The sequence below is a fragment of the Streptomyces sp. NPDC111744 genome (assembly GCF_055634995.1).
On the sequence record NZ_JBVKCG010000009.1, the window covers coordinates 285,281 to 342,951 of the forward strand.

The 57,671-nt window shown below is 71.2% G+C and carries 43 protein-coding genes and 1 pseudogene (2 of these 44 running past the window's edge); 32 read left to right on the top strand and 12 right to left on the bottom strand.

Features of this window, described 5'->3' with window-relative positions; all coding sequences use genetic code 11:
* From ACZ7OO_RS22385 to ACZ7OO_RS22400, 4 genes are all read left to right on the top strand, one after another.
* Positions 1-1,930 carry the 3' portion of a type IV secretory system conjugative DNA transfer family protein gene (locus ACZ7OO_RS22385; RefSeq protein WP_471506850.1) on the top strand. It extends 218 nt beyond the left edge of the window, so only the last 1,930 of its 2,148 coding nucleotides appear in the window; its start codon lies off the left edge, out of view; its stop codon occupies positions 1,928-1,930.
* Positions 1,931-2,060: 130 nt separating this feature from the next.
* Positions 2,061-3,626 carry a PucR family transcriptional regulator gene (locus ACZ7OO_RS22390; RefSeq protein WP_471506851.1) on the top strand — a complete coding sequence of 522 codons (1,566 nt, stop codon included), beginning with the start codon at positions 2,061-2,063 and terminating at the stop codon, positions 3,624-3,626.
* 158 nt (positions 3,627-3,784) lie between these two features.
* Positions 3,785-5,233: an aldehyde dehydrogenase family protein gene (locus ACZ7OO_RS22395; RefSeq protein WP_471506852.1), complete on the top strand. Its 1,449-nt coding sequence runs from the start codon at positions 3,785-3,787 to the stop codon at positions 5,231-5,233.
* 440 nt (positions 5,234-5,673) lie between these two features.
* A complete protein-coding gene (locus ACZ7OO_RS22400; RefSeq protein WP_471506853.1) occupies positions 5,674-6,630 on the top strand; it encodes an ankyrin repeat domain-containing protein in 957 nt (318 codons plus the stop codon).
* Here the strand turns inward: ACZ7OO_RS22400 and ACZ7OO_RS22405 are convergent.
* Both ACZ7OO_RS22405 and ACZ7OO_RS22410 read right to left on the bottom strand, forming a co-directional pair.
* Positions 6,624-6,813: pseudogene (locus ACZ7OO_RS22405) on the bottom strand (transposase family protein); the annotation flags it as partial. The gene ACZ7OO_RS22400 and the pseudogene ACZ7OO_RS22405 sit on opposite strands and share 7 nt — an antisense overlap.
* A gap of 184 nt (positions 6,814-6,997) precedes the next feature.
* Positions 6,998-7,207 (bottom strand): hypothetical protein, encoded by a 210-nt coding sequence (locus tag ACZ7OO_RS22410; protein WP_471506855.1) that lies wholly within the window; start codon positions 7,205-7,207, stop codon positions 6,998-7,000.
* Between ACZ7OO_RS22410 and ACZ7OO_RS22415 the strand changes: the two genes are divergently transcribed.
* Positions 7,155-7,460 (top strand): hypothetical protein, encoded by a 306-nt coding sequence (locus ACZ7OO_RS22415; protein ID WP_471506857.1) that lies wholly within the window; start codon positions 7,155-7,157, stop codon positions 7,458-7,460. The two genes, ACZ7OO_RS22410 and ACZ7OO_RS22415, sit on opposite strands and share 53 nt — an antisense overlap.
* Positions 7,461-7,628: 168 nt before the next feature.
* On the opposite strand, the gene ACZ7OO_RS22420 is transcribed toward ACZ7OO_RS22415, so the two are convergent.
* On the bottom strand, positions 7,629-10,472 hold the full coding sequence (locus ACZ7OO_RS22420) for a glycoside hydrolase family 3 C-terminal domain-containing protein (protein ID WP_471506858.1): 2,844 nt from the start codon (positions 10,470-10,472) through the stop codon (positions 7,629-7,631).
* A gap of 356 nt (positions 10,473-10,828) precedes the next feature.
* On the opposite strand from ACZ7OO_RS22420, the gene ACZ7OO_RS22425 reads away from it, so the two are divergent.
* The 7 genes from ACZ7OO_RS22425 to ACZ7OO_RS22455 all read left to right on the top strand — a co-directional run bounded on the left by ACZ7OO_RS22425 (position 10,829) and on the right by ACZ7OO_RS22455 (position 21,898).
* The gene (locus ACZ7OO_RS22425; RefSeq protein WP_471506860.1) at positions 10,829-12,529 is read left to right on the top strand and encodes an extracellular solute-binding protein; all 1,701 of its coding nucleotides are present in this window, start codon (positions 10,829-10,831) and stop codon (positions 12,527-12,529) included.
* 27 nt (positions 12,530-12,556) lie between these two features.
* Positions 12,557-13,597, top strand: coding sequence for an ABC transporter permease (locus tag ACZ7OO_RS22430; protein WP_471506862.1), 1,041 nt, complete (start codon positions 12,557-12,559; stop codon positions 13,595-13,597).
* The gene (locus ACZ7OO_RS22435) at positions 13,594-14,538 is read left to right on the top strand and encodes a carbohydrate ABC transporter permease (protein ID WP_471506864.1); all 945 of its coding nucleotides are present in this window, start codon (positions 13,594-13,596) and stop codon (positions 14,536-14,538) included. Before ACZ7OO_RS22430 ends, ACZ7OO_RS22435 begins: the two co-directional genes overlap by 4 nt.
* A 240-nt stretch (positions 14,539-14,778) precedes the next feature.
* Positions 14,779-16,974: a 1,4-beta-glucanase gene (locus ACZ7OO_RS22440; RefSeq protein WP_471506866.1), complete on the top strand. Its 2,196-nt coding sequence runs from the start codon at positions 14,779-14,781 to the stop codon at positions 16,972-16,974.
* Positions 16,971-18,956 (top strand): beta-galactosidase, encoded by a 1,986-nt coding sequence (locus ACZ7OO_RS22445; RefSeq protein WP_471506868.1) that lies wholly within the window; start codon positions 16,971-16,973, stop codon positions 18,954-18,956. The genes ACZ7OO_RS22440 and ACZ7OO_RS22445 overlap by 4 nt, the downstream gene beginning before the upstream one ends.
* Positions 18,953-21,148, top strand: coding sequence for a glycosyl hydrolase family 95 catalytic domain-containing protein (locus ACZ7OO_RS22450; protein ID WP_471506870.1), 2,196 nt, complete (start codon positions 18,953-18,955; stop codon positions 21,146-21,148). Before ACZ7OO_RS22445 ends, ACZ7OO_RS22450 begins: the two co-directional genes overlap by 4 nt.
* A gap of 36 nt (positions 21,149-21,184) precedes the next feature.
* Complete coding sequence (locus ACZ7OO_RS22455; RefSeq protein WP_471506872.1) at positions 21,185-21,898, top strand: glycoside hydrolase family 12 protein; 714 nt, start codon at positions 21,185-21,187, stop codon at positions 21,896-21,898.
* 48 nt (positions 21,899-21,946) lie between these two features.
* Here ACZ7OO_RS22455 and ACZ7OO_RS22460 read toward each other — a convergent pair whose 3' ends face one another.
* The 3 genes from ACZ7OO_RS22460 to ACZ7OO_RS22470 all read right to left on the bottom strand — a co-directional run bounded on the left by ACZ7OO_RS22460 (position 21,947) and on the right by ACZ7OO_RS22470 (position 26,403).
* On the bottom strand, positions 21,947-23,134 hold the full coding sequence (locus tag ACZ7OO_RS22460) for a sulfotransferase family protein (protein WP_471506874.1): 1,188 nt from the start codon (positions 23,132-23,134) through the stop codon (positions 21,947-21,949).
* 115 nt (positions 23,135-23,249) lie between these two features.
* Positions 23,250-25,304, bottom strand: a complete 2,055-nt coding sequence (locus tag ACZ7OO_RS22465; RefSeq protein WP_471506876.1) for a glycoside hydrolase family 31 protein — start codon at positions 25,302-25,304, stop codon at positions 23,250-23,252.
* An 85-nt stretch (positions 25,305-25,389) separates the two neighbouring features.
* Positions 25,390-26,403, bottom strand: a complete 1,014-nt coding sequence (locus ACZ7OO_RS22470) for a LacI family DNA-binding transcriptional regulator (RefSeq protein ID WP_471506878.1) — start codon at positions 26,401-26,403, stop codon at positions 25,390-25,392.
* A 253-nt stretch (positions 26,404-26,656) separates the two neighbouring features.
* Here ACZ7OO_RS22470 and ACZ7OO_RS22475 point away from each other — a divergent pair, with 253 nt between their 5' ends.
* Positions 26,657-27,226 (top strand): GH12 family glycosyl hydrolase domain-containing protein, encoded by a 570-nt coding sequence (locus tag ACZ7OO_RS22475; RefSeq protein ID WP_471506880.1) that lies wholly within the window; start codon positions 26,657-26,659, stop codon positions 27,224-27,226.
* A 146-nt stretch (positions 27,227-27,372) separates the two neighbouring features.
* Positions 27,373-29,307, top strand: a complete 1,935-nt coding sequence (locus ACZ7OO_RS22480; protein WP_471506882.1) for an acyl-CoA dehydrogenase family protein — start codon at positions 27,373-27,375, stop codon at positions 29,305-29,307.
* A gap of 3 nt (positions 29,308-29,310) precedes the next feature.
* On the opposite strand, the gene ACZ7OO_RS22485 is transcribed toward ACZ7OO_RS22480, so the two are convergent.
* Complete coding sequence (locus tag ACZ7OO_RS22485) at positions 29,311-29,769, bottom strand: lamin tail domain-containing protein (protein ID WP_471506884.1); 459 nt, start codon at positions 29,767-29,769, stop codon at positions 29,311-29,313.
* A 188-nt stretch (positions 29,770-29,957) separates the two neighbouring features.
* On the opposite strand from ACZ7OO_RS22485, the gene dxr reads away from it, so the two are divergent.
* The 8 genes from dxr to ACZ7OO_RS22525 all read left to right on the top strand — a co-directional run bounded on the left by dxr (position 29,958) and on the right by ACZ7OO_RS22525 (position 38,452).
* Positions 29,958-31,229: a 1-deoxy-D-xylulose-5-phosphate reductoisomerase gene (gene dxr / locus ACZ7OO_RS22490; protein WP_471506886.1), complete on the top strand. Its 1,272-nt coding sequence runs from the start codon at positions 29,958-29,960 to the stop codon at positions 31,227-31,229.
* Between the two features lie 8 nt (positions 31,230-31,237).
* Positions 31,238-32,530 (top strand): M50 family metallopeptidase, encoded by a 1,293-nt coding sequence (locus tag ACZ7OO_RS22495; protein WP_471506960.1) that lies wholly within the window; start codon positions 31,238-31,240, stop codon positions 32,528-32,530.
* A gap of 170 nt (positions 32,531-32,700) precedes the next feature.
* Positions 32,701-33,858, top strand: a complete 1,158-nt coding sequence (gene ispG / locus ACZ7OO_RS22500) for a flavodoxin-dependent (E)-4-hydroxy-3-methylbut-2-enyl-diphosphate synthase (RefSeq protein ID WP_471506888.1) — start codon at positions 32,701-32,703, stop codon at positions 33,856-33,858.
* 289 nt (positions 33,859-34,147) lie between these two features.
* A complete protein-coding gene (locus ACZ7OO_RS22505) occupies positions 34,148-34,996 on the top strand; it encodes a GNAT family N-acetyltransferase (protein ID WP_471506890.1) in 849 nt (282 codons plus the stop codon).
* A gap of 59 nt (positions 34,997-35,055) precedes the next feature.
* A complete protein-coding gene (locus ACZ7OO_RS22510) occupies positions 35,056-35,601 on the top strand; it encodes a GNAT family N-acetyltransferase (RefSeq protein ID WP_471506892.1) in 546 nt (181 codons plus the stop codon).
* 73 nt (positions 35,602-35,674) lie between these two features.
* Positions 35,675-37,381, top strand: a complete 1,707-nt coding sequence (locus ACZ7OO_RS22515; protein ID WP_471506894.1) for a proline--tRNA ligase — start codon at positions 35,675-35,677, stop codon at positions 37,379-37,381.
* A gap of 384 nt (positions 37,382-37,765) precedes the next feature.
* Entirely contained in the window at positions 37,766-38,251 is a 486-nt protein-coding gene (locus ACZ7OO_RS22520; protein ID WP_471506896.1) for an NADH-ubiquinone oxidoreductase-F iron-sulfur binding region domain-containing protein, read from the top strand.
* A 75-nt stretch (positions 38,252-38,326) separates the two neighbouring features.
* Positions 38,327-38,452 (top strand): ferredoxin, encoded by a 126-nt coding sequence (locus tag ACZ7OO_RS22525; protein ID WP_471506962.1) that lies wholly within the window; start codon positions 38,327-38,329, stop codon positions 38,450-38,452.
* 90 nt (positions 38,453-38,542) lie between these two features.
* Here ACZ7OO_RS22525 and ACZ7OO_RS22530 read toward each other — a convergent pair whose 3' ends face one another.
* Genes ACZ7OO_RS22530 through ACZ7OO_RS22540 form a run of 3 tightly spaced genes read right to left on the bottom strand, consistent with a single transcriptional unit; the run spans position 38,543 to position 40,472 of the window.
* Positions 38,543-39,436, bottom strand: a complete 894-nt coding sequence (locus ACZ7OO_RS22530; RefSeq protein ID WP_471506898.1) for an aminoglycoside phosphotransferase family protein — start codon at positions 39,434-39,436, stop codon at positions 38,543-38,545.
* A gap of 23 nt (positions 39,437-39,459) precedes the next feature.
* Entirely contained in the window at positions 39,460-39,942 is a 483-nt protein-coding gene (locus ACZ7OO_RS22535) for a ferritin-like domain-containing protein (protein ID WP_471506900.1), read from the bottom strand.
* Positions 39,939-40,472, bottom strand: a complete 534-nt coding sequence (locus ACZ7OO_RS22540; protein ID WP_471506902.1) for a hypothetical protein — start codon at positions 40,470-40,472, stop codon at positions 39,939-39,941. The genes ACZ7OO_RS22535 and ACZ7OO_RS22540 overlap by 4 nt, the downstream gene beginning before the upstream one ends.
* Before the next feature lie 216 nt (positions 40,473-40,688).
* Between ACZ7OO_RS22540 and rimP the strand changes: the two genes are divergently transcribed.
* From rimP to ACZ7OO_RS22585, 9 genes are all read left to right on the top strand, one after another.
* A complete protein-coding gene (gene rimP, locus ACZ7OO_RS22545) occupies positions 40,689-41,198 on the top strand; it encodes a ribosome maturation factor RimP (protein WP_471506904.1) in 510 nt (169 codons plus the stop codon).
* Positions 41,199-41,200: 2 nt separating this feature from the next.
* Positions 41,201-42,187 carry a transcription termination factor NusA gene (gene nusA / locus ACZ7OO_RS22550; protein ID WP_352225600.1) on the top strand — a complete coding sequence of 329 codons (987 nt, stop codon included), beginning with the start codon at positions 41,201-41,203 and terminating at the stop codon, positions 42,185-42,187.
* Between the two features lie 156 nt (positions 42,188-42,343).
* Positions 42,344-42,613: a YlxR family protein gene (locus tag ACZ7OO_RS22555; protein WP_471506906.1), complete on the top strand. Its 270-nt coding sequence runs from the start codon at positions 42,344-42,346 to the stop codon at positions 42,611-42,613.
* 154 nt (positions 42,614-42,767) lie between these two features.
* Entirely contained in the window at positions 42,768-45,902 is a 3,135-nt protein-coding gene (infB, locus tag ACZ7OO_RS22560; protein ID WP_471506908.1) for a translation initiation factor IF-2, read from the top strand.
* Positions 45,903-46,061: 159 nt separating this feature from the next.
* The gene (locus ACZ7OO_RS22565; RefSeq protein ID WP_471506910.1) at positions 46,062-46,355 is read left to right on the top strand and encodes a DUF503 domain-containing protein; all 294 of its coding nucleotides are present in this window, start codon (positions 46,062-46,064) and stop codon (positions 46,353-46,355) included.
* Positions 46,356-46,396: 41 nt separating this feature from the next.
* Positions 46,397-46,858 carry a 30S ribosome-binding factor RbfA gene (gene rbfA, locus ACZ7OO_RS22570; protein WP_471506912.1) on the top strand — a complete coding sequence of 154 codons (462 nt, stop codon included), beginning with the start codon at positions 46,397-46,399 and terminating at the stop codon, positions 46,856-46,858.
* Positions 46,855-47,760 (top strand): tRNA pseudouridine(55) synthase TruB, encoded by a 906-nt coding sequence (truB, locus tag ACZ7OO_RS22575; RefSeq protein WP_471506914.1) that lies wholly within the window; start codon positions 46,855-46,857, stop codon positions 47,758-47,760. The genes rbfA and truB overlap by 4 nt, the downstream gene beginning before the upstream one ends.
* 247 nt (positions 47,761-48,007) lie before the next feature.
* A complete protein-coding gene (locus tag ACZ7OO_RS22580) occupies positions 48,008-51,664 on the top strand; it encodes a trypsin-like peptidase domain-containing protein (RefSeq protein WP_471506916.1) in 3,657 nt (1,218 codons plus the stop codon).
* A gap of 120 nt (positions 51,665-51,784) precedes the next feature.
* Positions 51,785-52,735 carry a bifunctional riboflavin kinase/FAD synthetase gene (locus ACZ7OO_RS22585; RefSeq protein ID WP_471506918.1) on the top strand — a complete coding sequence of 317 codons (951 nt, stop codon included), beginning with the start codon at positions 51,785-51,787 and terminating at the stop codon, positions 52,733-52,735.
* An 83-nt stretch (positions 52,736-52,818) separates the two neighbouring features.
* Here the strand turns inward: ACZ7OO_RS22585 and ACZ7OO_RS22590 are convergent, their stop codons facing one another.
* Both ACZ7OO_RS22590 and ACZ7OO_RS22595 read right to left on the bottom strand, forming a co-directional pair.
* Positions 52,819-55,995 (bottom strand): SCO5717 family growth-regulating ATPase, encoded by a 3,177-nt coding sequence (locus tag ACZ7OO_RS22590; RefSeq protein WP_471506920.1) that lies wholly within the window; start codon positions 55,993-55,995, stop codon positions 52,819-52,821.
* An 876-nt stretch (positions 55,996-56,871) separates the two neighbouring features.
* Positions 56,872-57,165, bottom strand: a complete 294-nt coding sequence (locus ACZ7OO_RS22595) for a DUF397 domain-containing protein (protein WP_352226385.1) — start codon at positions 57,163-57,165, stop codon at positions 56,872-56,874.
* Positions 57,166-57,448: 283 nt separating this feature from the next.
* Here ACZ7OO_RS22595 and rpsO point away from each other — a divergent pair, with 283 nt between their 5' ends.
* Positions 57,449-57,671, top strand: partial view of a 30S ribosomal protein S15 gene (rpsO, locus tag ACZ7OO_RS22600; protein WP_004924725.1) — the 5' portion only. 65 nt of this gene lie beyond the right edge of the window; only the first 223 of its 288 coding nucleotides appear in the window; its start codon is at positions 57,449-57,451; the stop codon falls past the right edge of the window.

Below are 57,671 nucleotides of genomic sequence, written 5' to 3' on the forward strand. Positions count from 1 at the left end.
CGAGGAGCCCGACCAGGTTCCGACCCGGCAGCTGCTGAGCGGGGCGCTGATCGCCTTCCTGGTGGGGTGGCTGGTCTGGTCCCTGCTGACGCACGGCTACCTGGGCGCGTGGTGGGGCCTGCCGCTCCGGCTGTTCCTCCCTGACTCGTGGCAGGGCGAGAACGGCACGATCGGAAGGAGCACGGCTCAGTTCATCTATCAGGGATACACCTACCTCGTAGCCCTCACCATCCTCGTCGTGGTGGGCAAGCTCGGTCGGTGGGGAGAGGTGTGGCGCCGGTTCGTCGCGCCTCGGCTCAAGGCTCCGGTTTCCCGCCAGGAGCCCCTCGCCGTGGAGGAAGACCCCGCCCAGTGGCCCGACCTCCGTGCCGCCGGTGCGCACGACGCCGCCGACCGGCTGGCCGCCGAGGCGCGGACCGGGCTGATGGGGGACGTGGACCACGCCAGGATCGCCCGGGCCTGGCAGGGCGTACGCAGCGGTCGGCACAGCATGACGTCCTTCTCCGCCGCCGTGGTCAAGGACGGCGCCGCCGCCTGTCCGCACCCCTCCGGGGAGCGCGACCTGCCCGCCCGGCACGCCAGGCACGACCTGGTCACCGGCCAGGTGCGGCTCGGCACGACCGCCGACGACCCCCGCAACCCCTACCGCTACCGGGACACCGGCCTCGCCCTCGGCCCCGAACTGCTCGGCACCTCCCTGCTCGCCGTCGGCCCGGCCGGCTCCGGCAAGACCGGCGCGCTCGTGCGCCCGCTCGCCGAGTCGCTCTGCCTGCACGCGCTCGCCGGGCGCGCCTCCGTGGTCGTCGTCGGCGCGGCCGGCGCCGGGCTCGGGCCCGCCGACTCCTACGACGTAGTCGTCCGTATCGCCCACCCCGAGTCCGTCTACGACCTCGACCTGTACGGCGGCACCACCGACCCCGACGAGGCCGCCGCCATACTCGCCGAGGCCCTCGTCGGTGACCTCGCCGACCCGCACCCCGGCAGCGACAGCCGCCGCTCCACCACCGTCCTCGCCCAGCTGCTCGGCCCGTTCAGGGCGGTCCACGGCCGCTTCCCCTCCGTACCCGAACTCCGCCAGCTCCTCGACGGCGCCCCAGGCCCCGTGGCCGCGCTCCGCAAGGCGCTGACGGTCACAGGACACGAGTCGCTGCTGCGCGAACTCGACGCCCGGGAGCGGCAGATGGGGCAGCCGGGGGACGTGGGATCGGTCCTCGCCGACCGCATCGCTCTCCTCGACCGCCCGGCCTTCGCCGGCTTCTTCGACACCTCCGGCCAGTCCCGCCCCTTCTCCCTCAGGGCCCTCGACCACCCGGTCCGGGTCCGTATCGACCTGCCCGAGCGCGGCCACGCGGACGCCTCCCGCATCCTGGCCCGGCTGGTGCTCGCCCAGTTCACGGCGAGCGTGACGGTACGGGACGACCGTTCGCTCTTCGCCTGTCTGCTCCTGGACGACGCGACGGGTGTCGTGACACCGGAGGCGGTACGCGCCGTACAGCGTCTGCGGTCGGCCAACGCGGGCGTGGCGTTGACCCTGCGCACCCTGGACGACGTACCCCGCCCCCTGCGCGCGCCCCTGCTGGGGGCCGCCGGCTGCCGTATGGCCTTCGCCGGCCTCACCCCCTGGGACGGCCAGGACTTCGCCGAGGTCTGGGGCAAGGAGTGGACCGAGGCCCGGGACGTCACCGACCGCCAGATCATCGCGGAGACCCCGGCGGGCAAGGCACTGCACGTCGTACGGCAGGTCATCACCGGCAAGGCGCCCACGGCCCGCGCGGTCACCGTCCGGCAGGTGGAGCGCGAGCGCTGGTCGGCCTCCGAGCTCGCCCACGGCGTGCCGGCGGGCCATGCGGTCCTCTCCCTGACGACCGTCAAGGGCGAGCACGCGCCCCCGCTGCTGGTGGACCTCAGGGGCGGTGCCGGCCGGGTCTGAACAGGGAGCCACACGCGACCGTACAGTGAGGCAGAATCGATAGAAGCCGTTCATACGAGACGGCCAAAGGCCCCCTGTCCCTGTGCATGTCTTCACGTGTGCACGACCGAAGAGAAGATCTGACGGCCTGATGCCACCGACGCTCGCCTCGCTCGTCCACCATTCCGCGCTCAAACTGACCGTGCGCGCGGGCGAGGACCGCCTCGACGTGCCCGTGCGCTGGGCCCATGCCAGCGAACTCGCCGACCCCGTGCCGTACATGGAGGGCGGGGAACTTCTCCTGATCACCGCGCTGAAGCTGGACGCGGACGATCCGGAGGCCATGCGACGGTATGTGAAACGCCTGGTGGGAGCGGGCGTGGTGGGCCTCGGCTTCGCCATCGGGGTCCACTACGAGGAGATTCCCAAGGCCCTGGTCGACGCGGCCGAACACGAGGGCCTGCCCCTGCTGGAGGTGCCGCGCCGCACCCCCTTCCTCGCCATCAGCAAGGCCGTGTCGGCGGCGATAGCGGCCGACCAGTACCGGGCGGTGACCGCGGGCTTCGCCGCCCAGCGCGAACTGACCAGGCAGGCGCTGAACGCCGGACCGGAGGGGCTGCTCGCCGCGCTCGCCTCGCAGGTGGACGGCTGGGCGGCGCTGTACGACGCCTCGGGCGCGGTCGTCGCCACCGCACCGGAGTGGGCGGGACGCCGGGCGGCACGGCTGACCGCGGAAGTGGAACGGCTGCGGGAACGCCCGGCGCCGGCTTCATCGGTGGTGGGCGGCCCGGACAACGAGGACCGGGTGGAGCTGCACTCGCTGGGCACCGGCCGCAGGCCCCGCGCGGCCCTGGCGGTCGGCACCGCGGCGGCCCTGGGCACGGCCGAGCGGTACGCCGTCCACTCGGCCATCGCCCTGCTCACCCTTACGACGGAACGCTCCCGTTCGCTGCACGCGGCCGAGCAGCGGGTGGGCGCGGCGGTGCTGCGGATGCTGCTCGCCGGGCAGCCGGACCATGCCCGGGGGGTCGCCGGGGATCTGTACGGCGGACTTCTCGACGCACCCTTCCGGATGATCGTCGCGGACGGGGGCGCCGAGCTGCTCACCGGTCTCGCGGAGGCGGTCGAGTCGGCAGCGGCGCGCGCCGGGGAGGCGGTGCTGGTGGTGCCGGAGGGGGAGCGGCTGGTGGTACTGGCCGCGGACGGGGGTGCCGCGGTGGGCGCGTGCGTCGATCACGCGGCGGCGCGCGAGGCCGCGCGGGCCGCACCGGAGCAGGACGCCGCCGCGCAGGACGACCTGGTCGTGGGCATGTCCGCCCCGTCCGGCCCGATCGGCGCGGCGGCCGCCTACAAGCAGGCCGAACAGGCACTGTCGGTGGCCCGGCGGCGGGGCCGGGTGCTGGTCGAGCACGAGCAGCTGGCCGCCGGATCGGTGCTGCCGCTGCTGGCCGACGACGCGGTGAAGGCGTTCGCGGACGGCCTGTTGCGGGCGCTGTACGAGCATGACGCGACCGGCCGCGGCGACCTGGTGGCCTCCCTGCGGGCCTGGCTGTCAAGGCACGGCCAGTGGGACGCGGCGGCCGCCGACCTGGGCGTCCACCGCCATACGCTGCGGTATCGGATGCGCAGGGTCGAGGAGATCCTGGGCCGCTCCCTGGACGACCCGGACGCCCGGATGGAGTTGTGGCTGGCGCTGAAGGCGACATCGGCGGACTGACCGGCACCCGGGACTCCACCCCCGATTCGCCCCTGCCAAACCGGCGTACCCCCGCCCCCCACCACTACACCCCGGACAAGCGTCGCTTCCCCTTCCCGCGCCTACGGTGGACGTTGAAAGCCAAGAACATCCCCACACGCGGAAGGGCCGGGACTCTCATGACCGCCACCCACGCCTTCTGGCTCGCCGGCCGTCAGGTCACCGGCGAGGACACCTTCGACGTCACCAGCCCGTGGGACGGGCGCCTCGTCGGCCAGGTCAGCGTGCCCACCGACGCGCAGGTCGAGGAAGCGGTCGCCGCCGCGTACGCCGTACGGGACGAGTTCGCCGCCACCCCGGCACACGTCCGGGCCGCCGCCCTCGACCACGTCAGCCGGCGCCTCGTCGAGCGCACCGAGGAGATAGCCCAGCTGATCTCCGCCGAGAACGGCAAGCCGATCAAGTGGGCGCGCGGCGAGGTCGGCCGTGCCGTCTCGGTGTTCCGGTTCGCCGCCGAGGAGGCCCGGCGCTTCAACGGCGGCGAGGCCCAGCGGCTCGACACCGACCTCGGTGGCCAGGGTCGCCTGGCGCTCACCCGCCGCTTCCCGAAGGGCGTCGTCCTCGGCATCGCACCCTTCAACTTCCCGCTCAACCTCTGCGCCCACAAGATCGCCCCGGCCATCGCCGCCGGCGCGCCGATCATCCTCAAGCCGGCCCCCGCCACCCCGCTCTCCGGCCTGATCATCGGCGACCTGCTCGCCGAGACGACCGGCCTCCCCGAAGGGTCCTGGTCGATCCTCCCGGTCGCCAACGACAAGATGCCCGCCCTCGTCCAGGACGAGCGCCTCCCGGTCATCTCCTTCACCGGTTCCGAGAAGGTCGGCTACTCGATCATGGACTCGGTCCCGCGCAAGCACTGCACCCTGGAACTGGGCGGCAACGGCGCTGCCGTCGTCCTCGGGGACTACGCGAGCGACGCCGACCTCGACTGGGCCGCGACCCGCATCGCGACCTTCTCCAACTACCAGGGCGGCCAGTCCTGCATCTCCGTGCAGCGGGTCATCGCCGACGCGACCGTCTACGACCGTCTGCTCCCGCGCATCGTCGCCGCCGTCGAGGCCCAGGTCACCGGTGACCCCGCCGACGACAGGACCGACGTCGGCCCGCTGGTCAGCGAGGCGGCCGCGGAGCGCGTCGAGGCGTGGGTGAAGGAGGCGGTCGAGGCCGGCGCCACCCTGGTCACCGGCGGTGACCGCGACGGCGCCAGCTTCGCGCCCACCGTCCTCACCGAGGTCCCGGCCGACACCACCATCTCGTGCGAGGAGGTCTTCGGACCCGTCCTCACCGTGCAGAAGGTGTACGGCGAGGCCGAAGCGTTCGCCGCCGCGAACGACTCCAAGTACGGCCTCCAGGCGGGCGTCTTCACCCACGACCTCCAGACCGCCTTCCGTGCCCACCGCGCCCTTGAGGTCGGCGGTGTCGTCATTGGTGACGTCCCCTCCTACCGCGCCGACCAGATGCCGTACGGCGGCGCCAAGCAGTCCGGCGTCGGCCGCGAGGGCGTCAAGTTCGCGATGGACGACTACACCTACGAGCGAGTCCTGGTCCTCACCGGCCTCGCCCTCTGACCTGCCACGGACAGGTCGGAACAGAACGGCCGCAGCCCGCTGTGCGGGGGCTGCGGCCGTTCTGCTGTGTATGGGGGGTGACCTGGGCTGATGGTCGGATCTTGGCAGCGGCTGTTGGTGCGGCGCTACTGGGCGGGCGGAGACTGCTGCGGTGAGCGCCCGTCGCACGGCGTCGCGTTGGAGCCGCAGATGGGCCCGGCCGTCTCGTGGTCGGCCATATACCGGTCGAGGTGCGTGGGGGTCAGGCGCAGGCGCGCAGCAACGGCGCCCTGGGTGGTTTGTCCTCGGCTTCGAAGCTCCGGTGTCACCGAAGCTTGACCGGTGCCATCGGACCTGGAGCGGACGTGTGTCATCGAAGTTTGGGCGTGCTGGTTGGTCCTCGATGTCGGACCCGTGTGCGAGCGTGTAGCGCGACAGCATGCGACCTTTTGGGGGGATCGATGGCAGCAGTGAGTGACGGCTGGGCTGGGATGGGCTGGGACTGGACGGATGTCGACGATGTTCGCCGGCGTCTCGACGAAGGCGCCGATCCGGAGAAATGGAGCGGGGGCCGACCGCTGCATCGCGCAGCGGTGTTTGGCTCCTCGGAGGTCGTCGCCGAGTTGGCCGATCGGGTTGCGGACGTGGACGCGGTTGAGAACGGGGTGACGGCGCTTTGGCAGGCCGTCGTGTCCAGGAAGCCGGAAAACGCACAAGCCCTCGCCGTTGCCGGGGCTGATCCTTGGCGGCTGTCGATCGGCGGCTGGTCACCGGGCCGGTTGAGCCTGGCTGGACCGATGCCAGGCCTGTTCCCGGTACCGGAGGGGGTACGCCTGACCGACACGGAGCGTGCGGCAGCGGAAGAGGCCCATCGGCTCATCACGGCATTGGGCACGTTCCACTACGAGGGTATGGGGCTTGCCTGCGTGGCCGGCATCGATGCGGTCGAGGCGGTGCGCCGTCTGGAGGCGGCGCCGGTGGAGGACGAAGTCATCGATGCGCTGCTGGAGGATCCGTACGAGTACGACATGGACGAGAGCTTGCAGATCGTCGGCGTGACGTCCGTGCCGGGCGGCTGCGTCGTAACACAGCCCTGGGGATACGCGCCGCAAATGCCGGGCGTGCTCACCCAGTTGTCTGCCGACACGGTCTGCTACGGCCTGTACGCCAATCCCAAGAGCGGCAACCAAGGCGGCATCGCCCGTCATGGAAGTGTCGAGGGCTGGGATCTGCACCCGGGTGGGGGACCGGACGAGAACGACACCGCCGAAGAAGTGTTGTTTTCGTACCTCTACCAGTACAACGCCGTGGCCTACTCCTGCGCCTTCGCAGGACTGCGTCTGACCGACAGGCGTGCCGTGGTCGGACCTCCTGATGTGTGGGCCGAACTGCCCCGCCGCGACTACTGGACTCACTGAGCTTCTTCAGTGCTGCGTTGCCGCTCCGGGGTGAGGACGGCCTTGGCGATCGACGTCATGCGATGTCATGCGATTCGGGCTGCATCGGGATCTGCGGAAGATCCGCCAGGACTTCAGGCGTGCGACGCCGCGCTCGACCGGTGCCCTTGCCGCGGCCAGCGCCCGGTTGATGGTCTTCTCGGAGCAGCATGGTTGAGAAGTCAGACATCTCGATCATCAGCTCGGGGGCCTTGCTCGTCGCGCTTCGTGAGCTGCTGCCTGATCGATATTCGAGAGAGGTGCCGCTCTCTTGAATGGCGGCGGGACCTGTGTGCTGACCAGCCCGTGACGCACAGGCTGCGTCTGAGGCTCCTTCCCGCACACCAGGTCATGCGCTTCCCTTCATCTCCTCGGTCGGGGCCCGGACGGCCCGGCGGGCGTTGTCGACCAGGACGTAGATTTCGCCGACCGCCGCGGCGAGCCGGTCGATGTCGACCGGGTCCTCCAGCTCCGCCTCGGCAAACCGGGCGTGGCAGCCGGCCGCGGTGATCTCGTCGACGGCCTCGGCGCGCGCGGGGTGCCGTGGCTGCGCGTTCATCGGCGCGAGCGCCGACGCCCAGCCCGGCGGCGTCGTCGAACATGCGGCCAGCGACTACCGGACCTGGCTGCACGAACTCTTCTTCGGCCTCGCTCAGCAGGCAGGCGCCAAGGACGCGAAGGCGCTCGCCCAGCAACTGGTCCTGCTCTACGACGGCGCCGGGATCAGCGCCTGGCCGGACCGCGACCCCAGTGCCGGAACAGCCGCCCGCGCCGTGGCCGCCGCCCTGGTCGACGCCGCCGTCCCGGACTGAAGTCCCGAGGCGTCCGTAGGCGGACTGCAGGCGCAACGGCTCCGGACCTTGCCAATGGGAACCATTTTCATATACGGTTGTCCGTGACGCTCGACGTCGTCCCGAGAGGGCCCGGCACCGAGGCCTTCCGGTGCCGGACCCCTTCTCGGTGTCGGCCGCTCCGGACCCTCAACCGGAGAAGCCGACGTGCGCGAGCCGCAGTGGGCCGCGCAGTCCGAGGTGGACGTCGTGCACGCCCTCGGCGACGATGCCGGCGGTGAGCGAGGTGTACGCATACGGGCCCGGCGTCGGCTCAGGAAGCGTCAGCACCGCCAGCAACGGGCCGCCGTCCAGGGAGAGTTCCAGCGACCCCACGCCCGACACCCGCGCGGTCACCTCCGTCACCCCCTGGCCGAAGTCGCAGTCCCGGTAGACGAGTTCACCGAGGCCGTCGCCCTTCGGCGTGACCGCGTCGCCCTCCGACTTCGTACGGTCCACGATCGCGATGCCCGACTGCTCGTCGAAGTCGGCCGCCGGCAGACCGCGTCGTGAGACGACATCACGCGGTGCCGCCTGCTCGCCGTCCAGGATCACCGTCGTACGCAGGCGGATGTCCTCGCTGGAGGCGCCGGCCAGCACGTAGTACGGGCCCTGCTCCAGGCGCCATCCGTCCCGCGCCACGTCCCAGAACCCGAAGGCCGAGAGCGGGACTTCGAACTTCAGCTCGGTCCGTTCGCCGGGGGCGAGGGTGAACCTGTGGTGGGTCAGGAGTTCGCGGCGCGGGCGCACCGACGACGGCTCGACCGCCCGGGAGTAGAGCTGCGCCACCTCGTCCGCCGTCACATCACCGGTGTTGGTGACCGTGAAGGACACCCGGAGCGTCCCGTCCGCCACCCCGGTGACCAGGTCGGCGTAGGAGAAGGACGCGTATGACAGGCCGTGGCCGAACGGGAACAGCGGGGTGCCCTCGAAGTGGAGGTACGTCTGGCGGGCGCCGAGCACGTCGTAGTCGAGCAGGTCGGGAAGGTCGGCGTCGGAGGCGTACCAGGTCTGCGGGAGGCGGCCCGCCGGGGAGACATCACCGGCCAGGACCCGGGCGAGTGCGGTACCGGCCGCCTGGCCGCCGTGGGCCGTCCACAGGACCGCGGGGAGGCGGGCCACGTCCACGGCGTAGGGATACGCCGAGGTCAGCACCAGCACCGTCCTCGGGTTCGCGGACCGGGCCGCGCGCAGCAGGCGCTCCTGGTGCGGGGGCAGGGCCAGGGTCGTACGGTCCTCGGTCTCGCGGCCGTTGATGTGCGGGTCGTTGCCCGCGACCACCAGGACCGCGTCGGCCGCGGCGGCCGCCCTGGCGACGGCGTCCGCACCCCGCTCGACGATGATCAGTTCGAAGATCGACGCGTTCTCGGCGGCAACCTTCACGCCGTCGGCGGCGACAGAGACATGGCGACCCGTGCCGAGATGCCGGAGGAGGTGACCGTTCTGGTGTGGTTCCAGGCGGAATGTCTCCTGAACGACCCAGCCGCCGGGCTGGTCGGCGGAAGCGCGGACACGGCCGTCGTCGGCGACCGAGAGATAGCGTCCGTCGGGAGCGCGGAGCGTCAGGACGCCATCGCCCCAGTCGACGAGGGCGAGTTCGGTGCCCGTCGCGTCGGTGGTCAGCGGGGGCAGGTCGGTACGGCCGGCCAGCAGCGCCGGGTCCAGGGCGCCCGCCGTGCCGCGCACCTCGTCGGCGGCCTCTGGGGCGGGCGGTACGTGCAGGAAGGTGCCGTCCGTGAGCCTCAGCCGGACCCGGTCCACGCCCTCCGCGAACTCCACACGCTCCGCGCCGAACCGTTCGTAAAGGCCCTCCAGCGGGGTGGAGCGGTGGATCAGCGTGCCGCTGTACCAGTCGAGTTTGCACTCGTCGGCGAGCAGACCGACCACCGCGATCCGGGTGTCGGGCGCGAGCGGCAGCAGGTCGTCGTCGTTCTTGAGGAGGACCACCGCCTGTTCCGCCGCCTCCCGGGCGAGGGCGCGGTGGGCGGGGGTGTCGAAGTCGGATGTGTGCGCGTACGGGTCGTCCTGCGGGTCGAACTCGCCGAGGCGGAAGCGGACAGAGAGCTGGCGGCGCACCGCCGTGTCGATGTCGGCCTCCGTCAACAGGCCCTGTTCCAGAGCCCCGTTGATCCGGGAGACGATCTGCGAACCGTCCGTGCCGTGGTCGGTGAAGCTGTCGACACCGGCAAGGAGGGCGGCCGCCGTGGCTTCCTCGTGGGTGTCGAAGTAGTGCTCGTGGTCGACCAGGTTGCTGGGCGCGCCGGCGTCCGAGCAGACCAGCAGATCCTCCTGCGTCCAGCTGCGCAACTGCGCGCGCAGATACGGGGAGACATGGTTGGGGCGGCCGTTGACCAGGTTGTACGCGGGCATCACGCCGGCCACCGCGCCCGCCTCCACGGTCTCCTTGAAGGCGCGCAGATCGTACTCGTGCAGCACCCGCGGGCGGACCGAGGAGGAGGAAGTGGCGCGGTCCGTCTCGTTGTTGTGGGCGAGCCAGTGCTTGAGGACGGGCGCGGTGCGCCAGTACACCGGGTGGTCGCCGCGCAGGCCGTGCGTGTAGGCGGTGGCGATGGCGGAGGTGAGCTTCGGGTCCTCGGAGTAGCCCTCCTCGTTACGGCCCCAGAGCGGGTGGCGCAGCAGGTTCACCGTCGGCGCCCAGACGTTGAGGCCCACGCGGTCGTCGCGGGCGCGCATCGCCCGGACCTCCTTGGACACGGCCTCGCCGACCCGGCGTACGAGATCGGTGTTCCAGGTCGCGCCGAGCCCCACCGCCTGCGGGAACACCGTCGCCGGGCCCATCCAGGCGACCCCGTGCAGGGCCTCCTGGCCGGTACGGAAGGCGGCGATGCCCAGGCGTTCCACGGCGGGTGCGAACTGGTGCAGGAAGGAGACCTTCTCGTCCAGGGTGAGCCGTGCCAGCAGGTCGTCGATGCGCTTCGCGAACGGCAGATGCGGGTCGCGGAAAGGCGGCGTAGGCGGCGTTTGTGCGGTCACGTGCGGTTCCCCTTGCGATGGAGCGGCGTGGCGCTTTCGAAGCGCTTCGATGCTCATTCGACGCACCGGTGGGTGTCAAGAGACGCTCACCGATATCTCAAGTGGCGCATACGAAGAGGTCACTCCCACCAGCACGGAGGAATCTTGGAAGCGACCCTTGTGCACCCCTGAGTGTTCACTTAACCTCGCAGCAACATCGAAGCGCTTCGACTAGCCGACTCACCGGTCCGCCCCAGGGACGCACGACAGTGGTCGACAGTGGTCGGGGGATCGCTTCAGCTCAGCCAGTTCCACTCGAGGCACCGCAGCCGACGGCCACCGCCGGGTGTCCTGGTGCGCCACGAAGGGTTGACGCAATGACGCCGAACGCCGCTTCCCCCTCCTCTGGTCCTTCCGGTCCGAGCCGGAGAAGCTTCCTCGCCTCCACGGCGGTCGCCGCCGCAGCGGTGGCGGGAGGCACGCCGTTGCTCGCCGCCTGCGGGGCGTCGGACAGCGGTTCGGGTGGGGGTTCCTCCTCGGGCAAGGACGCGAAGAAGCTGCTGCCGTCCTACGTCGCCAACAACGTGGTGGCCCCTGACATCCCGGCGAAGAACGGCTCGGCGATCGGCTTCACCGGCAAGCTCGACCTGGCGACCCTGAAGACCTCGGTCCCGAAGAAGCTCGGCAAGGGCGGCAAGGTCACCATCATGTCGCCGTTCTGGGGCTCCCCGCCCAAGCAGGGCAACGCCTACTACAGGGCGATGAACGACCTGATCGGCGTCGACGTCGAGTGGCAGAACCAGGACGGCAACACCTACGACCAGAAACTCGGCGCGGTGCTCGCCTCCAGCGACGTACCGGACGTGGTGGTCGTCCCGAACTGGAACATGGGCGGCAAAATACCCACCGCCATCATCAGCAAGTTCGCCGACCTCGGTCCGTATCTGTCGGGTGACAAGGTCAAGGACTACCCGAACCTCGCCGCCATCCCGACCGACGCCTGGCGGCGGTGCATCTTCGGCGGCAAGCTGCGCGGACTGCCGATGCCGTCCTCCTACGTGACCAACATCGTGCCCCTCTACCGCAAGGACATCTTCGACAAGAAGGGCTACCAGGTCCCGCGTTCGGCGGACGAGTTCCTGTCCCTCGCCAAGGAGATCACCAACGCCAAGGCCAAGCGCTGGGCCTGCATGGACATGAAGTGGACCGCCTGGCAGATGTTCAGTGTGCTCTCCGGCAGTGAGAAGCCGCTCGGCTGGAACCTCGTCGACGGCAAGCTGATCAACCGCATCGAGACCGACGAATACCTCGAAGCACTGGAATGGACCCGCAAGCTCTTCGCCGCCGGGGTCGTACACCCCGACGCCATGCTCGGCAAGAACGCCCCCGACGCGGGCCCCAAGTTCGCGGCCGGCGAGTTCCTGATCTACCCCAACGACATCAGCCAGTGGTGGAGCCGCACCGCCGAACAGGCCACCCAGAACCCGGACTACAAGATCTGGGGCATGGACGTCTACGCCCACGACGGCGGTAACCCGCAGGTCTGGGCCGAACAGCCGGCCGGCATCTTCGCCTTCATCAACAAGAAGGCCTCGGAGTCCGTGATCCGTGACGTGCTGGCCGTCGCCAACACCACCGCCGCGCCGTACGGCACCAAGGAGTACATGGCCACCAACTACGGCGTCGAGGGCACCCACTACACCGTCAAGAACGGCGTGCCCACCAAGACCACGCAGGGCAACAACGAGGTCCTCAACGCCTACGTCATGGTCGCGAGTCCGGCCGCCACCATCGCCCACCCGGACTTCCCCGAAGTCGCCAAGGCACAGGTCGAGTGGCAGCAGCGGATGGGCTCCTTCACCAAGAAGTCCAGCTTCTTCGGCCAGATGATCACCGAGCCGTCCCGCTACACCAACCTCATGAACGACTTCGAGACGTTGGAGGACGACATAACCCGCGGCCGCAAGAAGATCAGCGAGATGCAGCAGGCCGTCTCCGACTGGAAGAGCAAGGGCGGCGACCAACTGCGCGACTGGTACCGGAAGCTGCTCGACGACAGCGGCTCGGCGGCGAGCTGATCAGGCTCCGAGGCAAGGAGAACGGCCGTGTCCCACAGCACGGTGCCTCGCAGCAGGGCCGAGGCAGACGACAGTGCGGGGAGGACTCCGGTGGCGTCCGGCGGTGCCACCGGCACCCGCAAGAGGACGACGAGGACCGGGAAGCTGAGCCTGCGCCTCAGATTCAGACGCGACCGCGTACTGATCCTGATGACGCTACCGGCCGTCCTGCTGCTCCTGGTCTTCAACTACTTGCCGATCCTCGGCAATACCGTCGCCTTCCAGGACTACGACCCGTACATCAGCGACAACGGCATCATCTCGATGCTGCACAGCCCCTGGGTGGGCTTCGAGAACTTCCAGCGGATCTTCGCCGACTCGGCGTTCTGGGGCGCGGTGAAGAACACCCTTGTGCTGTTCTTCCTGCAACTCGTGTTGTTCTTCCCGATCCCGATCGGGCTCGCGCTGCTCATCAACAGCGTGGTCCGACCGCGGATCCGGGCGCTCTCCCAGGCAGTCCTGTACCTCCCGCACTTCTTCTCCTGGGTGCTGGTCATCTCCGTCTTCCAGCAGATCTTCGGCGGCGCGGGCTTGCTGTCGCAGCTGCTGAGGCAGCACGGCTACGACGGTCTCGACATCATGACCGACCCGTCGACCTTCAAGTTCCTGGTCACGGCGGAGGGCGTCTGGAAGGACGCGGGCTGGGGGATCATCGTCTTCCTGGCGGCGCTGGCGTCCGTGAGTCCCGATCTCTACGAGGCGGCGGCGATGGACGGGGCGGGCCGCTGGCGCCGCATCTGGCACGTCACGCTCCCTGCCCTGCGTCCCGTGATCGCACTACTGCTGGTACTGCGTGTGGGCGACGCGCTGACCGTCGGCTTCGAACAGATCCTCCTCCAACGCGATGCCGTCGGCCCAGGAGCAGCGGAGGTCCTCGACACCTTCGTCTGGTGGAACGGTGTCCGCAACCAGGACTTCGGCTACGCGGCCGCCGCCGGTCTGATCAAGGGCGTGGTCAGCCTCGGCCTGGTCCTCGCCGCGAACAAAGTGGCCCATCTGATGGGCGAGCAGGGGGTGTACAAGAAGTGACCGCCGTCATCGACAAGCCGCCCGTACCGGAGCGGCCACCGTTCCGGTGGGCCGCGCCGCCCCGCCCGGTGTGGGAGGAGGAGCCGAGCAAGGCGGGTCTCGTCGGCAAGGGCCTGGTGCTGATCCTGGCCTGCCTCGGCATCCTCTTCCCGCTCTGGATCGTCGTCGTCACCAGCGTGTCCTCCCGCAGGACCATCGACGAGGCGGGCGGGCTGGTGATGATCCCGAAGGGCATCACGTTCGTCGCGTACAACGAGCTGCTGAGCGGCGGCCAGGTCACCCGGGCCACGATCATCAGCATCCTGATCACCGTTGTCGGCACGCTGTTCTCGATGACCGTGTCGGTGCTCTGCGCGTACGGCCTCTCGCGCATCGGCTCCATGGGCCACCGCTGGTTCCTGATGCTGCTGCTGGCGACCATGTTCTTCAGCGCGGGCCTGATCCCGACCTACCTGCTGGTCCAGTCCCTGGGCCTGACCGACAGCTATCTCGCCCTGATCCTCCCGAGCGCGGTGAGCGTCTTCAACATCCTTGTCCTGCGCGGGTTCTTCATGGGCATCTCGCAGGAACTGACCGACAGTGCGCGCATCGACGGCGCCGGCGACTTCCGGATCCTTTGGCAGATCGTGATGCCGCTGTCCCGTGCGGTGCTCGCCGTGATCACCCTCTTCTACGCGGTCGGGTACTGGAGCGCGTGGTTCAACGCGTCTCTGTACCTCAATGACCAGGACATGATGCCGCTGCAGAACGTCATGATCCAGCTGGTGCAGAAGCAGGAGGCGCCGGTGGGGCTGGGACAGGCGATCAAGACGGGTCAGCTGTCGGGGCTCGCGGTGCAGATGGCGGTGATGGTGATGGCGCTGCTGCCCGTGGCCGTGCTCTCACCGTTCGTCCAGCGGCATTTCAAGAAGGGAATGCTGACGGGGGCGGTCAAGGGGTAGCCGACGTCGCCTCTTTGAGTCGGCTTGTGACGGGGCGGTGCGGAGTGTCGGCGGGGGCGGGTGCGTGGGGGGCTGGTCGCACCCACGCGACGGCGCCCCACATCGACACGGCCCCGCGCCCCTGAAGGGGCGCTGCAGCCGCGGGCGCCTGGTCAGCCGACCCAGCCTCCGCCGGCAAGCGACACCCGCCGCCCCCACCCTCCGACCACCACCACCAACCCACGCCCACCGAGGTTCCCCATGCCCACCCTGAGCCGCAGAACCGTCCTCGCCGCCACCGCGACCGCAGCCGCCCTCACCAGCCTCCCCACCCTCACCGCCAACGCTCACGCGGCCGAACCCCAGCCGCAGGCGTACCGTTGGCGCAACGCGGTGATCGGCGGCACCGGATTCGTCACCGGCGTTCTCTTCCACCCCACCACCCCCGGCCTCGCCTACGCCCGCACCGACATCGGCGGCGCCTACCGCTGGGACGCCCGCGTCGCCCGCTGGACCCCCCTCACCGACCACCTCGGCTGGGACGACTGGAACCTCCTCGGCGTGGAGGCGATGGCCGTCGACCCGGCCCACCCCGACCGGCTCTACCTCGCCCTCGGCACCTACGCCCAGTCCTGGGCCGGCAACGGCGCGGTCCTGCGCTCGGACGACCGCGGCACCACCTGGACCCGCACCGACCTCACCGTGAAACTCGGCGCCAACGAGGACGGCCGGGGCATGGGCGAACGCCTCCTCGTCGACCCGCGTGACAGTGACACCCTCTGGCTGGGCACCCGGCACGACGGGCTGTTGAGGTCGACCGACCGGGGGGCCACCTGGGCGGCCGTCACCGCCTTCCCGCCCACCCCCTCCGCCTCCGGCCAGGGCGTCACCCTCCTCGTCGCCGTCGGCCGTGCCGTCTACGCCGGCTGGGGTGACGGCGACGGCGGCGCGACCGCCGTCAATCTCTACCGCACCACCGACGGCACCACCTGGGAAGCCGTCCCCGGCAGGCCCACCGGCACCTCCGCCAAGGTCCCGGTCCGGGCCGCCTACGACCGCCACGCGCGCGAGCTGTACGTGACGTACGCCGACGCCCCCGGCCCCAACGGGCAGGCCAACGGCAGTGTGCACAAGCTGGCCGTCGCCACCGGCCGATGGACCGAGGTCACCCCGGCCGTCCCCGGCGGCACCGACACCTTCGCCTACGGCGGGGTCGCCGTCGACGCCCGACGCCCCGGCACCGTCGTCGTCTCGACGAACAACCGGTGGGCGGCCGTGGACACCCTCTACCGGACCACCGACGGCGGCCGTACCTGGACGTCCCTGAAGGACGCTGCTGTCTTCGACGTGTCGGAGACTCCCTTCCTGAAGTGGGGCGGAGACGGGCCCAAGTTCGGGTGGTGGATCCAGGCCGTGGCCGTCGATCCGTACGACTCGAAGCACGTCGTCTACGGCACCGGCGCCACCCTCTACGGCACCCGCGACCTCGTCCACTGGGCCCCGTGGATCCGCGGCCTGGAGGAGACGTCCGTGGTTCGGCTGGTGTCGCCCCCGGTCGGGGAGGCGCACCTGCTGAGCGGCTCGGGGGACATCGGCGTCCTGTACCACGAGCGGCTCACCGCGTCTCCGTCCCGCGGTATGGCCACGAACCCCGTGTTCGGGTCGGCGACGGGACTCGCGCAGGCCGCGGGCAGGCCGGCGTACGTGGTCCGCACCGGCTGGGGCGACAACGGCAACGGCGCCTTCTCGAACGACGGGGGCCGGACCTGGGCGCCCTTCGCTGCCCAGCCCTCCCTCGCCCACGACGCACCGGGGCCGATCGCCACCAACGCCGACGGCAGCGCGCTGCTGTGGTCCTTCGTGCACTGGGACGGGACGAAGTACCCCGCCCACCGCTCGGACGACAACGGCGCCACCTGGACCGAGATCCCCTCCTTCCCGAAGGGCGCCACGCCGGTCGCCGACCCGGCCGACCCGACGCTCTTCTACGCATACGACACCGACACAGGAACGCTACAAGCCAGCACTGACAGTGGCCGTACGTTCACGGCGCGTGCGACCGGGCTGCCCGCCGGGGACAGTCAGTTCCAGTTGGCCGCGGCCCCCGGCAGATCCGGTGACCTGTGGCTGAGTGTGAAGTGGAACGGGCTGTACCGGTCCACCGACGGGGGCGCGAGCTTCACCAAGGTGGCCGGTTGCCGGGCCGCCTACACCCTCGGCTTCGGCAGGGCCGCCGACGGCGCCGGTTACCCGGCGGTCTACCTCGTCGGCTCCACGGAGACCATCACCGCCGTCTACCGCTCCGACGACGAGGCCGGGACCTGGGTCCGTATCAACGACGACCGGCACCAGTGGGGCTGGACCGGGCAGGCGGTCACCGGTGACCCGCGCGTGTACGGCCGGGTCTACCTCGCCACCAACGGGCGCGGCATCCAGTACGGGGAGCCGCTCCGATGACCGCCGGACGAAAACGACCGAGCCTCTCCGACGTCACCCGCGGCCGCGTCCTCTTCGGCGGCGACTACAACCCCGAGCAGTGGCCCGAGGAGACCTGGCAGGAGGACGTCCGACTGATGAAGGCCGCCGGCGTCAACTCCGTGACCATGGGCGTCTTCTCCTGGGCGAAGCTCGAACCCCGGCCGGGGGAGCGGGACTTCGGCTGGCTGGACCGGCTCATGGACCTGATGCACGACAACGGCATCGGGGTCGTCCTCGCCAGCCCGACCTCCGCGCCGCCGCCGTGGCTGGGCCGGCTGCACCCGGAGACCCTGCCCCGCGACGCGGACGGCCGTACCGAGTGGTGGGGCGGGCGCCAGCACTTCTCACACTCCAGCGCCACCTACCGCCGTTACGCCGCCGCCATCACCGAGGACCTCGCCGCCCGCTATGGCGCCCACCCGGCCCTCACCCTCTGGCACATCAACAACGAGTACTGCACCTTCGACTACGGCGACGAGGCGGCCGCCGCCTTCCGCCGCTGGCTGCGCGAGCGATACGGCACCCTCGACGCCCTCAACTCCGCCTGGGGCACAGCATTTTGGAGCCAGAGGTACGACACCTGGGACGGCATCCTGCCCCCGCGTCACGCCCACTACATGAAGAACCCCACCCAGGTGCTGGACTTCCGGCGGTTCACCTCCGACATGCTCCTGGAGTGCTACGCGGCCGAACGGGACATCGTCGCCCGGCACACCCCGCACATCCCGGTGACCACCAACTTCATGCCGCTGTGGATCGGCCAGGACGCCTGGCGCTGGGCGGCCGAGGAGGACGTCGTCTCCGTCGACCTCTACCCCGATCCGCGCAACCCGCTGGGCGCGCAGCACGGCGCGCTCGTCCACGACCTCACCCGCTCCCAGGCGCGTGGCCCCTGGATGCTGATGGAGCAGGCCGCCGGCCCCGTGAACTGGCGCGGGGTGAACCACCCCAAACCCCGTGGCCTCAATCGCCAGTGGTCCCTCCAGGCCGTCGCCCGCGGCGCGGACGCCGTCTGTTACTTCCAGTGGCGGCAGTCCCGGCAGGGCGCGGAGAAGTTCCACTCGGGGATGGTCAGCCATGCGGGGGAGAAGGGACGCACGTACCAGGAGGTGAAGCGGCTCGGTGCCGAACTCGCTGTGATCGGCCAGGAGGTGACCGGAAGTCACATCACCTCGGACATCGCCATCCTCCACGACTGGCACTCCTGGTGGGCGGGCGCCCACGACGGCCGCCTCTCCATCGAGGTGGACCTCCCCGACATACTGCACGCCTGGCACCGCGCCCTCTGGGAGGCGAACCTCACCACCGACTTCGCGCACCCCGAACACGACCTGTCCTCCTACAAGTTGGTGGTGGTGCCCCAGCTCTATCTCCTCACGGACACCGCCATCCGGAACCTCCTCGCCTACGTCCGGGGCGGTGGCACCCTGGTCAGCGGCTTCCTGACCGGCGTCGCCGACGAGGACGACCGGATCCGCCCCGGCGGCATGGACGCCAGGCTGCGCGAACTGTTCGGCATCCGCACGCTGCACGAGTGGTGGCCGCTGGACGTGGGCGAGAGCGTCGAGTGCGAGGGCTTCCGGGGGACCCTGTGGTCGGAGGAGATCGAGGCCGCTCCCGGGGTCTCCGAGACCGTGACATATCGGGGCGGCGAACTCGACGGGTTGCCCGCCCTGCTGCGCAACGGGCACGCCTGGTACGTCTCCACGCTCCCCGAACCGGAGGCGTTGCGTGAGCTGGTCGGCAGGATCGCCGCGGAGGCGGGGGTCCGTCCGGTGCTCGACGGGCTGCCGGCGGGGGTCGAGGCTGTGCGCAGGGGTGAGCTACTGTTCCTGTTCAACCACGGGCGCGATGCCGTGAAGGTCCAGGTGCCGGGCACACACCGCGACTTGCTGGCCGATTCCACGGTCACCGACGCGGTGACCCTCGACAGACACGGAGTGGCGGTGCTCAAGCCATGACCACCACCGGACCCGTCCACGGCACCTGGGAGCCCGCCCCGGCCGTCCGCTGGGAGGACGCCTTCCTGAGCGGCAACGGCCACCATGGCGCCCTTGTGTTCGGTGATCCGAACGTTGACCGCGTCATCGTCACCCAGCACACCCTGGTCCGCCCGAACGGCGGCGAACAAGCCCGTCCGCCACGCCTGGCGGCCGAACTCGCCCTCGTCCAGGACCGGTTGCTCGCAGGCGACCTCAAGGCCGCCGAAAGCTTCAGCGACGACCGCCCCCTCCAGTGGGTCCAGCCCTTCCATCCGGCTTTCCAGCTAAGGCTGCGCAGGCCGGAAGGCCGGGCGGACGGCTACCGCCGGACCGTCGACTTCGGCACCGGCGAAGTCACCGCCACCACCGCCGACTGGACCAGCCGCCTCTTCGTCTCCCGCGCCGACGACGTGATCGTGCAGCAGATCACCACCGGCCGCCTCGACATCGCCCTCGACCACCAACTCCCGGGCTCCCCACCCGGCCTGGGCATCGGACACGGCGCTCTCCTCACCCCCGAGGGCGCCCTGCTCAGCCTCCGCGCCCGCTACCCCGACAGCGACCGCGCCTACACCGGAGTCACCCTCGTCGCCGTCACCGGCGGCAGCACCGAACTCGTCCCGCCCGGCGTCCGGGTCACCGGCGCCGACTCCGTCCTCCTCCTCACCCGGGTCCACCGCCACACCGGCGAACTCGACATCACCCCCGAGGCGCGCGAGCTGCGCGGGCTGCTCGAGGACGGGACGTCGTACGACACACTGCTCGCCCGGCACCTCCACCCGCACCGCACCGCCTACACCCGCGTCACACTCGACCTGGCCGCCGATCCCGCCGAGCGCGCGCTCCCCGGCTCCGAGTTGCTGACGCGCCCCCGCAGCGCCGCCCTCCTGGAGCGGCTCTTCGCCGCCGGGCGCTACCATCTGCTCTCCTCCTCCGGCCTCAACCCGCCCCGCCTGACCGGACTGTGGACCGGCGACTGGAACACCGCCTGGTCCGGCGCCTTCACCAACGACGCCAACCTCAACCTCCAGACGGCCTCCGCGCCCGTGGCGGCTCTCCCGGAAGTCACCGAGTCCCTTGCCGCTCTGATCAAGCGTCAGCATCGGGACTGGCAGGAGAACGCCCGTACGGTCTTCGGTGCCCGGGGTGTGGTCGCACCCGCGCACACCGACGGCGAGTCCGGGCTCTCGTACCACTTCAGCCGTGAGTACCCGCTGCACCTGTGGACAGCAGGCGCCGACTGGCTGCTCAAGCCGCTCGTCGACCACGACGAGATCCGCGGCGAGCGCGATCCTCGTACCGCTGCGCTGCTCGCCGAAGTCGCCGCCTTCTACGAGGACTTCCTCACCCGGACCGACACCGGCGGCCGCCTGGTGATCGTCCCGTCCTACTCGCCCGAGAACCGGCCGGCGAACGCCAGTTGGGGGGCGATCAACGCGGCGATGGACCTCTCGGCCGCCCGGCACGCCCTGTGCACGGCCGCCGACTACCACCCGGGTCCGGACGCCGACCGCTGGCGTGCCCTCGCCGACCGGCTGCCCCCGCACCGGATCAACGCCGACGGCGCACTCGCCGAATGGGCCCGGCCCGGCCTCGACGACACCTACGACCACCGCCACCTCAGCCACCTCTACGGCGTATGGCCGCTCGACGAGATCACGCCCTACGACACCCCCGAACTGGCGGCCGCCGCCCAGCGCGCGCTCGAACTGCGCGGCGCCGAGAACGACTCGGCGCACGGACATCTCCACCACGCGCTCGTTGCGGCCCGGCTGCGGGACGGCGAACGGGTCGCCGCCGCCCTCGGCCAGGTCCTGGACGGCGACTTCTTCCACGCCTCCCTGATGAGCGCCCACTACCCGAACCGCGACGTCTACAACGCCGACGCCGCGCACACCCTGCCCGCCGTACTGATCGAGGCCCTCGTCCAGTCGACCCCGGACCGGCTGGTCCTCCTCCCCGCACCCCCGACTGCCCTCGACCGAGGCCGACTGACCGGAATCCGCACCCGGTTCGGCGCCGAACTCGACCTCTCCTGGACCCCTGTCGGTGCGCGAGCCGTCCTGAAGCCGCACCGGACGCTCCGTATCGACCTGTGGACTTCCTCCGGCGCCCAGCCGCTCGACCTCGTCGCCGGAGAAGACCACGTCCTCACCCTGGGGACGTGGTAGCCACCCGCACCTCCCCCCACCCATGGAAGGGACACCATGGCAACACGCACGCTCAGCAGGGTCGCCACGGCCCTGATCGCCCCCGCGCTCGCCCTCGGCGCCACCGTCGGCCTCGCCGCGGCGCCCGCCTCGGCCGCCGTCTGGAGCTCCTGCGACCAGTGGGGCAACACCACGCTGAACGGCTACACCCTCTACAACAACATCTGGGGCTCCGGTGCCGGCTCCCAGTGCATCTGGGCCAACTCCGGTACCAACTGGGGCGTCTGGGCCGATCACCCCAACACCGGCGGCATCAAGTCGTACCCCAACTCCAAGAAGGTGATCAACAAGACGATCACCTCGCTCTCCTCGCTGACCAGCAGCTACAACGTGACCGTCCCGACGTCCGGCGCGTACAACACGTCGTACGACATCTGGGACACCGGATACGCCAACGAGATCATGCTCTGGGTCAACAAGACCGGTGCCGTCGGCCCGCTCGGCACCTCGCAGGGCACGCTCACCCTGGGCAGCAACACCTGGACCGTCTACAAGGGAAACAACGGCTCGAACAACGTCTATTCGTTCGTCCGTAGCTCCAACTCCACCTCCGGCACGATCGACATCCTGCCGATCCTGAAGTGGATCAAGGACACCAAGGGCTGGTTCGGCAATGTGACCATCGGTGACGTGCAGTTCGGCTACGAGATCACCAGCTCGTCCGGCGGTCTGGACTTCACCACCAACAACCTTACGGTCAGCAGTAGTTGAGTCGGACGGGTCGGCCCCGCGTGCGTCGCGGGGCCGGCCCTGGCGCGGTCACGACCGGTCGACCTCGGCGCGCAACGCGTTGTAGTCGGCGAAGGCCGTGTCGACGTCCGCGCGGGTGAGGCCGTAGCGGGCCAGGTCGTAGCTGTGGACGCGGGTGCCCTTGGGGCGGGCGACCACGGCGGGGAGGCGGGCCGCGTCGGCCTCGGTCCAGCGGGCGCCGACGGCCGCGTAGAGCTTCGGGGCGCCCGCGGCCGGGGCGGCGCCCAGCCAGGTGTACGGCACGTCCACCAGTGCCTCGCGAGGGATGTGTGCGCGGGCGGCCAGGCCACGGGCGGCCGAGCGGCTGAGCAGCTCCAGCCAGGTGGCGCCGATCCAGCCCAGGTCGAGAGGGCGGGTGCTGACCGCCATACCGTGCTCGACCAGGCTGCAGAACGAGGCCACGGCGGTGGCCGGATCGCGGTGCGTCCACACGATCGTGGCGTCCGGGAAGACCGCGCGCAGCGCGTCCAGGTTCTCCAGGTGCAGCGGGGACTTCAGCACCCAGCGGCGACGCGGGCGGCCGAACTGGAGCACCTGGTAGGTCTGCTTGAGATACCGGTAGTCGGCCTCGAAGTCATGGCTCTCGTGCCAGGGCAGGTACTCCGGGATCACCGCCTGGGACAGCGGCATCACCGTGTGCGGCAGCGCGAAGGTGCACTCCTCCGGGCCGTCCGGGCGCAGGTTGTGGATGTGCCGGAAGCCCGGGGCGAAGAGGTTGATCCCGCCGACCAGACGGCGGGCGGTCGTGATCGCCTTCTCCCGCTCCGCGGGACCCGGTTCGAGGTCGGGGGTGAGCAATTCCCAGAGCAGCGGGCAGCGGTGGTCCGCGGAGAGGGAGAGCACGCTGTGGGTGAGCGTGGTCGCGGTGCGGGGCAGGCCCACCACGAACACCGGCCGGTCGACGGGTTCCCGCTCGATCTCGGGGTGTTCGGCGAGCAGTCGGCGGACGCGGGCCCGGTTGGCGAGATGGCGGCCGACGTGGCCGCGGGCCGACAGCCAGCCGACGGGGGTGAGGTGTTCGGCACCCGACCAACATCGCAGCAGGTGACGGAAGTCGTCGGCGAACCGATCGTCGCCGTCCGTCCGTCCGGCCGCGTCGAGCAGGCGCTCGAAGGCCTGGTCCGGTGTGCGGCGGGCGCGGGAGGCGGGTCCGAGGAGCAGATTGGCGAGCGTGAGGGGGAGCGGGCCGGAGGACACGGCAGCGGGACCCTTCGCGGGGGGACAGGGAGGGGATACGTACTACCCTCTCCAACTGCCCGCCCACACTGCCGAGTTGAGACATTTACCGGCTGGTAACCGCAACCGGCCGCCGCTACCCCGTGACCGGCAGTTTCGCCCCGTCCCGCAGGAACAGCGGGATACGATCCAGCGGCGCGTCCACCGTCACCGCCGTACCGCCCTCGTACGACTCACCGGTCCACGCGTCCGTCCACCAGGCGCCCGCCGGCAGATATGCCGTCCGGGCGGTGGCGCCCGCCGTCAGCACCGGCGCCACCAGGAGGTCCCGGCCGAACAGATACGCGTCGTCGACCGTCCAGGCCGCCTGGTCCTCCGGGAACTCCAGGAACAGCGGCCGCATCACCGGCAGGCCCTCCTCGTGGGCCTCCCGCATGACCTGGAGGACGTACGGCCGCAGACGCTCACGCAGCCACAGGTACTTCTCCAGGATCGCGCCGGTCTCCGCGCCGTACGACCAAACCTCGTTCGGACCGCCCGTCATGTCGGGGCCCAGCGGCGTGCCCGGGTCGCGGAAGCCGTGCAGCCGCATCAGCGGGGACAGGGCGCCGAACTGGAACCAGCGGACCATCACCTCGCGGTAGGCCGGGTCGTCCGGGTCGCCGCCGTGGAAGCCGCCGATGTCGGTGTTCCACCAGGGGATGCCGGACAGGGCCGTGTTGAGGCCGGCCGCGATCTGCCGGCGCAGGGTCGCGAAGTCGGTGCCGATGTCGCCGGACCACAGCGCGGCGCCGTAGCGCTGGCTGCCCGCCCACGCCGAACGGTTGAGGGTGACGACCTCCTCGCCCTGTGCCCGCAGGCCCTCGTAGAAGGTGCGGGAGTTCTCGGCGGGGTAGCTGTTGCCGACCTCCAGGCCCGGACCCGTCCAGTAGCGCAGGTTCTCCTGGAAGCCGGGCTTCAGCTCTGGCTCGCAGGCGTCCAGCCAGAACGCCGTGATGCCGTACGGATCGAGGTAGTTCTCCTTCACCCGGGACCACACGAACGCGCGGGCCTCGGGGTTGGTGGCGTCGTAGAAGGCCACCTGGACGGTCGACGCCACCTCCTTGTCCGGCCAGTCGGCGTGCGCCATCGGGCCGTACTGGGTGCCGATGAAGTAGCCGTGCTGTTCCATGACGGAGTGGTTCTCACTCAGCGGAGACACCGACGGCCACACGCTGACCACCAGCTTGATGCCCAGTTCGGCCAGTTCGCGGACCATCGCGGCCGGGTCGGGCCACTCCTTCGGGTCGAACCTCCACTCGCCGAGGTGGGTCCAGTGGAAGAAGTCGCAGACGATCGCCGAGATGGGCAGACCGCGCCGCTTGTACTCCCTGGCCACGGCGAGGAGTTCGTCCTGGGTGCGGTAGCGCAGCTTGCACTGCCAGAAGCCCGCCGCCCACTCCGGCAGCATCGGCGACCGGCCGGTCACCGCACTGTAGGTGCGCTGCCCGTCGGCCGGAGCGCCGGCCGTGATCCAGTAGTCGAGCTGGCGGGCCGAGTCGGCCACCCAGCGGGTGCCGTTGCCGGCGAGTTCGACACGGCCGATCGCGGGGTTGTTCCACAGGAGGGTGTAGCCGCGGCTGGAGACCAGGACCGGCACCGAGACCTCGGCGTTGCGCTGGATCAGGTCGAGGACCAGGCCCTTCTGGTCGAGGCGCCCGTGCTGGTGCTGGCCCAGACCGAACAGCTTCTCGCCCTCGTAGGAGGCGAACCGCTGCTCCAGGCGGTGGTGGCCGTTGCCGACGGCGGTGTAGAGACGCGAGCCGGGCCACCAGAAGTGGGCGCGCTCCTCGGCCAGGATCTCCGAGAGGTCGTCGGTGCGCAGGAACCGGACCAGGCCCTCGGCGGACACCTCGACGGTCAGGCTCCCGACCGTCAGCCGCCCTTCACCGTCGAGGATCTTGACGGTCGTCCCGGTGGCCGGCGGCTCGTCGAGCAGGGCGCCCGGCAGACCGTCGAGAACCGGACCGCCGAGCCGGGCACGCACCCGGACCGCGTCCGGCCCCCACGGCTCGATCCGCAGCGTCTCCTGACGGCCGCTCCACTCCAGGGCGCCGTCCCGCTCACGGAAGGTGCCGACGGTGGGGGAGGACTGCGCGAGGCTCACCGTGGGCGGCGCCACGGCGGACTGGACTTCGGCAGGCTGGTTCACGCGGCGGCCTCCTGAATGAGTGCAGGCATGGGGGTGCCAGGGCAGAGTGGTGGGGCAGTGCGAAAGAGCGGGAGAGCGGGGTGGGTCAGGACCCGGCCGGTGCCGGTCCCGTGCTTGCCCGGACCGTCAACTCAGGGGCGATCAGCACGACTTCGTCGCCGCCCCGGCCGTCCAGCTTGGTGACCAGGTGCTCCACGGCGTACCGGCCCATCTCCTGGGCGGGGATGGCGACCGACGTCAGCCGTACCGAGGCCTGGACGGCGACCTGGTCCGGGCAGATCGCCACCACCGACACGTCCTCGGGCACGGCCCGGCCCTGCTGGCGCAGCAGCGCGAGCAGCGGCTCCACCGCGGACTCGTTCTGGACGACGAAGCCCGTGGTGCCCGGGCGCTCGTCGAAGATGCGGGCCAGGGTGACGGCCATCGCGTCGTATCCGCCCTCGCACGGCCGGTGCAGCACCCGCAGGCCCAACTCCCTGGCCCGGGACCGCAGTCCGTCGAGGGTGCGCTCTGCGAAGCCGGTGTGCCGCTCGTAGACCGCGGGTGCCTCGCCGATGACAGCGATGTCGTGATGGCCGAGCTTGGCGAGGTGCTCGACGCACAGCGCGCCGGTCGCCCCGAAGTCGAGGTCGACACAGGTCAGCCCGGTGGTGGAGGCGGGCAGACCGATGAGCACGGAGGGCTGGTCGGTCTGCCGGAGCAGCGGCAGCCGTTCGTCCTCCAGCTCCACGTCCATCAGGATCATCGCGTCGGCCAGCCCGCTGCCGGTGACCCGGCGCACCGCATCCGGCCCCTCCTCGCCGGTGAGCAGCAGGACGTCATAGCCGTGTGTGCGGGCCGTGGTGGCCACCGCGATCGCGATCTCCATCATCACCGGCACGTACATGTCCGTACGCAGCGGGATCATCAGCGCGATGATGTTCGACCGGCTGCTGGCCAGGGCGCGGGCGCCCGCGTTCGGATGGTAGCCCAGCTCCCGGATGCTCTGTTCGACCCGCTGCCGGGTGGTGGTGGAGATGGACCGCTTGCCGCTGAGGACATAGCTCACCGTGCTCGCCGAGACTCCGGCGTGCTGGGCGACCTCGGCGAGGGTGACCATCCAGCTCTCCAAGCTTTGTGAAGCGCTTCGACAGTGCGCATTGCTGACAAGGGTGAGTGAGGGTGTTTCGACAGTAGCTTCCGTGGAGGTAGGTGTCCAGAGTCTGTCGAAGCGCTTCGACAGTTAATTGGCGGTACGCCTTCGGCAACCTTTCGGAGGGTGGCGGCCACAAATCCGAGGGTGGCGGCCACAAAGAGGTCGTACGGCCGTCAGACGGGTCGTACCCCGAACCGTCCCCCGGAAGGCCCCCTCGATGCAACACCGCAGACCGCGCCTGTCCAGGACGGCGAAGTCGCTGCTGGCCGCCTCGGTCGCGCCGGCGGCCGCCGCGGGCGTCACCGTGGCGCAGGCCGGCGAGTCGAGCGGGAAGTGCACCGCCTTCGACACCGTCACGCTCGCCAAGTACTACCTGAACAACAACCTCTGGGGTCAGGACAAGGGCACCGGCAGCCAGTGCGTCTGGGACGGCTCCCGGTCGGGCTCCACGATCTCCTACTGGCAGGACCGGCCCACGGACGAGATCATGATCTGGCTCAACCGGCAAGGCGGGGCGGGACCGCTGGGCACCAGGTACGGCAGCGTCAGCCTCGGCGGCACGATGTGGGACATCTACCGCGGCAACATCGGCTGGAACGTCTACTCCTTCGTCCGCCGCACCAACACCACCGGCGCCACCCTGAACATCGACGACTTCACCCAGGGCCTGGTCCGCCGCAAGCTGCTGAGCAACGACAAGTACCTCTCCGGCATCGAGGCCGGCGGCGAGGTCTTCAAGGGCTCGGGCCGCCTGGACACCAAGTCGTACTCCGTCGACATCGGCTGAGACACCCTCGGCGACGGTCGGCCCGATGACCCGATCGGACCGCGAGGACTGGTGGGGGCGCCCCGTTTCGGGTACCAACGATCCAGTAGCACTGGTCGGTAACGAACGGTCCACAACATTCCCTTTTGTGGCGAGGTGAGCCCTCAATGTCCGCCCCCACCACCAAGAAACCCACCGTCACCGAGCGGGAGGCCCGTCAGGTGGCGGAGGCCGCCCGGGAACAGGACTGGCGCAAGCCCAGCTTCGCCAAGGAACTGTTCCTCGGGCGCTTCCGGCTCGACCTCATCCATCCGCATCCGCTCCCCGCGGACGAGGACGTGCGCCGCGGCGAGGAGTTCCTCGCACGGCTGCGCGAGTTCTGCGAGACGAAGATCGACTCGGCCCGCATCGAACGCGAGGCGCGCATCCCCGACGAGGTCGTCACCGGCCTCAAGGAGCTCGGCGCCCTCGGGATGAAGATCGACATCAAGTACGGCGGCCTCGGCCTCACCCAGGTCTACTACAACAAGGCCCTCGCCCTGGTCGGCTCCGCCAACCCGGCGGTCGGCGCGCTGCTCTCCGCCCACCAGTCGATCGGCGTCCCGCAGCCGCTGAAGATCTTCGGCACCCAGGAGCAGAAGGACGCCTTCCTGCCCCGCTGCGCCCGCACCGACATCTCGGCGTTCCTGCTCACCGAGCCGGACGTCGGCTCGGACCCGGCCCGCCTGGCCACCACCGCCGTACCGGACGGGGACGACTACGTCCTCGACGGGGTGAAGCTCTGGACCACCAACGGCGTGGTCGCCGACCTGCTCGTGGTCATGGCGCGCGTACTCAAGTCCGAGGGGCACAAGGGCGGGATCACCGCCTTCGTGGTCGAGGCCGGCTCCGAGGGCATCACGGTCGAGAACCGCAACGCCTTCATGGGCCTGCGCGGCCTCGAGAACGGCGTCACCCGCTTCCACCAGGTCAGGGTGCCGGCCGCCAACCGCATCGGCCCCGAGGGCGCGGGCCTCAAGATCGCCCTCACCACCCTCAACACCGGCCGGCTCTCCCTCCCCGCGATGTGCGTGGGCGCCGGCAAGTGGTGTCTGAAGATCGCCCGCGAGTGGTCGGCCGTCCGCGAGCAGTGGGGCAAGCCGGTCGCGCTGCACGAGGCCGTCGGCTCCAAGATCAGCTTCATCGCGGCGACCACCTTCGCCCTGGAGGCGGTCGTCGACCTGTCCTCCCAGATGGCCGACGAGAACCGCAACGACATCCGTATCGAGGCCGCCCTCGCCAAGCTCTACGGCTCCGAGATGGCCTGCCTGATGGCGGACGAGCTGGTCCAGATCCGCGGCGGGCGCGGCTTCGAGACGGCGGAGTCCCTCGCGGCGCGCGGGGAACGCGCCGTCCCCGCCGAGCAGCTCCTGCGCGACCTGCGCATCAACCGCATCTTCGAGGGCTCCACGGAGATCATGCACCTGCTGATCGCCCGCGAGGCCGTCGACGCCCACCTCTCCGTCGCCGGCGACCTCATCGACCCCGACAAGACCCTCCAGGACAAGGCGAAGGCGGGCGCGAACGCGGGCGTCTTCTACGCCAAGTGGCTGCCGAAGCTGGTCGCGGGTCCCGGCCAACTCCCCACCTCGTACGCCGACTTCAAGCACGGCGTGGACCTCTCCCCGCATCTGCGCTACGTCGAGCGGCACGCCCGCAAGCTCGCCCGGTCCACCTTCTACGCCATGTCCCGCTGGCAGGGCCGGATGGAGACCAAGCAGGGCTTCCTGGGCCGGGTCGTGGACATCGGCGCGGAGCTGTTCGCGATGAGCGCGGCCTGTGTCCGCGCCGAACTGCTGCGCAGCCAGGGCGACCACGGCCGCGAGGCCTACCAGCTCGCCGACGCGTTCTGCCGGCAGTCCCGCGTCCGCGTCGACGAGCTGTTCACCCGCCTCTGGTCGAACACCGACGACCTGGACCGCAAGGTCGTCAAGGGTGTTCTCGGCGGCTCCTACGAGTGGCTGGAGCGCGGCATCGTCGACCCGTCGGGCGAGGGCCCGTGGATCGCCGACGCCACCCCCGGACCGTCCGCGCGGGAGAACGTCCGCCGCCCCATCGAGTAGGCGCTAGCAGTACTTGTCGCTCGGATCCCGCGTCGTCCAGGAGCAGGAGTCGACCTCGGCGCCACTCGCCCTGGTCAGCGTCGCCGTGTCGCTGGTGTTGTTCCACACGTAGGCGCGGCGGTTCTGGAACTTGTCCGACGCGGTGTCCGTGCCCCGGCCGGTGTGCACCTTCATCGTCTTGTGGGCGCCGATCTTGATGTTCTTGAAGACGTAGCGGTGGTTGGAGGTGTCTTCAAGGACCCAGCCCTTGAGCGAGACGGCCGAGCCGCCGGTGTTCTTGATCTGCACCCACTCGGCGTTGAGGCTCGCGTTGGAGCGGTTGTCGCTGCCCGGGCTGTCGAACCACACGTGGTAGACGGTCACACCGCCGGCCGCCTCGGCCGGGGTGCTGAGCAGGGTGCCGGTGAGCAGCGCGGCGCCCGCGAGCGCGGGCAGGGCAGCACGTATGTGCGCAGTACGCATGGAGAGATCCCCCCAGGATGTCTGCCGGACGGGCCGGTCATCCACCGACCCGACAGAAGTGTTATCACATGATCTTCACGTGAACCTCACAAAGGGAATTCCGCTTCATACGGCGCCAAGAACTGATAAGGCACCCGCGTGAGGGACGCGCTGTCCTCCGGGCCTCCGGTTGCGGCCACAATGGGGGGATGACCGACAGTCCTGCCAGTCCGGCCCCCCTCGCCGACCCGCACCTCGTGTACGACCCGCTCGCGGGCGACGGCCTCAAGGACGTGGTGATCCTCGGCTCCACCGGATCCATTGGCACCCAGGCCATCGACCTCGTCCTGCGCAACCCCGACCGCTTCCGGGTCACCGCCCTGTCCGCCAACGGCGGCCGGGTCGCCCTCCTCGCCGAGCAGGCGCACCGGCTGCGCGTACGGACCGTCGCTGTCGCCCGCGAGGATGTCGTACCGGCGCTGCGCGAGGCCCTGACCGGTCGCTACGGCGCCGGTGAGCCGCTCCCCGAGATCCTCGCCGGCCCGGAGGCGGCCACCCAGCTCGCCGCCTCCGACAGCCACACCGTCCTCAACGGCATCACCGGCTCGATCGGCCTCGCACCGACCCTCGCCGCCCTGGAGGCGGGCCGCACCCTCGCGCTCGCCAACAAGGAGTCGCTGATCGTCGGCGGCCCGCTGGTCAAGGCGCTGGCCAAGCCCGGCCAGATCATCCCGGTCGACTCCGAGCACGCGGCACTCTTCCAGGCACTGGCGGCGGGGACGAGGGCCGACGTCCGCAAACTGGTCGTCACGGCGTCCGGGGGACCCTTCCGGGGCCGCACCAAGGCCGACCTGGCCCGGGTGACCGTCGAGGAGGCGCTCGCCCACCCCACCTGGGCGATGGGACCGGTCATCACGATCAACTCCGCGACCCTGGTCAACAAGGGACTCGAGGTCATCGAGGCACACCTCCTCTACGACATTCCCTTCGACCGGATTGAGGTGGTCGTGCACCCGCAGTCGTATGTCCACTCGATGGTCGAGTTCACGGACGGTTCCACGATCGCGCAGGCGACGCCCCCCGACATGCGGGGGCCGATCGCCATCGGTCTCGGCTGGCCCGAACGGGTCCCCGACGCGGCCCCCGCCTTCGACTGGAGCAAGGCCTCCACCTGGGAGTTCTTCCCGCTGGACAACGAGGCCTTCCCCTCCGTGAACCTCGCCCGGCACGTCGGAGAGCTCGCAGGCACCGCCCCGGCGGTGTTCAATGCGGCCAACGAGGAGTGCGTCGAGGCCTTCCGCAGCGGTCTGCTGCCTTTCAACGGCATCATGGAGACCGTCACGCGCGTGGTCGAGGAGCACGGCACCCCTCGTACGGGAACTTCGCTGACCGTGCCGGACGTACTCGAAGCGGAGACCTGGGCGCGCGCCCGGGCCCGGGAACTGACAGCACTGAAGGCGACCGCGGAGGCCCGCGCATGACAGCCCTGATGATGATCCTCGGCATAGTCGTCTTCGTGATCGGCCTGCTGGTCTCGATCGCCTGGCACGAGCTGGGGCATCTCTCCACCGCCAAGCTCTTCGGCATCCGCGTCCCGCAGTACATGGTCGGCTTCGGCCCGACCATCTGGTCGCGGCGCAAGGGCGACACCGAGTACGGCTTCAAGGCCATCCCGGCCGGCGGCTACATCCGCATGATCGGCATGTTCCCGCCGGGCGCCGACGGCCGGATCACCGCGCGCTCCACCTCCCCCTGGCGCAGCATGATCGAGGACGCCCGCTCGGCCGCCTTCGAGGAGCTCCAGCCCGGCGACGAGACCCGCCTCTTCTACACGCGCGCCCCCTGGAAGCGCGTGATCGTGATGTTCGCGGGCCCCTTCATGAACCTCATCCTCGCGGTGGCGCTGTTCCTCACGGTCCTGATGGGCTTCGGCATCAGCCAGCAGACCACCACCGTCAGCTCGGTCTCCCAGTGCGTGATCGCCCAGAGCGAGAACCGCGACAGCTGCAAGAAGACCGACGCCGCCTCCCCGGCCGCCGCCGCGGGCCTGAAGGCCGGCGACAAGATCCTCTCCTTCAACGGCGTGCAGACCACCAGCTGGAACCAGCTCTCCGACCTGATCCGCGCCACCCCCGGCAAGGACGTCGCGATCGTCGTCGACCGCAAGGGCCAGGACGTCACCCTGCACGCGAAGATCGCCACCAACCAGGTCGCCAAGAAGGACTCCAGCGGCCAGATCGTCCAGGGCCAGTACGTCACCGCAGGCTTCCTCGGCTTCAGCGCCGCCACCGGCATCGTCCGCCAGGACCTCGGCGAGTCGGTGACCTGGATGGGCGACCGCCTGGGCGAGGCCGTCGACTCCATCGCCGGCCTCCCCGGCAAGATCCCGGCCCTCTGGAACGCGGCCTTCGACGGCGCCCCCCGCCAGCCGGACTCCCCGATGGGCGTGGTCGGCGCGGCGCGGGTCGGCGGCGAGATCTTCACCCTCGACATCCCGCCCACCCAGCAGCTGGCCATGGCCCTGATGCTGGTGGCCGGCTTCAACCTCTCCCTGTTCCTCTTCAACATGCTCCCGCTGCTCCCGCTGGACGGCGGCCACATCGCGGGCGCCCTGTGGGAGTCGCTGCGCCGGAACCTGGCTAGGGTGCTGCGCCGCCCGGACCCCGGCCCGTTCGACGTGGCGAAGCTGATGCCGGTGGCCTATGTGGTGGCGGGCGTGTTCATCTGCTTCACGATCCTCGTGCTGATCGCCGACGTGGTTAACCCCGTGAAAATCTCGTAGCCATACGACGTTCGAAGGGGCCCGGAACACTGTGTTCCGGGCCGCTTCCATCGAGTGGGTTTACGGGTAGGGGATGTGCCCGCGGCGTACCCGGTGCCGTAATCTCGGAGTCTGGAACCCGCTTTCGACGGGACCTGGACCTAGATCCACGACTTGGGGTTGCACAGCAGATGACTGCGATTTCTCTCGGCATGCCGTCCGTTCCGACCAAGCTCGCCGAACGCCGGAAGAGCCGGCAGATCCAGGTCGGCTCCGTGGCGGTCGGCGGAGACGCCCCGGTCTCGGTCCAGTCGATGACCACGACCCGTACGTCGGACATCGGCGCCACCCTTCAGCAGATCGCCGAGCTCACCGCGTCCGGCTGCCAGATCGTGCGGGTGGCCTGCCCGACCCAGGACGACGCCGACGCCCTCGCCACGATCGCGAAGAAGTCCCAGCTCCCGGTCATCGCGGACATCCACTTCCAGCCGAAGTACGTCTTCGCCGCCATCGAGGCCGGCTGCGCGGCGGTCCGGGTGAACCCCGGCAACATCAAGCAGTTCGACGACAAGGTCAAGGAGATCGCGGCGGCCGCCAAGGACCACGGCACCCCGATCCGCATCGGCGTCAACGCCGGCTCCCTGGACCGCCGGCTGCTCCAGAAGTACGGCAAGGCGACCCCCGAGGCCCTGGTCGAGTCGGCCCTGTGGGAGGCGTCCCTCTTCGAGGAGCACGACTTCCGGGACATCAAGATCTCCGTCAAGCACAACGACCCGGTCGTGATGATCGAGGCGTACAAGCAGCTGGCCGCGCAGTGCGACTACCCGCTGCACCTGGGTGTGACGGAGGCGGGCCCGGCCTTCCAGGGCACCATCAAGTCGGCGGTCGCCTTCGGCGCGCTGCTCTCCCAGGGCATCGGCGACACCATCCGGGTCTCCCTGTCGGCACCTCCGGTCGAGGAGGTCAAGGTCGGCAACCAGATCCTGGAGTCCCTCAACCTCAAGCAGCGCGGCCTGGAGATCGTCTCCTGCCCGTCCTGCGGCCGCGCCCAGGTCGACGTCTACAAGCTGGCCGAGGAGGTCACGGCGGGCCTGACCGGCATGGAGGTCCCGCTGCGCGTCGCGGTCATGGGCTGCGTCGTGAACGGCCCCGGCGAGGCCCGCGAGGCCGACCTCGGCGTCGCCTCCGGCAACGGCAAGGGCCAGATCTTCGTCAAGGGCGAGGTCATCAAGACCGTCCCCGAGTCCAAGATCGTCGAGACCCTCATCGAGGAGGCCATGAAGCTGGCCGAACAGATGGAGGCGGAGGGCACGCAGTCGGGAGAGCCGTCGGTGTCGGTGGCGGGCTGAGGAAGCTTTCCGGCGACGGCGGGAGCTTCCTGGCCCCCGCCAGGTCCAGGCGCCCGAGAGGGGCGCGGGGAACTGCGCGGCCAGCCCCCAACGACCCACACTCGCGAACAGACAGGGCATCCCGAGTTCGCAGGCGTCTCAAAGCGGGGTCCGGGGGCGGCAGCCCCGGCGACGGGACCGCGACCGACGTCACGGCAAGGCCAACGGTCACCCACACGGGGCGGCACGGCCAAGCTTCCGCAGGTACAGTGCGGAGATCAGCAGAACCCCTCAGCGTGAGGCCCCGCACGTGTTGACGCAGACCACCTCACGGGTGCTCGAACCGAGTGACCTGGACGCCGCGCTCGCCGTACTCGACCGCGAGCCGGTCACGAACGCCTTCGTGACCTCGCGTGTCCAGGTGGCCGGCCTCGACCCCTGGCGCCTCGGCGGCGAGATGTGGGGCTGGTACGAGGACGGCATGCTCACGTCCCTCTGCTACGCCGGCGCCAACCTCGTCCCGATCTGCGCCACTCCGCGGGCGATCCGCGCCTTCGCCGACCGTGCGCGCCGGGCCGGCCGCCGCTGCTCCTCGATCGTCGGCCCCAGCGAAGCCACCGCCCAGCTGTGGCGCCTCCTTGAACCACACTGGGGCCCGGCCCGCGAAGTCCGCCCCCACCAGCCCCTGATGGTCACCGACGGGATGCCCGCCGACATCGCTCCGGATCCGTATGTCCGCCGTATCCGCAAGGACGAGATGGAGACGATCATGCCGGCGTGCGTGGCGATGTTCACCGAGGAGGTGGGCGTCTCCCCGATGGCCGGCGACGGCGGCCTCCTCTACCAGGCGAGGGTCGCCGAACTCGTCGGCTCCGGCCGCTCGTTCGCCCGGCTCGACGACAGCGGCAGGGTGGTCTTCAAGGCGGAGATCGGCGCGGCGACATCGGAGGCCTGCCAGATCCAGGGCGTGTGGGTGGCCCCCGAGTACCGGGGCATGGGCCTCGCGGCCCCCGGCATGGCGGCGGTGCTGCGCTACGCCCTGGCCGACGTGGCCCCGGTGGTCAGCCTCTATGTCAACGACTTCAACACGGCCGCGAGAAGGACGTATCTGCGGGTGGGCTTCAAGGAAGTCGGCGCGTTCATGAGCGTCCTGTTCTGACAGTTCTCCTGCGACAGGCGGCAGGCGCAGCAACCGGAACCTCCCTGTACCCTCCCCACATGGACCTCGCGATCGGCCCCCTGGACCTCATCTCCCACGTGGACGAGGCCCTGGCGGTCCAAGCGATCGCCTTCGGCCTGGGTCCCGACGAGGTAGCCGTACGCCGTCAGATCGTCGTGCGCCACATGCAGTACCCCGGAGCAAGGGCCTTCGGCGCGACGGCCGACGGTCTGCTCGTCGGCTTCGTCTACGGCATGCCGAACAGCCGCACCCACTGGTGGTCCACCGTCGTGGAGCCCTACCTCCGTGCCCAGGGCCACGCCGACTGGCTCGACGACTCCTTCGTGATCACCGAGCTGCATGTGCACCCCCGCTACCAGCACCGCGGCATCGGCCGTCGGCTGATCACGACGATCACCGACGGCGCCACCGAGCCCCGCTCGATCCTCTCCGCGATCGACACCGACAGCCCGGCCCGTGGCCTGTACCACTCCCTCGGCTATGTGGACCTCGCCCGCCAGGTCCACTTCCCGAGCGCGCTGAAGCCGTACGCGGTGATGGGCGCCCCGCTGCCCCTGCGCCGCGGAGGAAGCGGTCGCCGTTAACGGATTTCCACCGGCACAGCAAGCCCGGCTAACCTCCTAGCCATCAACCTTTCCCGGCAGGAGTACGAGAACCATGGCGAACGCACCGGTCCAGCGCATGTCCCAGTTGATGGCGAAGACGCTGCGCGACGACCCGGCGGATGCCGAGGTCCTCAGCCACAAGCTCCTCGTCCGCGCCGGCTATGTCCGCCGTACGGCGGCCGGTATCTGGTCCTGGCTGCCCCTCGGCCTGAAGGTGCTGTCCAACGTGGAGCGGGTCGTCCGCGAGGAGATGGACGCGATCGGCGCCCAGGAGGTGCTGCTCCCGGCCCTTCTGCCCCGGGAGCCGTACGAGGCGACCGGCCGCTGGGAGGAGTACGGCGCCGAGCTGTTCCGCCTCCAGGACCGCAAGGGCGGTGACTACCTCCTCGGCCCGACCCACGAGGAGATCTTCACCCTCCTGGTGAAGGACCAGGCGTCCTCCTACAAGGACCTGCCGGTCATCCTCTACCAGGTCCAGAACAAGTACCGGGACGAGGCCCGTCCGCGGGCCGGCATCCTGCGCGGCCGTGAGTTCCTGATGAAGGACTCCTACTCCTTCGACCTGGACGACGACGGCCTCGCCCACTCCTACGCCCTGCACCGCCAGGCCTACCAGCGGATCTTCGAGCGCCTCGGCCTCGACTACCGCATCTGCGCGGCCACCGCCGGTGCCATGGGCGGCTCGAAGTCGGAGGAGTTCCTGGCCCCGGCCGAGGCCGGCGAGGACACCTTCGCCGACTGCCCGAACTGCGACTTCGCGGCCAACACCGAGGCGATCACCTACGAGCTGAAGCCGGTCGACGCCACCGACGTGCCCGCGCTCGAGGAGATCCCGACCCCGGACACCCCGACCATCGAGACCCTCGCCGCGCACCTCGGCGTCCCGGCCTCCGCCACGCTGAAGAACCTCCTGGTGAAGGTCGACGGCGAGATCGTGGCCGTCGGCGTCCCGGGCGACCGCGAGGTCGACATGGACAAGGTCGAGGCGCACTTCGCGCCGGCCCCCGTCGAGCTGGTCACCGAGACCGACTTCACCGCCCGTCCCGACCTGGTCCGCGGCTACGTCGGCCCGCAGGGCCTCGGCGAGAAGGTGAAGTACATCGCCGACCCGCGCGTGGCCCCTGGCACCTCCTGGATCACCGGCGCCAACAAGGCGGGCACGCACGCCAAGAACGTGGTGTCCGGCCGTGACTTCGAGGTCGACGAGTTCGTCGACGTCGTCGTCGTGCAGGACGGCGACCCCTGCCCGAAGTGCGGCACCGGCCTCAAGCTGGACCGCGCCATCGAGATCGGTCACATCTTCCAGCTGGGCCAGAAGTACACCAACGCGCTCAAGCTCGACGTCCTCGGCCAGAACGGCAAGCCGGTCCGCGTCACCATGGGCTCCTACGGCATCGGCGTCTCCCGTGCCGTGGCCGCCCTCGCCGAGCAGACCGCCGACGAGCACGGCCTGGTCTGGTCCCGCGAGGTCGCTCCGGCCGATGTGCACGTGGTCGCCGCCGGCAAGGCCCTGCAGACCGAACTCGCCCTGGCGGTCTCGGAGAAGCTGCGGGCCGCCGGGCTGCGAGTCCTGGTCGACGACCGGGCCGGGGTCTCCCCGGGTGTGAAGTTCACGGACGCCGAGCTGATCGGCGTACCGCAGATCCTGGTCGCGGGCCGCCGCTCCGCCGAGGGCGTCCTGGAGCTCAAGGACCGCAAGACGGGCGAGCGCGAGGAACTGACGGTGGACGAGGCGATCGCCCGGCTCAGCGCCGGCTGACCCCAACTCCCTTTCCGACGGCCGCCGGTGACCCACCGGTGGCCGTCGCGCCTTCTCAGGAAGGTCTCAGGGGGTTCTTCCGCTCCGTATGGGAGCCTCACAGACTTCTCTCAGGCCGATACCCGAACGTAATGCGTGACAGAGAGTCACGCAGGAGGGGATCGGCCATGACCGAGAGAGTGCAGCGCAGGCAACAAGGGGAGCAGGGGGCGGCCACGATGGTCCGCCGGGGGACCCGGCGCGCGGCGGCCCTGGCGGCGGCGGTCACGCTCGCCGCGGCGGCGGGGGTGTTCGCCCTGGTCGGCACCATGCAGTCGGACGCCGACACGACCGCGAGCAGCGGCACCGGTACGCGAAGTCCGGGTGGTGGAGGCCCCGTTCGGGATGCCGATCGGCCGCCTGCTCCCCCTGGAAGGCGTCTCCGCGGTCCTGGTCGGTGGCTACCACGGCACCTGGATCCCGGCCCCCGAGGCCGCCCAGGTCCCCCTCTCCTCCGCCTACTTGGGCGCAGGAGTCCTGGCCGCCCTCCCCGCCGACCGCTGCGGCCTGGCCGAAACTGCCCGAGTCCTGCGCTATCTGGCTCTGGAGTCGGCGGGCCAGTGCGGCCCCTGCCTCAACGGCCTCCCGCGTATCGCCGCCGCCTTCCGGACCCTGGCCACGCCCGGCCCCCAGGGCACCGCCCGCGCCGACATTTCCCGCTGGGCGGGCCTGGTCGAGGGCCGAGGCGCCTGCCACCACCCCGACGGCACGGTCCGTCTGGTCCGCAGCGCGCTGACGACGTTCACGACCGAACTGGACGCCCACGCCCACGGGGCGTGCACCGCGACCGACCACGCACCCCTGCTGCCCGTCCCCACCGAGCGGATCTGACATGGACCAGCACATCGACATCGACTGGACGTCCTGCCAGGGCACGGCCTGTGCGCAGAGCTGCTCCCCGAGCACATCGCCCTTGACGAATGGGGCTACCCCGTCGTCGACGGCAAGCCCGTCCCACCCCGCGCGAGAAAACGAGCCCGGAGGGCAGCGGCGGACTGCCCGGTCCTGGCCTTGAAACTGAGGGAGGGATAGTTCCCCAGGGGCGCGGCTCCGCCGCGTGGGCGCGACCAGCCACGACGGGCCGGTAGCCCGGCGACGACCGAAGTCCCCCGAACCGGCCGTCTAAAGCCACCCCGCGAATTCCAGCAACAGTTCGGCATCCTTCGGCCGCCCCACGCGAAGCGCCCGCACCCCCGACTCCACCGCACGGAACAACGTCCACCCCCGCAACCGCTCCTGATCCACCTCGAGCGACTCCGCGAGCCGTCTGATCCGCCGCCGGGTGATCGCCGCCCCCGACGGCGAGGCGATCAGGTCCTCCACTCGATCCCGCACCAGCCGCGCGAGATCGAACGCACACTCCCCGACCACCGGATCCGGCCCCACCGCCAGCCACGGCAGCCGCTCCCCGGCCAGCACCTTGCTCTGCCGAAACGTTCCATGCAGCAACCGCCGCTCAGGCGGCGCGCTCAGCAGCTCGTCCCGGGCCACGAGCGCCGCGTCGACCAGCGGCGTCAGCTCAAGGCCGGCGGACGCCCGCATCGCCGTGGCCTGTCGGCCCGTCCGTTCCGCCACCGTCTCGAAGACCGGCCCCTGGGGCGGGTCCACCCACAACCGCCGCAGCGTCGCCGCCGCCTCCAGCAACGCCTTCGCCTCGGGCAGCGACCGCACCGACACCTCCGGATGCAGCCGCTCCAGCAGCAGCACCCCGTCGGCCGCATCCGCGTCCAGCAGCCGTACGGCACCCAGGCCGCCCCAGTGCGCCAGCGCGGCGGCCTCGCTCTCCGGCCGGGCCCGCCGCGGCGCCAGCTTCAGCACCGCCGGTGTCCCGTCCGCCCGCCGCACCAGCAGGACGACGCTGCTGCGTCCGCCCGGCACCTGCACCCGCTCCACGGTCAACTCGCGTAGCGCGACGGCCTCTTCCAGCGCGCGCGGCAGCTGCTCCAGCCACTCGTCAGCGTCCGGCGCCGTCTCACCGAGCGCCTTCACCAGGCGCCGCGGCGGTTCGAAAGCCATACGCGAGTCGTTCCTTTCCTGATCTAGGGAGTCGCGGAAGGCGAGGCCGAGGCACCGGCCCGGCCCAGCGGCGCGTCCCGCTCGGCGAGCCCAGGGAAGGCTACGCTCTGCCCGGTCCACCGCACCGCCCGCACCGCGGCCTCCCGCAGCGCCCCGGCCGCCGACCCGCGCCGCTCGCCGGAGGATGCCCGGACCAGGTCGGAGTACACGTCGGCCACCCGCTGCTCCAGATCGGCGGCGAGCCGCAGGGCCGTCGCCGAATCGGTGACGGCGAACGGCAGCGCGTACGCCGCGCTCGCGGCGACGGGCGCGGCGCCCAGGTCCCGCACCTCGCGGGCCAGCGCGTCCCGGCGGGCCCGGTGCGCGTCGTACGCCGAGCGGGCCTCGGCCAGCCGCTGCGCGCCGATCCGGCCGCCGACGACGCCGTACCCGTAGACCGCCGCGTGCTCGGCCGCCAGTGCCGCCTGGAGCGCCTTGAGCACCCCGGTCTCGGCCTCGTCGCTCACTTGTCACCCTCCGTCAGCAGGTACGCGTGCGCGGATCCGGCCGCCGCCACCCCGGCCAGCAGCCGCGCCAGTTCGCCGGGCACGTCCAGCAGTGCCCTGGCCCGCCGGTCGGCGAGGCCGCGCTCGGCGGCGGCCAGCGCGGCGAGCGCGGCCTTCTCGTCGGCCGGGACCGTCGGGGAGGCCGACGCGGACCCCGTGGCCGACGGCGAGCCCGTCGCCGTGGCCGAAGCCGGGGCCGCCGCGCCCTCCGTGAAGGCCGCCGCGTGTGCCGCCACCTGCGCCCGCAGCGGTCGCAGCCGCTCCGCGAGCCGGGGGTGGGCGGCGAGGACGGCGTCGTACTGCCGGAGCAGCCCCTCGCTGTCCTGAGCCGCACGCGCGCGTGCCCGCGCGGCTACCGACGTGCCGCCGCCGCTGCCGGCGGAGTCGGGGCCGGCGGAGCAGCCCGCCAGCATGGCGGCCGAGGCCGCCGAGACGATCAGGCTCCTTCTGCGTACTCCCCTAGGGGTACGCGACGGCGGGGGGAACGGCACGGCAGACGTCCTCGGGGAGCTGGATTCGAAGAAACGCGAAAGGAATGGGGCACGGGACGGACCCGTCCGTGATCACCGTACCCGCGCACCTGTCCGAAGCCACTCATCGGCACCGTCCGTACCCGGGTGGACGGCAACACTCCCTGCGACCGGATACCCTTTGACCAGACACGCGACCCATCCCACAACAGCACACGCGGCCGAGGAGTCACCCGGATGAGCACGACCCAGAGCGAGAGGCTGCGAGAGCTCCTGGAACCGCTCGTCACCTCTCAGGGCCTGGATCTCGAAGAGATCGCCGTGGACTCCGTCGGACGCAAGCGGGTACTGCGCGTGGTCGTCGACTCGGACACCGGAGCCGACCTGGACCAGATCGCCGATGTGAGCCGTGAGCTCTCGGCGAGGCTCGACGAGAGCGACGCGATGGGCGAGGGCGAGTACACCCTCGAGGTCGGCACCCCGGGCGCGGAGCGCGCCCTCACCGAACACCGGCACTACACGCGTGCCGTGGACCGCCTGGTGCGGTTCCAGCTGGCCGAGGGCGGGGAACTGGTCGCCAGAATCCTGGACGTCGACGACGAGGGCGTCGATCTCGAAGTGCCCGGCGTGAAGGGCCGCAAGGCCACCGCCCGCAGACTCGCCTTCGCCGAGATCGACAAGGCGCGCGTGCAGGTCGAGTTCAACCGCAAGGACAAGAAGGACATGAAGGAAGAGGAGGAGGCGTAGCCGTGGACATCGACATGAGCGCCCTGCGGGGCTTGGTCCGGGAGAAGGAGATCTCCTTCGACCTGCTGGTCGAGGCGATCGAGTCGGCCCTCCTCATCGCGTACCACCGCACCGAGGGAAGCCGCCGCCACGCGCGCGTGGTGCTCGACCGGAACACCGGGCACGTGACCGTGTGGGCGAAGGAGGACCCCGAGGACCTGGAGGAGGGGCAGGAGCCGCGCGAGTTCGACGACACCCCGTCGGACTTCGGGCGGATCGCCGCCACCACCGCCAAGCAGGTCATCCTGCAGCGGCTCCGCGACGCCGAGGACGACGCCACGCTCGGCGAGTACGCCGGCCGGGAGGGCGACATCGTCACCGGCGTGGTCCAGCAGGGCCGTGACCCGAAGAACGTGCTCGTCGACATCGGCAAGCTGGAGGCCATCCTGCCGGTGCAGGAGCAGGTCCCCGGCGAGACCTATCCGCACGGGATGCGGCTGCGCTCGTACGTCGTCCGGGTGGCCAAGGGCGTCCGCGGCCCCTCCGTCACGCTGTCCCGCACGCACCCGAACCTGGTGAAGAAGCTCTTCGCCCTGGAGGTGCCGGAGATCGCCGACGGCTCCGTCGAGATCGCCGCCATCGCCCGCGAGGCCGGTCACCGGACGAAGATCGCGGTCCGCTCCACCCGTTCGGGCCTGAACGCCAAGGGCGCCTGCATCGGCCCCATGGGCGGCCGCGTCCGCAACGTCATGGGCGAGCTGAACGGCGAGAAGATCGATATCGTCGACTGGTCGGACGACCCGGCCGAGATGGTGGCGAACGCGCTGTCGCCGGCCCGGGTCTCCAAGGTGGAGGTCGTGGACCTGGCAGCCCGGTCGGCCCGGGTGACCGTGCCCGACTACCAGCTGTCACTGGCGATCGGCAAAGAGGGACAGAACGCCCGTCTCGCCGCCCGGCTCACCGGCTGGCGGATCGACATCCGACCGGATACCGAACAGGTGTCGGAGTAAATCACTCTCGCCCTCCCCCGGATCACTCTCGCGCTCGTCGGGGGTTCACCCGGGCGGGGGGAATAGTTCCAAGCCGCAGGTCGCTTGGATTACGACAACAGCCGTTCGATCTTTGCCCCGAAGGGGTGAGGTCGCTACGGGGAGGTAGACTTAGGAGTGTCTGGCCGGACGCGTGCCCGCGCATGCCCTGAGCGCACCTGTGTGGGGTGCAGGCAGCGAGCGGCCAAGACCGAACTGCTGCGGATCGTGGCGGTCGAGGACGAATGTGTCCCCGATCTTCGCGGTACGCTGCCCGGCCGGGGTGCATATCTACACCCCGTCCAGGTCTGTCTGGACCAGGCGGTGCGCCGCCGGGCACTCCCGAGGGCGCTCCGCGTCCCGGGTCCGCTGGACGTAAAGGCGTTGCGCCCCCACGTCGAGCAGTAAGACCGTAAGAAGCGTCGTACGGAACCTCCGTGCGGCTCTGGTACCCCGCGAGTTGGAAGTAGGTCGAGATTGCGATGAGCACTCGATGAGCACGCGATGAGTACGCCCATGAAGTAGCGACGGTCCGGACGCACCCGGACCTAAAAGGAGCGAAGTGGCTAAGGTCCGGGTATACGAACTCGCCAAGGAGTTCGGGGTTGAGAGCAAGGTCGTCATGGCCAAGCTCCAGGAACTCGGTGAATTCGTCCGTTCGGCGTCCTCGACGATCGAGGCGCCCGTTGTACGCAAGCTGACTGACGCCTTCCAGGGCGGTGGCAACGGCAAGTCCGCCGGCAAGCCCGCACCGCGCAAGGCTGCCCCCAGGCCCGCGGCGCCCTCTCCGGCGCAGGCGGCACGTCCGGGTGCCCCCAAGCCGGGCGCCCCGCGTCCGGCTGCCCCGCAGCCGCCGGCCCCTGCGGCGCCCGCCCCCGCCCCCTCGGCCTCGGCCTCGGAGGCGCCCTCGGCTCCGGCTCCGGTCACCCCCGCGCCGGCCGCCTCCGGCCCGCGTCCGGGCCCGAAGCCCGCACCGCGTCCGGCTCCGGCCGCGCCCGAGTTCACGGCCCCGCCGGCGCCTCCGGCCGCCCCGCAGCAGCCGAGCCCGGCCGCCGCACAGGGTCCGCGTCCCGGTGGTGCACCTCGTCCGAACCAGGGCGCCCCGCGCCCCGGCGGTCGTCCCGCCCCCGGTCAGGGCCAGGCCCGTCCGGGTCAGGGCGGCCAGCGTCCCGAGCGCGCCCCCCGTCCGGGCGGTGCCCGTCCGGCCGGTCCGCGTCCGGGCAACAACCCCTTCACCTCCGGTGGCTCCACCGGCATGGCCCGCCCGCAGGCCCCGCGCCCGCAGGGCGGCGCGCGTCCCGGCCCCGGCGGTCCCGGCGGTGCCCCCCGTCCGCAGGCGTCCGGCGCCCAGGGCGGCGGTCCGCGTCCCCAGGCTCCCGGCGGTTCCCGTCCGAGCCCGTCCGGCATGCCCCGTCCGCAGGGCGGTCCGCGTCCCGGCGGCGGTTCGGCGGGTCCGCGTCCCAACCCCGGCATGATGCCGCAGCGTCCCGCTGCCGGCCCGCGTCCCGGCCCCGGTGGGGGCGGCGGCGGTCGCGGTCCCGGCGGTGCGGGTCGTCCCGGCGGCGGCGCCGGTCGTCCCGGAGGCGGCGGCTTCGCCGGTCGTCCCGGAGGCGGCGGCGGTGGCGCTCGTCCGGGCGGTGGCGGCGGCTTCGCCGGTCGTCCGGCCGGTCCCGGCGGTGGCGGCGGCTTCGGTGGCGGTCCCGGTGCTGGTGGCGGCGGCGGTCGTCCCGGCTTCGGCGGTCGTCCCGGCGGTCCCGGCGGCCGTGGTGGCACGCAGGGCGCCTTCGGCCGTCCCGGCGGTCCGGCGCGCCGTGGTCGCAAGTCGAAGCGGCAGCGTCGCCAGGAGTACGAGGCCATGCAGGCCCCGAGCGTCGGCGGCGTGATGCTGCCGCGCGGCAACGGCGAGACCATCCGTCTCTCCCGCGGCGCGTCGCTCACCGACTTCGCGGAGAAGATCAACGCCAACCCGGCGTCCCTCGTCGCGGTCATGATGAACCTCGGCGAGATGGTCACGGCCACGCAGTCCGTCTCCGACGCGACCCTTGAGGTCCTCGCCGGCGAGATGAACTACACGGTCCAGATCGTCAGCCCCGAGGAGGAGGACCGCGAGCTGCTCGAGTCCTTCGACATCGAGTTCGGCGAGGACGAGGGCGGCGAGGACGACCTGGTGGTCCGTCCGCCGGTCGTCACCGTCATGGGTCACGTCGACCACGGTAAGACCCGACTGCTCGACGCCATCCGCAAGACGAACGTCATCGCGGGCGAGGCCGGCGGAATCACCCAGCACATCGGTGCCTACCAGGTCTCCACCGAGGTCAACGACGAAGAGCGCAAGATCACCTTCATCGACACCCCGGGTCACGAGGCGTTCACCGCCATGCGTGCCCGTGGTGCGAAGTCGACCGACATCGCGATCCTGGTCGTCGCGGCCAACGACGGCGTCATGCCGCAGACGGTCGAGGCGCTCAACCACGCCAAGGCGGCCGATGTCCCGATCGTCGTCGCGGTCAACAAGATCGACGTCGAGGGCGCCGACCCGACCAAGGTGCGCGGTCAGCTCACCGAGTACGGGCTGGTGGCCGAGGAGTACGGCGGCGACACGATGTTCGTCGACATCTCCGCCAAGCAGGGTCTGCACATCGACTCCCTGCTGGAGGCCGTGATCCTGACGGCCGACGCCTCGCTCGACCTGCGGGCCAACCCGAACCAGGACGCGCAGGGCATCTCGATCGAGTCCCGCCTCGACCGCGGCCGCGGTGCCGTGGCGACGGTCCTCGTGCAGCGAGGCACCCTGCGGGTCGGCGACACGATGGTCGTGGGCGACGCCTACGGTCGCGTCCGCGCCATGCTCGACGACAACGGCAACAACGTCGCCGAGGCCGGGCCCGCGACGCCGGTCCAGGTCCTGGGTCTGACCAACGTCCCGGGGGCGGGCGACAACTTCCTGGTGGTCGACGAGGACCGTACGGCCCGTCAGATCGCCGAGAAGCGTGCCGCCCGTGAGCGCAACGCCGCGTTCGCCAAGCGCACGCGCCGCGTCTCCCTCGAGGACCTGGACAAGGTGCTCAAGGCCGGCGAGGTCCAGCAGCTCAACCTCATCATCAAGGGTGACGCTTCTGGTTCCGTCGAGGCTCTCGAGTCCTCCCTGCTCCAGCTGGACGTCGGCGAAGAGGTCGACATCCGCGTCCTGCACCGCGGCGTCGGTGCGGTCACGGAGTCGGACATCGACCTGGCGATGGGCTCGGACGCCATCGTGATCGGCTTCAACGTCCGCGCGGCAGGCCGCGCGGCGCAGATGGCCGAGCGCGAGGGCGTGGACGTCCGCTACTACTCGGTCATCTACCAGGCGATCGAGGAGATCGAGGCGGCCCTCAAGGGCATGCTCAAGCCGGAGTACGAAGAGGTCGAGCTCGGTACGGCGGAGATCCGCGAGGTCTTCAAGTCGTCCAAGCTGGGCAACATCGCGGGTGTTCTCATCCGCTCCGGCGAGGTCAAGCGCAACACCAAGGCGCGCCTGGTCCGTGATGGCAAGGTCATCGCGGAGAACCTCAACATCGACGGTCTGCGCCGCTTCAAGGACGACGTCACCGAGATTCGCGAAGGCTTCGAGGGCGGTATCAACCTCGGAAACTTCAACGACATCAAGATCGACGACGTCATCGCGACCTACGAGATGCGCGAAAAGCCGCGGGTGTAAGCCAACGGTTTGTGCTGGCCGACGGGACTTCGGTTCCGTCGGCCAGCACTTTTCCCGCCCGTCCGCGGCCGGGAAAGTCGGTCGAGCCCCCGGCGGGGACGGGGTACCGTTCCTGACAGGGCCATCGATCCCGTACCGGCGGGTGAACCGGATACATACATGTACGTGGGGACTCTGTCCTTCGACCTCCTCCTCGGCGACATCCATTCGCTGAAGGAGAAGCGCTCCGTCGTCCGCCCGATCGTCGCCGAACTCCAGCGGAAGTTCGCCGTGAGCGCGGCCGAGGTGGACCACCTGGACCTTCACCGCAGGGCCGGCATCGGCCTTGCCCTGGTCTCCGGCGACGCCGCGCACCTGACCGACGTGCTCGACCGGTGCGAACGGCTGGTCGCCGCCCGCCCCGAGGTGGAGCTGCTGTCCGTCCGACGGCGCTTGCACGGCGACGACGACTAGACCTGCAGAACGACACAGAAGAAAGAACGGGAGACGGACCAGTGGCCGACAACGCGCGGGCTAAGAGGCTGGCGGACCTCATCCGAGAGGTGGTGGCCCAGAAGCTGCTGCGCGGGATCAAGGACCCGCGGCTCGGCACCCACGTCACCATCACGGACACCCGGGTCACGGGTGACCTCAGGGAGGCGACCGTCTTCTACACGGTGTACGGCGACGACGAGGAGCGGGCCGCGGCCGCCGCGGGCCTGGAGAGCGCCAAGGGCGTGCTCCGCTCGGCGGTCGGCGCGGCGGCGGGCGTGAAGTTCACGCCGACCCTGACCTTCGTCGCGGACGCCCTCCCCGACACCGCCAAGACCATCGAGGACCTCCTCGACAAGGCACGGCAGTCCGACGCGAAGGTCCGCGATGTCTCCGCGGGCGCCGCCTTCGCCGGTGACGCGGACCCGTACAGGAAGCCAGGATCCGAGGACGACGCCGACGAGACGGACGACGCCACCGAATGACCAGCAAGCCCACCCCGCCCGACGGCCTTGTCATCGTCGACAAGCCGTCGGGCTTCACCTCGCACGACGTCGTCGCCAAGATGCGGGGCATCGCCCGCACCCGGCGCGTCGGGCACGCCGGCACCCTCGACCCGATGGCCACGGGCGTCCTCGTCCTCGGCATCGAGCGGGCGACCAAGCTCCTCGGGCACCTCGCCCTCACCGAGAAGGAGTACCTGGGGGCCGTCCGCCTCGGGCAGAACACGCTCACGGACGACGCCGAGGGCGAGATCACCTCGTCCACCGACGCCTCCAAGGTCACCCGCGAGGCCGTCGACACCGGCATCGCCAAGCTGACCGGCTCCATCATGCAGGTGCCGTCCAAGGTCAGCGCCATCAAGATCGACGGCGTACGGTCGTACAAGCGTGCCCGGGAGGGCGAGGACTTCGAGATCCCGGCCCGGCCGGTGACCGTCTCGTCGTTCAGGGTGTACGACGTCCGGGAGGCCGTCGCCGAGGACGGCACCGCCGTGCTCGACCTGGTCGTCTCGGTCGTCTGCTCCTCCGGCACCTACATCCGCGCCCTCGCCCGCGACCTGGGCGCCGACCTGGGCGTCGGCGGCCATCTCACGGCGCTGCGCCGGACCCGCGTCGGACCGTACAAGCTGGACTCGGCGCGCACCCTCGACCAGCTCCAGCAGGAGCTGACCGTGATGCCGATCGCCGAGGCGGCCGGAGCCGCGTTCCCGCGCTGGGACGTCGACGCCAGACGGGCCGGGCTGCTCACCAACGGGGTGCGGATCGACATGCCCGAGCAGTACGCCGGCGCCGGTCCCGTCGCCGTGTTCGACCCCGACGGGCGCTTCCTCGTGCTCGTCGAGGAGCAGAAGGGCAAGGCCAAGAGCCTCGCCGTGTTCGGCTGAGCCACCCGTGTGCCCGTGGAGCGGCGACCACGGGGTCTGTCGCCGCCACCGCTCCACGGTCCCCCCTCGGTTCCCCCACCCCTAGGGTGTATCCACCCGTCCCTGGCTATTCACCCGACCGAGCAGGCGCTCGGAGTGAACCGGGGGAGCGGAGGGGGGCGCGTTCGCCACCCGCTCTGTCCCGCTGATCATTTCGCGCCTAGCGTCTCAGACAAGGGCACGGATGTACGGTCAGGGAGGTTCGATCATGGCGGGACGGGGCCCGCGGACCGGGAGCGGTCGCCGCACGGCGGACGGTACGCGGGAGACGCGGCAGGACACCTGGCCGGTACTCGACGACCGGCTGGTCCGGGTACGCGACCTCGCCGGCCGCCCACGCGGCACCGGCTTCCTCGCCGATCACCACGGCACGCTCGTCACCAGCCACGAGGCCGTCGACGGGCTCGCCCGGATCGTGCTGCACGCAGCCGGGGACCGCACCTGCGTGGTCGACGCGGACGCGGTCACCCCGCTGCCCGCCCACGACCTGGCCCTGATCCGCACCGAGGGCCTCTGCGTGGACCCGCTGCCGATCACGGTACGGGAGCGGATCCCGACCGGAACCTACGTCCGGATCGCCGCCGACCGCTGGCGCGAGGCCCGGGTGCTGGCCGCGACCCCGGTGACGTACACCGCCACCGACCGCTTCCATCTCCTCGACGACGCCCTGGAGTTGGCGATCGGCACGGCCGGCCGGGACGCCCTGCGCCTCGGCGGCGGGGCGGCCGGCGGCCCGGTCCTTGACGCGGAGACCGGCGCGGTCCTCGGCGTCCTGGGCACAGCCCTCCAGTCCGGCCAACGAGACGTGGGCTTCGCCGTCTCGCTCCACCATCCGGACAGCGCCCCCCTGGCCGACCTGCTCACCCGCAACGCCGCGTCCGTCCCGGCGTACGGCACCGACCTCAACCTCGCGGGCATCCTGGAACTGACAGCCACCTCGGTAGGCCAGGACGGCCCCCCGGGCGCACTGGCCGGCTACATCGGCCGCAAAGCCCCCCGCACTGGGGCGCCCCAAAGGGGCGCGGGGCTGAATCAGACATGCGGCTACCGCCGCGTGGGCGCGACCAGCCCCCACGCACCCGCAGCCCCACTCTCACCTGCCGCGGCACTCTCTGCGGAATCCACCGACCCCGTGCAACCGGTCGAACGATCGGCAACCTCAAACGAGCTGTCGACCTTCGCCGAAGGCGCCGGCGCCGGCACCGTCCTGGCCCTCGTCGGCGCCCCCGGCACCGGCCGCACCACCGAACTCGCCGCCCTCGCCGCCCGCCGCAACCGCGAGGCGCGCCCCGCCCCCACCCTCTGGCTCCGCGGCGCCGACCTCAAGGACGCCGACGACTCGGTGGCCGACGCGGCCCGCCGCTCCCTGGAGCGCGCGGTCCGGATCGTCGCCGCCTCCCGCTCCCAACTCCCGGGCGACCTGGGCGAACTCACCGTGGAACGACTGGCCCGGCTGGCCACCCGGGCCGGGCGCCCCCTCCTCCTCCTGCTGGACGGTCCGGAGGAGATGCCACCGGTCCTCGCCCACCGGCTCTCCGCCTGGACCGCGGGTACCGCCGCGTGGCTGCGTGACACCGGCGCCCGGCTTCTCGTCGCCTGCCGCGAGGAGTACTGGGAGCGGGCCGGCGCCGAGTTCCCGCCCGAACTGCTGCACCGGGGCACCGGTGACCCCTCCTGCGTCCGGCTGACCGACCTCACCCCCGACGAGGCGCGCCGGGCCCGCTCCCGTTACGGCGTGCCCGACGGCGCCCTCACCGACCGCGACGCCCGCCACCCCCTCGCCCTGCGCCTGCTCTCCGAGGTCCGCGCCGCCCTCCCGGACGCCCCCGCCGACGGCCCGATCGACCGGCACGACGTCTTCGCCGCCTACCTGGACCTGATGTGCCTGCGTATCGCGGTCCGGCTGGCCGCCGAGAACGGCCTGCGCGGTACGGCCGTACGACGGCTCGCCGCCCGCGTCTCCGGCCAGGTGCACGAGGCCGCCCGGCGCAGCCTGGGGCCCGGCCAGGGGGAGCTGGACCGGGAGTCGTTCGAGGCGGTGTTCCCCTGGGGGCCCGTCCCGGCCCACCTCGGCGGCGGCTCGGGCTGGGCCTCCGCCGTGCTCACCGAGGGCCTGCTGGTCCCGGCGGGCGACGGCTACCGCTTCGCCCACGAGGAGCTGGCCGACTGGATCCAGGGCATGCACCTGGACCTGGACGAGGCTCTGCATGCCCTCGTCCACCGCGCCCGGACCCCCGAGACCGCCCACCCCCTGCCCGTCCCGCACCACCGGGTCGGCCCCGTCGTCCAGGCCCTGCTGCTCCTCGACCGCCAGTACGGACCATCCCAACTCACCCCTCGGCTGAACGACTTGGCGCATGCCCTCGACCTCGACCCCGCCTCCTGGTGGGCCGCGCGGCTGCTCACCCAGACCCTGCTCCGGCTGCCCGACGCCACGCCGTACACCGGGGTGCTGCGGCTGCTCGCCGACCGTGTCGTAGGCAGGCAGCGCCCCGCGCCCACCGACTTCGGGCCGGACTTCTGGACCGCGCTCGCCCTGCCCGACGCCGAACGGTTCGATCTGCTGCGGAGGCTGGTGCTCGCGGACGAGCCGCTGCCGGAGACCGCGGGCGTCGGGCGGTTCGGGGCCCGGCCCACGGCGGAGGAGGCCGAGGGCACGGTCCCGCGCCATCTGGACGCCGTCGCCCGGCTGCTCGCCGCCGACCCCACCGCCGTACAGCCGTATCTCACCCGGTGGTTCGACGACGAGCGGCCGTTGCCTGCGATGCCGCACGCCACCGTGGCGACCGCGGCGCAGGCGCTGCTGCACACCCACCGGCACCGGGCGCTGGACGATCTGACCGAGGTACTGGTCGACGCCGCGCACCGGCGGGGCGACGAACTGCTCGCCGTGCTCGCCGAGGACGAGCCGTCCGCGGTGTGCCGGGCCGTCGACCGCTGGGCGCACGACGAGCGCCCGGCCCGCCGGGTGGCCGCCGTGGCCTACGGGCTGCGCGCCGCCCCGCACGTCCGCAGCGAGCCCGACCGGGAACTGCTCCGCTACGCCGCGCTCGCCCTGCTCGCCCGCCCCGCCGACTGCACCCTGCACGGCGGCGCCCTCGCTCTGCTGGTCCGCGACCCGCGGACCCGGGCCCGCCATCTCCCTCAGGCACTGAGCCACTTCGCCACCGGCGACCCGCAGCTCGCGCCGAGCGCCCTGGTCCCCGCCCTGGCCACCCACCCCGACGACGTCCTGGAGGCCTTCCGTGCCCGGCTGCGCGGGCCGGGCGCCGGACAGGTGCTGCGCGCCCTCGCCGACGTCACCACCCCGACCCTCGCCCACCGGGTCACCGAGCTGGTCCTTGAGGCCGTCGAACTGCGGCCGGAAACGGCGGGACAGGTGGCCGGGTTCGTCGAACGCCGTCTCGACCAGGGCGCCGGGGCCCGTGCCGTCCTGCTGCCGCTGGTCACCGGACTGCTCCACGGCGGCCCCGAGCCGGTACGGGCGGCCCTCGCGACCGTACTGGGCGCGGCCGGCACCCCCGCCTCGCGACCGCTGCGCCGGGAACTCCTGGAGTTCCTGCTCGCCCACGAGCGGGACCCGGGCGTCCTCGACGCGCTGCTGCACGCGGCCGCCGTACAGCGCGAGGACGACGGTGACCAGATGCGTGAGCTGGTCAGGCGCACCGGGTTGCTGCTGGTCCGCACGCCGGACGGGGCGACCCGATTCGACCGCGGACTGGTCGACCTGGGCCGGCACGTGCCCGGATTCGCCGCCCTGATGGCCCGCTGGCTCAGCGACACCCCGGAGGAATGGGCCGCGGTGGTGGGGCCGAGCACCCGGCGGATGCTCGGGAACCTGGCCGGTGTCCGGGTGCCCGCATGAGGCGACGGGGGCGTGCGCCAGATCACAGCGACCGTGCCGGTGTGAGACGGGTCCGGCAAACATGGCACCCTTAGACCTGCGTAAGACGGACAACGGACACAGGTTCGAGGAGCGGTCACAGTGCAGCGCTGGCGTGGCTTGGAGGACATCCCCGAGGACTGGGGGCGCAGCGTCGTCACCATCGGTTCTTACGACGGGGTGCACCGCGGTCACCAGCTGATCATCCGGCATGCCGTGGACCGAGCCCGTGAGCTGGGCATTCCGGCCGTCGTCGTCACCTTCGACCCGCACCCCAGCGAGGTCGTCCGCCCCGGCAGCCACCCGCCGCTGCTCGCCCCGCACCACACCCGTGCCGAGCTGATGGCGGAGCTGGGCGTGGACGCGGTGCTGATCCTGCCCTTCACCACCGAGTTCTCGCGGCTGTCGCCGGCCGAGTTCGTGGTCAAGGTGCTGGTCGACAAGCTGCACGCCAAGGCCGTCGTCGAGGGCCCCAACTTCCGCTTCGGCCACAAGGCCGCGGGCAACGTCGAGTTCCTCGCCGAGCAGGGCAAGGTCTACGACTTCGAGGTCGAGGTCGTCGACCTGTTCGTGCGCGGCGAGGCGGGCGGCGGCGAGCCGTTCTCCTCGACCCTGACCCGGCGTCTGGTAGCCGCGGGCGACATGGCGGGTGCCCGCGAGATCCTGGGCCGCCCGCACCGGGTGGAGGGCGTGGTCGTACGCGGCGCCCAGCGCGGCCGTGAGCTGGGCTTCCCCACCGCCAACGTGGAGACCCTGCCGCACAGCGCCATCCCCGCCGACGGCGTCTACGCCGGCTATCTGCACGCCCAGGGCGAGGTGATGCCGGCGGCGATCTCCGTCGGCACCAACCCGCAGTTCGACGGCACCGAGCGCACGGTGGAGGCGTACGCCATCGACCGCGTCGGCCTCGACCTGTACGGCCTGCATGTCGCCGTCGACTTCCTGGCCTACGTCCGTGGCCAGGCCAAGTTCGAGTCGCTCGACGCGCTACTGGAGCAGATGGCCGACGACGTCAAACGCTGCCGGGAACTGGTGGCGGCCGAGAACGCCTGACCAGAGGGTTCAGCCAGAGGATTCGTCCAAACGCCGAAGGGCGGCCGGTGCGGTGAGGCACCGGCCGCCCTTCGGCGTTTCGGCTACTGCTGCGGCTGCTGGGGCGGCTGCGGCGGTTCCTGGGGCCGGGGCGGCTGCTGCGGGAAGCCATAGCCGCCGGGCTGCTGGGCCGGGGGAGCGGGGGGCTGGGCGCCGGGCTGCGGGTAGCCGTAGCCCGGCTGAGGCTGCGCCTGCGGGGGATACGGCTGTCCTGGCTGCTGCGGGTACGGCTGCTGCGGGTACGGCTGCTGCGGGTACGGCTGTCCCGGTGCGTACGGCTGCTGCTGGCCCGGAGCCGGCGGCGGGGCGTACTGCTGGCCCGGCAGCGGCTGACCCGGCATCGGCGGGGCGGCGACCGGCGGCGGGTTGCCGTCGCTGGTCCACAGACCGTGCATCTGCTGGTGTCGTACGAAGTCCTCGGCGACCATCGCCGCGAGGTTGAAGTACGCCTCGCGCACCTTCGGCCGCATCATGTCGAGGTCGACCTCGGCTCCGGCGGAGAGATGCTCGTCGAAGGGGACGACCACGACACCCCGGCAGCGCGTCTCGAAGTGCGCCACGATGTCCTCGACCTTGATCATCTTTCCGGTCTCCCGAACTCCGGAGATCACGGTGATCGACCGCGACACGAGGTCGGCGTACCCGTGCGCGGACAGCCAGTCCAGCGTCGTACTGGCGCTGCTCGCACCGTCCACCGACGGCGTCGAGATGATGATCAGCTGGTCGGCGAGGTCGAGCACACCGCGCATGGCGCTGTAGAGCAGACCGGTGCCGGAGTCGGTGAGGATGACCGGGTACTGCTTGCCCAGCACGTCGATGGCGCGCCGGTAGTCCTCGTCGTTGAACGTGGTCGAGACGGCCGGGTCGACGTCGTTGGCGATGATCTCCAGGCCGGACGGGGCCTGCGAGGTGAACCGCCGGATGTCCATGTAGGAGTTGAGGTACGGGATCGCCTGGACCAGGTCACGGATGGTGGCGCCGGTCTCGCGGCGCACCCGGCGGCCGAGCGTGCCGGCGTCCGGGTTGGCGTCGATGGCGAGGATCTTGTCCTGGCGTTCGGTGGCGAGGGTGGAACCGAGCGCGGTGGTCGTGGTGGTCTTGCCGACACCGCCCTTGAGGCTGATCACCGCTATCCGGTAGCAGGACAGCACCGGCGTGCGGATCAGCTCCAACTTCCGCTGCCGCTCGGCCTCTTCCTTCTTGCCGCCGAGCTTGAACCGCGAGGGGGCGGCACCGGGCCGGCCGCTCTTCGCCTTCTGCTTCTTGTTGTTGAGCAGCCGGTCGGAGGACAGCTCCACGGCCGCGGTGTAACCCAGCGGCGCCGCACCGGGGTTGGTCATCTGCCGCTGGTCGTGCTGCATGGGCTGCGGCCAGGCGGCACCGACACGCGGGTCGACCGGGGGCTGGGGGGCCTGCGGCGCCCGCAGGTCCTGCTGCTCGGGGTGCGGGGCCGGAGCGGGGGGCTGGGCGGGCTGGGCTGCGCGCGGGTCCTGGGGGGCCTGCGGGAAGCCGTAACCGCCCGGCGCGGGCGCCTGGGGCACGGGGGCGCCGGGGTAGCCGTAACCGCCCTGTGCGGCGGGGGCGGCGGGCTGCGGCTGTGCGGCGGGGGGAGCCTGGGGTGCCGGAGGCTGGGGGAAGCCGTAGGCGCCCGGCGCCTGCTGCGGCGGGACGGGGGCGCCGGGCTGCTGGGCCGGAGGCTGGTTCCAGGCGGCCGGCGCGGGTTGCGGGGCCTGCGGCTGGAACGGCGGCTGTTGCCCCGGCACGCCGGCGGGTCCCTGCGGGGGCGCCGGCTGGGGCTGCGGCTGACCGGGCGCCGGCTCCGACGGCGCCGGCTGGGTCGGCCACTGGGCGGCCGGTGCGGGGGCCGCGGGCTGGTAGGACGGCGGCAACGGGGGCACCGCGGCCGGCGGCGTCGGCGGGGGAGCCCAGGCGGTGGGCACGGCGGCCTCGGGAGCCGGGGGCGCGTCCTCGGGCTCGGCGGTGCCCTCGGCGGCTACGGCGTCATCGGGGCCGCCGTTCTCGCCGTCGTCGTCGGTGTCGGCGAAAGCGTCCTGGGGCTCGTCCTCCTTGGTGTCGTCCACCGGGTCGGCTTCCTGGGCGGGTTCGTCCGTCTCGGCCGTACCGCTGGAATCGGCGTCGTCGAGGGGGGCCTCGTCCTCGTGGTCCGAGTCGTCCTTGGCGCCGGAGTCAACCAGCAGCGCGACGACGTCGGCCGCCTTCTGCTTCTCTTCGTCGGCTTCGTCGGCTTCGTCGGCTTCGCCCTCGTCCTCGTCCTCGTCCTCGGTAAGGCGCTGCTCGGCGGCCTCGGCCATGTCACGCTTCAGCGCGACGGCGGAGAACCGCATCGTCGCCCCGCTCTCCAGGTCACCGTTCTCCGGCTCGGCCTCCGGCGCCGTTCCTTCGGCGGCAGGCCGCTGCGGCTCGAATCCGACCGGCAACTTCGGCACGGCGGCCGCACTGTCGGCAGGCGGTGCGGCAGGGGTGAACGGCACGGCGGCCGGCGCCGGCGGTGCGGCCGGTGCCCCCGCGTCCGCGCTCGGCGCCGGTGGCGTGAACGGCGCACCCGGCGTGGTGGTGGGCGGCGGGGTGAAGGGCGCACCCGGAGTCGAGGCGGGCGGCGGCGTGAAAGGCGCTCCCGGCGTCGCCGTGGGCGCGGGAGTGAACGGCGCCCCGGGCGTTGACGTGGGCGGCGGCGTGAAGGGCGCCCCGGGCGTCGCGGCAGGCGCGGACGCGGACGGGGCACCCGGCGTCGAGGCGGGCGGCGGCGTGAAGGGCGCACCCGGCGTCGCGGTGGGCGGCGGGGTGAAAGGCGCACCAGGAGACGAGGTGGGCGGCGGTGTGAACGCGACCCCGGGACCCGGCGTCCCGCTCCCCTGCTGGGCATGCGGAGGGGGAGTCAGCCCAGGAATCGGCGTCCCCGGCGGGAACGGTGAACGGGGCTGCGCGGCAGGCGTCGTACCGGAACCGGAGCCCGGAGCCCCCGCCCCACCGGCCGCGCCGGACTGGTCGCCGGCACCCGGGGCACCCGAACCCGGAGCCGCCCCCGGTCCGCCGGGTCCGTCGGCCGGTCCCGGGCCGCCCGCCGCGTTCTGCGTGTACCAGGCGGGCGGCGCGTAGTCGATGGTGAACTCGCCCGTAATCTCGTTGACGGACTCCGCATCGGGCTGGTCTTCGCCGGGTGTGGCCCAGCCCCCGCGGATCCCGTCCCGATCGCTGCTCACAGTTCCTCCTGGTGTGGTCGAGCACCCTCATGCCGTGCCGGCGCGACGACCATGTCGTGTCGTTCTCAGCATCCGTATTCGTTTGAGGTAGTCCGATCCACCGGCTCTCCCCCTCGGGACACCGACGCCTTGTTCACGGTCCTGACGTCGCGCCCCCCCTCCCAGCCTAATCACCAGGAGCCGGACCTCGGCAGGCCCGTCGGTCTCAATACGGAAGTCCACCTGGTCACACCCTGCCCGGAACTCCCGTGCAGAGCTTTCGTCTTGCCTAACAATCGGTGAACAAAACGGGCAAGAACCGTCAGTTCGGGCACCAGTTGACCGCTCCGGGGCCGTGAACCATGTCCATGATGCCCTGGTGACGGCCGGGTAGGGCGAGCGTGTGTTCGCGAGAGCACAGTTGAACTGGCCCCGGAAACGGGGACATTGCGCGCGGATACCACGGGGGGCTGCTTCGGCCCACCTTCATCCATCTACACCCAGTCCACGCTGACCGCCGACGGTGAGCGCAGAAAGCGGCGCGGACGTCTTTCCGGCGCGGTCGTGGCCGTCGTGGCCGTCGTGCCGGTCGCGGGCGGCGCGCTGGTGATGTCCTCGTCCGGGCCGGGGGCGGCGGTCTGCCGGGTGATGTCCCTGGACGACGTGTCGTCGACCCCGGGTTCTACTTTGACGCCGACGATCCTGGTGCTGGTGCCGGTGCCCTTGGCCAGGACCCTGCTGGTGGCCCGGGTGCCCCTCCGACTGGACGGTCACCTCTGCGCCACCAGCGGTCACGTCACCGTCGACGGCCGTACCGCGGTCGTGGTGCAGTCGAGCAAACGCAAGGGCCCCAAGGGTGGCGGCATCTGCGACTCTTCGCCGGCGGAGGCGCGCTGGTCACTGGGCGGTCAGGCCGCCGTTGCGTTCGTTCGGCTCCAGGTCGAACTCCCCGTCCCGCGCGCCCAGCACGAAGGCCCGCCACTCCGCCTCCGTGTACCGCAGCACGGTGTCCGGGTCGAGCGACGACCGCATGGCCACGGCGCCCTCGGGCAGGTAGGCGATCTCGACCCGCTCCTCGTCCTGCTCGGTGCCGGGCGCGCAGTGCCACTCGACGCCCGAGATGTCGAGCGCGTAGAGCTCGTCCCGTTCCCGCTCCTTGCGCGCCTTCATCTCCTCAGCCGTCTCGCTCATACCGCGGCGACCCCTTTCCGACGACGTACGTACGCTGTGACGGTCACACTACTGGCGGTCGCATGGTCCTCGACTGTCTCGTCCTTTCCTGTACATCCCCAGGACAGAGACGCCCATCGGCACTGGTACCCTGGACGACGGCCGTTCGTGTACGCACCCCCGGAGTCCCCCGTGGACTCCTGAGGCCGCGCCCAACGGATCCCCGCCTCCCGAGTTGTGGAAGCTCCCCCGCGATGAAGACCGGGGGCACTCGGTGGGCTCTCACAGACTATGAGGAGTACGCGTGTCGCTCGACGCCGCAGTGAAGAAGCAGATCATCTCCGAGTTCGGTACCAAGGAGGGTGACACCGGCTCCCCCGAGGTCCAGGTCGCTCTGCTGTCCCGTCGGATCTCCGACCTGACGGAGCACCTCAAGACCCACAAGCACGACCACCACTCCCGTCGTGGTCTGCTGATCCTGGTCGGTCAGCGCCGTCGCCTCCTGCAGTACCTGGCGAAGAAGGACA

Excerpts from the sequence above, each read along its gene's own strand:
- ACZ7OO_RS22390 (WP_471506851.1), top strand. The coding sequence starts at position 2,061 with ATGCCACCGACGCTCGCCTCGCTCGTCCACCATTCCGCGCTCAAACTG.
- ACZ7OO_RS22395 (WP_471506852.1), top strand. The coding sequence starts at position 3,785 with ATGACCGCCACCCACGCCTTCTGGCTCGCCGGCCGTCAGGTCACCGGC.
- ACZ7OO_RS22400 (WP_471506853.1), top strand. The coding sequence starts at position 5,674 with ATGGCAGCAGTGAGTGACGGCTGGGCTGGGATGGGCTGGGACTGGACG.
- ACZ7OO_RS22410 (WP_471506855.1), bottom strand. The coding sequence starts at position 7,207 with ATGAACGCGCAGCCACGGCACCCCGCGCGCGCCGAGGCCGTCGACGAG.
- ACZ7OO_RS22425 (WP_471506860.1), top strand. The coding sequence starts at position 10,829 with ATGACGCCGAACGCCGCTTCCCCCTCCTCTGGTCCTTCCGGTCCGAGC.
- ACZ7OO_RS22440 (WP_471506866.1), top strand. The coding sequence starts at position 14,779 with ATGCCCACCCTGAGCCGCAGAACCGTCCTCGCCGCCACCGCGACCGCA.
- ACZ7OO_RS22445 (WP_471506868.1), top strand. The coding sequence starts at position 16,971 with ATGACCGCCGGACGAAAACGACCGAGCCTCTCCGACGTCACCCGCGGC.
- ACZ7OO_RS22450 (WP_471506870.1), top strand. The coding sequence starts at position 18,953 with ATGACCACCACCGGACCCGTCCACGGCACCTGGGAGCCCGCCCCGGCC.
- ACZ7OO_RS22455 (WP_471506872.1), top strand. The coding sequence starts at position 21,185 with ATGGCAACACGCACGCTCAGCAGGGTCGCCACGGCCCTGATCGCCCCC.
- ACZ7OO_RS22470 (WP_471506878.1), bottom strand. The coding sequence starts at position 26,403 with ATGGTCACCCTCGCCGAGGTCGCCCAGCACGCCGGAGTCTCGGCGAGC.
- ACZ7OO_RS22475 (WP_471506880.1), top strand. The coding sequence starts at position 26,657 with ATGCAACACCGCAGACCGCGCCTGTCCAGGACGGCGAAGTCGCTGCTG.
- ACZ7OO_RS22480 (WP_471506882.1), top strand. The coding sequence starts at position 27,373 with ATGTCCGCCCCCACCACCAAGAAACCCACCGTCACCGAGCGGGAGGCC.
- ACZ7OO_RS22485 (WP_471506884.1), bottom strand. The coding sequence starts at position 29,769 with ATGCGTACTGCGCACATACGTGCTGCCCTGCCCGCGCTCGCGGGCGCC.
- dxr (WP_471506886.1), top strand. The coding sequence starts at position 29,958 with ATGACCGACAGTCCTGCCAGTCCGGCCCCCCTCGCCGACCCGCACCTC.
- ACZ7OO_RS22495 (WP_471506960.1), top strand. The coding sequence starts at position 31,238 with ATGATGATCCTCGGCATAGTCGTCTTCGTGATCGGCCTGCTGGTCTCG.
- ispG (WP_471506888.1), top strand. The coding sequence starts at position 32,701 with ATGACTGCGATTTCTCTCGGCATGCCGTCCGTTCCGACCAAGCTCGCC.
- ACZ7OO_RS22510 (WP_471506892.1), top strand. The coding sequence starts at position 35,056 with ATGGACCTCGCGATCGGCCCCCTGGACCTCATCTCCCACGTGGACGAG.
- ACZ7OO_RS22515 (WP_471506894.1), top strand. The coding sequence starts at position 35,675 with ATGGCGAACGCACCGGTCCAGCGCATGTCCCAGTTGATGGCGAAGACG.
- ACZ7OO_RS22520 (WP_471506896.1), top strand. The coding sequence starts at position 37,766 with ATGCCGATCGGCCGCCTGCTCCCCCTGGAAGGCGTCTCCGCGGTCCTG.
- ACZ7OO_RS22530 (WP_471506898.1), bottom strand. The coding sequence starts at position 39,436 with ATGGCTTTCGAACCGCCGCGGCGCCTGGTGAAGGCGCTCGGTGAGACG.
- rimP (WP_471506904.1), top strand. The coding sequence starts at position 40,689 with ATGAGCACGACCCAGAGCGAGAGGCTGCGAGAGCTCCTGGAACCGCTC.
- ACZ7OO_RS22565 (WP_471506910.1), top strand. The coding sequence starts at position 46,062 with ATGTACGTGGGGACTCTGTCCTTCGACCTCCTCCTCGGCGACATCCAT.
- truB (WP_471506914.1), top strand. The coding sequence starts at position 46,855 with ATGACCAGCAAGCCCACCCCGCCCGACGGCCTTGTCATCGTCGACAAG.
- ACZ7OO_RS22580 (WP_471506916.1), top strand. The coding sequence starts at position 48,008 with ATGGCGGGACGGGGCCCGCGGACCGGGAGCGGTCGCCGCACGGCGGAC.
- ACZ7OO_RS22595 (WP_352226385.1), bottom strand. The coding sequence starts at position 57,165 with ATGAGCGAGACGGCTGAGGAGATGAAGGCGCGCAAGGAGCGGGAACGG.